Source organism: Actinomadura xylanilytica (genome assembly GCF_030283145.1).
Classification (GTDB): domain Bacteria; phylum Actinomycetota; class Actinomycetes; order Streptosporangiales; family Streptosporangiaceae; genus Spirillospora; species Spirillospora xylanilytica.
On sequence record NZ_JASNWE010000001.1, the window covers coordinates 855,698 to 912,823 of the forward strand.

General features: G+C 72.1%; 51 protein-coding genes, 1 tRNA gene and 2 pseudogenes (2 of these 54 only partly in view). 17 read left to right on the forward strand and 37 right to left on the reverse strand.

The window, feature by feature from the left end; translation table 11 throughout:
• Positions 1–732 carry the 5' portion of a LuxR C-terminal-related transcriptional regulator gene (locus QP090_RS04045; RefSeq protein WP_285937082.1) on the reverse strand. It extends 450 nt beyond the left edge of the window, so the window shows 732 of its 1,182 coding nt (coding positions 1–732); it begins with the start codon at positions 730–732; the stop codon falls past the left edge of the window.
• Between the two features lie 550 nt (positions 733–1,282).
• Between QP090_RS04045 and QP090_RS04050 the strand changes: the two genes are divergently transcribed.
• On the forward strand, positions 1,283–1,420 hold the full coding sequence (locus QP090_RS04050; RefSeq protein WP_285937083.1) for a hypothetical protein: 138 nt from the start codon (positions 1,283–1,285) through the stop codon (positions 1,418–1,420).
• A gap of 330 nt (positions 1,421–1,750) precedes the next feature.
• Here the strand turns inward: QP090_RS04050 and QP090_RS04055 are convergent, their stop codons facing one another.
• From QP090_RS04055 to QP090_RS04065, 3 genes and pseudogenes are all read right to left on the reverse strand, one after another.
• Positions 1,751–2,989, reverse strand: coding sequence for a DNA sulfur modification protein DndB (locus QP090_RS04055; RefSeq protein WP_285937084.1), 1,239 nt, complete (start codon positions 2,987–2,989; stop codon positions 1,751–1,753).
• Between the two features lie 356 nt (positions 2,990–3,345).
• Positions 3,346–4,283: pseudogene (locus QP090_RS04060) on the reverse strand (IS5 family transposase).
• Positions 4,284–4,400: 117 nt separating this feature from the next.
• A complete protein-coding gene (locus QP090_RS04065; protein WP_285937085.1) occupies positions 4,401–5,381 on the reverse strand; it encodes an SRA domain-containing endonuclease in 981 nt (326 codons plus the stop codon).
• Between the two features lie 468 nt (positions 5,382–5,849).
• Between QP090_RS04065 and QP090_RS04070 the strand changes: the two genes are divergently transcribed.
• Positions 5,850–5,987 (forward strand): hypothetical protein, encoded by a 138-nt coding sequence (locus QP090_RS04070; RefSeq protein ID WP_285937086.1) that lies wholly within the window; start codon positions 5,850–5,852, stop codon positions 5,985–5,987.
• A 94-nt stretch (positions 5,988–6,081) separates the two neighbouring features.
• Here the strand turns inward: QP090_RS04070 and QP090_RS04075 are convergent.
• Positions 6,082–6,157 (reverse strand) — tRNA-Asn (locus QP090_RS04075).
• A gap of 115 nt (positions 6,158–6,272) precedes the next feature.
• Between QP090_RS04075 and QP090_RS04080 the strand changes: the two genes are divergently transcribed.
• Positions 6,273–6,617: a YtxH domain-containing protein gene (locus QP090_RS04080; RefSeq protein ID WP_432763006.1), complete on the forward strand. Its 345-nt coding sequence runs from the start codon at positions 6,273–6,275 to the stop codon at positions 6,615–6,617.
• Here QP090_RS04080 and QP090_RS04085 read toward each other — a convergent pair.
• The 10 genes from QP090_RS04085 to QP090_RS04130 form a co-directional block, all read right to left on the reverse strand.
• Positions 6,614–7,111, reverse strand: coding sequence for a hypothetical protein (locus QP090_RS04085; protein ID WP_285937087.1), 498 nt, complete (start codon positions 7,109–7,111; stop codon positions 6,614–6,616). The genes QP090_RS04080 and QP090_RS04085 overlap by 4 nt on opposite strands.
• 17 nt (positions 7,112–7,128) lie before the next feature.
• A complete protein-coding gene (locus QP090_RS04090) occupies positions 7,129–8,448 on the reverse strand; it encodes an amylo-alpha-1,6-glucosidase (protein WP_285937088.1) in 1,320 nt (439 codons plus the stop codon).
• Between the two features lie 63 nt (positions 8,449–8,511).
• Positions 8,512–9,321 carry an HAD family hydrolase gene (locus QP090_RS04095; RefSeq protein ID WP_285937089.1) on the reverse strand — a complete coding sequence of 270 codons (810 nt, stop codon included), beginning with the start codon at positions 9,319–9,321 and terminating at the stop codon, positions 8,512–8,514.
• Entirely contained in the window at positions 9,318–10,481 is a 1,164-nt protein-coding gene (locus tag QP090_RS04100; RefSeq protein ID WP_285937090.1) for a cysteine protease StiP family protein, read from the reverse strand. The genes QP090_RS04095 and QP090_RS04100 overlap by 4 nt, the downstream gene beginning before the upstream one ends.
• Complete coding sequence (locus tag QP090_RS04105) at positions 10,478–11,917, reverse strand: phosphoribosyltransferase family protein (protein WP_285938566.1); 1,440 nt, start codon at positions 11,915–11,917, stop codon at positions 10,478–10,480. The genes QP090_RS04100 and QP090_RS04105 overlap by 4 nt, the downstream gene beginning before the upstream one ends.
• 5 nt (positions 11,918–11,922) lie before the next feature.
• Entirely contained in the window at positions 11,923–13,125 is a 1,203-nt protein-coding gene (locus QP090_RS04110) for an HpcH/HpaI aldolase/citrate lyase family protein (protein WP_285937091.1), read from the reverse strand.
• A gap of 317 nt (positions 13,126–13,442) precedes the next feature.
• Positions 13,443–14,021, reverse strand: a complete 579-nt coding sequence (locus QP090_RS04115; RefSeq protein ID WP_285937093.1) for a TerD family protein — start codon at positions 14,019–14,021, stop codon at positions 13,443–13,445.
• Positions 14,022–14,047: 26 nt separating this feature from the next.
• Positions 14,048–15,178: a DUF475 domain-containing protein gene (locus tag QP090_RS04120; protein ID WP_285937094.1), complete on the reverse strand. Its 1,131-nt coding sequence runs from the start codon at positions 15,176–15,178 to the stop codon at positions 14,048–14,050.
• A gap of 31 nt (positions 15,179–15,209) precedes the next feature.
• Entirely contained in the window at positions 15,210–15,788 is a 579-nt protein-coding gene (locus QP090_RS04125) for a TerD family protein (protein WP_285937095.1), read from the reverse strand.
• Positions 15,789–15,851: 63 nt separating this feature from the next.
• Positions 15,852–16,427, reverse strand: coding sequence for a TerD family protein (locus tag QP090_RS04130; RefSeq protein ID WP_285937096.1), 576 nt, complete (start codon positions 16,425–16,427; stop codon positions 15,852–15,854).
• A gap of 207 nt (positions 16,428–16,634) precedes the next feature.
• Here QP090_RS04130 and QP090_RS04135 point away from each other — a divergent pair, with 207 nt between their 5' ends.
• Positions 16,635–17,882, forward strand: coding sequence for a molecular chaperone DnaJ (locus tag QP090_RS04135; RefSeq protein WP_285937097.1), 1,248 nt, complete (start codon positions 16,635–16,637; stop codon positions 17,880–17,882).
• 74 nt (positions 17,883–17,956) lie between these two features.
• On the opposite strand, the gene efeB is transcribed toward QP090_RS04135, so the two are convergent.
• From efeB to dnaG, 5 genes are all read right to left on the reverse strand, one after another.
• Positions 17,957–19,246 (reverse strand): iron uptake transporter deferrochelatase/peroxidase subunit, encoded by a 1,290-nt coding sequence (gene efeB, locus QP090_RS04140; protein ID WP_285937099.1) that lies wholly within the window; start codon positions 19,244–19,246, stop codon positions 17,957–17,959.
• On the reverse strand, positions 19,243–20,382 hold the full coding sequence (gene efeO, locus QP090_RS04145; protein ID WP_285937100.1) for an iron uptake system protein EfeO: 1,140 nt from the start codon (positions 20,380–20,382) through the stop codon (positions 19,243–19,245). Before efeO ends, efeB begins: the two co-directional genes overlap by 4 nt.
• A 141-nt stretch (positions 20,383–20,523) precedes the next feature.
• Positions 20,524–21,024 (reverse strand): YbjQ family protein, encoded by a 501-nt coding sequence (locus tag QP090_RS04150; RefSeq protein ID WP_285937101.1) that lies wholly within the window; start codon positions 21,022–21,024, stop codon positions 20,524–20,526.
• 137 nt (positions 21,025–21,161) lie between these two features.
• Positions 21,162–22,310 (reverse strand): RNA polymerase sigma factor RpoD, encoded by a 1,149-nt coding sequence (gene rpoD / locus QP090_RS04155; RefSeq protein WP_285938567.1) that lies wholly within the window; start codon positions 22,308–22,310, stop codon positions 21,162–21,164.
• Between the two features lie 71 nt (positions 22,311–22,381).
• Entirely contained in the window at positions 22,382–24,340 is a 1,959-nt protein-coding gene (gene dnaG / locus QP090_RS04160; RefSeq protein WP_285937102.1) for a DNA primase, read from the reverse strand.
• Positions 24,341–24,461: 121 nt separating this feature from the next.
• Here dnaG and QP090_RS04165 point away from each other — a divergent pair, with 121 nt between their 5' ends.
• Positions 24,462–25,061, forward strand: a complete 600-nt coding sequence (locus QP090_RS04165) for a putative glycolipid-binding domain-containing protein (RefSeq protein ID WP_285937103.1) — start codon at positions 24,462–24,464, stop codon at positions 25,059–25,061.
• Positions 25,062–25,131: 70 nt separating this feature from the next.
• On the opposite strand, the gene QP090_RS04170 is transcribed toward QP090_RS04165, so the two are convergent.
• A complete protein-coding gene (locus QP090_RS04170; protein ID WP_285937104.1) occupies positions 25,132–26,682 on the reverse strand; it encodes a M20/M25/M40 family metallo-hydrolase in 1,551 nt (516 codons plus the stop codon).
• A 368-nt stretch (positions 26,683–27,050) separates the two neighbouring features.
• Between QP090_RS04170 and QP090_RS04175 the strand changes: the two genes are divergently transcribed.
• Complete coding sequence (locus QP090_RS04175; protein ID WP_285937105.1) at positions 27,051–27,803, forward strand: ATP-binding cassette domain-containing protein; 753 nt, start codon at positions 27,051–27,053, stop codon at positions 27,801–27,803.
• 9 nt (positions 27,804–27,812) lie between these two features.
• Here QP090_RS04175 and pdxR read toward each other — a convergent pair whose 3' ends face one another.
• A complete protein-coding gene (gene pdxR, locus QP090_RS04180) occupies positions 27,813–29,258 on the reverse strand; it encodes a MocR-like pyridoxine biosynthesis transcription factor PdxR (RefSeq protein WP_285937106.1) in 1,446 nt (481 codons plus the stop codon).
• Between the two features lie 81 nt (positions 29,259–29,339).
• On the opposite strand from pdxR, the gene QP090_RS04185 reads away from it, so the two are divergent.
• Positions 29,340–29,978 carry a TIGR03086 family metal-binding protein gene (locus QP090_RS04185; protein WP_285937107.1) on the forward strand — a complete coding sequence of 213 codons (639 nt, stop codon included), beginning with the start codon at positions 29,340–29,342 and terminating at the stop codon, positions 29,976–29,978.
• A 28-nt stretch (positions 29,979–30,006) separates the two neighbouring features.
• Here QP090_RS04185 and QP090_RS04190 read toward each other — a convergent pair whose 3' ends face one another.
• Entirely contained in the window at positions 30,007–30,384 is a 378-nt protein-coding gene (locus QP090_RS04190; RefSeq protein ID WP_285937108.1) for a MerR family transcriptional regulator, read from the reverse strand.
• 278 nt (positions 30,385–30,662) lie between these two features.
• On the opposite strand from QP090_RS04190, the gene QP090_RS04195 reads away from it, so the two are divergent.
• A complete protein-coding gene (locus tag QP090_RS04195; RefSeq protein ID WP_285937109.1) occupies positions 30,663–31,532 on the forward strand; it encodes an LLM class F420-dependent oxidoreductase in 870 nt (289 codons plus the stop codon).
• A gap of 83 nt (positions 31,533–31,615) precedes the next feature.
• On the opposite strand, the gene QP090_RS04200 is transcribed toward QP090_RS04195, so the two are convergent.
• From QP090_RS04200 to ppdK, 6 genes are all read right to left on the reverse strand, one after another.
• Positions 31,616–32,041, reverse strand: a complete 426-nt coding sequence (locus QP090_RS04200; RefSeq protein ID WP_285937110.1) for a GtrA family protein — start codon at positions 32,039–32,041, stop codon at positions 31,616–31,618.
• A gap of 95 nt (positions 32,042–32,136) precedes the next feature.
• On the reverse strand, positions 32,137–33,306 hold the full coding sequence (locus QP090_RS04205; protein WP_285937111.1) for an MFS transporter: 1,170 nt from the start codon (positions 33,304–33,306) through the stop codon (positions 32,137–32,139).
• A 55-nt stretch (positions 33,307–33,361) separates the two neighbouring features.
• Positions 33,362–34,588: an NAD(P)/FAD-dependent oxidoreductase gene (locus QP090_RS04210; RefSeq protein WP_285937112.1), complete on the reverse strand. Its 1,227-nt coding sequence runs from the start codon at positions 34,586–34,588 to the stop codon at positions 33,362–33,364.
• A gap of 182 nt (positions 34,589–34,770) precedes the next feature.
• Positions 34,771–36,045, reverse strand: coding sequence for a deoxyguanosinetriphosphate triphosphohydrolase (locus QP090_RS04215; protein WP_285937113.1), 1,275 nt, complete (start codon positions 36,043–36,045; stop codon positions 34,771–34,773).
• A 97-nt stretch (positions 36,046–36,142) separates the two neighbouring features.
• Complete coding sequence (locus QP090_RS04220; RefSeq protein WP_285937114.1) at positions 36,143–36,934, reverse strand: YdcF family protein; 792 nt, start codon at positions 36,932–36,934, stop codon at positions 36,143–36,145.
• A gap of 175 nt (positions 36,935–37,109) precedes the next feature.
• Positions 37,110–39,800, reverse strand: coding sequence for a pyruvate, phosphate dikinase (ppdK, locus tag QP090_RS04225; RefSeq protein WP_285937115.1), 2,691 nt, complete (start codon positions 39,798–39,800; stop codon positions 37,110–37,112).
• 299 nt (positions 39,801–40,099) lie between these two features.
• Between ppdK and QP090_RS04230 the strand changes: the two genes are divergently transcribed.
• Together QP090_RS04230 and QP090_RS04235 are read left to right on the forward strand one after the other, a co-directional pair.
• A complete protein-coding gene (locus tag QP090_RS04230) occupies positions 40,100–41,986 on the forward strand; it encodes a glycoside hydrolase family 15 protein (RefSeq protein WP_285937116.1) in 1,887 nt (628 codons plus the stop codon).
• 117 nt (positions 41,987–42,103) lie between these two features.
• A complete protein-coding gene (locus QP090_RS04235; RefSeq protein WP_285937117.1) occupies positions 42,104–43,249 on the forward strand; it encodes a DUF4190 domain-containing protein in 1,146 nt (381 codons plus the stop codon).
• 58 nt (positions 43,250–43,307) lie between these two features.
• Here the strand turns inward: QP090_RS04235 and secD are convergent, their stop codons facing one another.
• From secD to QP090_RS04260, 5 genes are all read right to left on the reverse strand, one after another.
• Positions 43,308–45,584 (reverse strand): protein translocase subunit SecD, encoded by a 2,277-nt coding sequence (gene secD / locus QP090_RS04240; protein ID WP_285937118.1) that lies wholly within the window; start codon positions 45,582–45,584, stop codon positions 43,308–43,310.
• A 116-nt stretch (positions 45,585–45,700) separates the two neighbouring features.
• A complete protein-coding gene (locus tag QP090_RS04245; protein ID WP_285937120.1) occupies positions 45,701–46,126 on the reverse strand; it encodes a hypothetical protein in 426 nt (141 codons plus the stop codon).
• Positions 46,127–46,313: 187 nt separating this feature from the next.
• Positions 46,314–47,702 carry a glycine--tRNA ligase gene (locus QP090_RS04250; RefSeq protein WP_285937122.1) on the reverse strand — a complete coding sequence of 463 codons (1,389 nt, stop codon included), beginning with the start codon at positions 47,700–47,702 and terminating at the stop codon, positions 46,314–46,316.
• A 269-nt stretch (positions 47,703–47,971) separates the two neighbouring features.
• Positions 47,972–49,267: a DUF1906 domain-containing protein gene (locus QP090_RS04255; RefSeq protein ID WP_285937123.1), complete on the reverse strand. Its 1,296-nt coding sequence runs from the start codon at positions 49,265–49,267 to the stop codon at positions 47,972–47,974.
• Between the two features lie 186 nt (positions 49,268–49,453).
• Positions 49,454–49,738, reverse strand: a complete 285-nt coding sequence (locus tag QP090_RS04260) for an antibiotic biosynthesis monooxygenase family protein (protein ID WP_285937124.1) — start codon at positions 49,736–49,738, stop codon at positions 49,454–49,456.
• Positions 49,739–49,766: 28 nt separating this feature from the next.
• Here QP090_RS04260 and QP090_RS04265 point away from each other — a divergent pair, with 28 nt between their 5' ends.
• From QP090_RS04265 to QP090_RS04290, 6 genes are all read left to right on the forward strand, one after another.
• The gene (locus tag QP090_RS04265) at positions 49,767–50,069 is read left to right on the forward strand and encodes a DUF6703 family protein (protein ID WP_285937125.1); all 303 of its coding nucleotides are present in this window, start codon (positions 49,767–49,769) and stop codon (positions 50,067–50,069) included.
• 32 nt (positions 50,070–50,101) lie between these two features.
• On the forward strand, positions 50,102–51,031 hold the full coding sequence (locus tag QP090_RS04270; protein ID WP_285937126.1) for a metal ABC transporter substrate-binding protein: 930 nt from the start codon (positions 50,102–50,104) through the stop codon (positions 51,029–51,031).
• Positions 51,028–51,750 (forward strand): metal ABC transporter ATP-binding protein, encoded by a 723-nt coding sequence (locus QP090_RS04275; RefSeq protein WP_285937127.1) that lies wholly within the window; start codon positions 51,028–51,030, stop codon positions 51,748–51,750. The genes QP090_RS04270 and QP090_RS04275 overlap by 4 nt, the downstream gene beginning before the upstream one ends.
• Positions 51,747–52,613, forward strand: a complete 867-nt coding sequence (locus tag QP090_RS04280) for a metal ABC transporter permease (RefSeq protein ID WP_285937128.1) — start codon at positions 51,747–51,749, stop codon at positions 52,611–52,613. The genes QP090_RS04275 and QP090_RS04280 overlap by 4 nt, the downstream gene beginning before the upstream one ends.
• A complete protein-coding gene (locus QP090_RS04285; RefSeq protein ID WP_285937129.1) occupies positions 52,610–52,987 on the forward strand; it encodes a Fur family transcriptional regulator in 378 nt (125 codons plus the stop codon). Before QP090_RS04280 ends, QP090_RS04285 begins: the two co-directional genes overlap by 4 nt.
• A gap of 101 nt (positions 52,988–53,088) precedes the next feature.
• The gene (locus QP090_RS04290) at positions 53,089–53,514 is read left to right on the forward strand and encodes an OsmC family protein (RefSeq protein WP_285937130.1); all 426 of its coding nucleotides are present in this window, start codon (positions 53,089–53,091) and stop codon (positions 53,512–53,514) included.
• Here QP090_RS04290 and QP090_RS04295 read toward each other — a convergent pair.
• The 3 genes and pseudogenes from QP090_RS04295 to recO form a co-directional block, all read right to left on the reverse strand.
• Complete coding sequence (locus QP090_RS04295) at positions 53,511–54,296, reverse strand: TauD/TfdA dioxygenase family protein (RefSeq protein ID WP_285937131.1); 786 nt, start codon at positions 54,294–54,296, stop codon at positions 53,511–53,513. The genes QP090_RS04290 and QP090_RS04295 overlap by 4 nt on opposite strands.
• 79 nt (positions 54,297–54,375) lie before the next feature.
• Positions 54,376–55,173, reverse strand: a complete 798-nt coding sequence (locus QP090_RS04300) for an isoprenyl transferase (protein WP_285937132.1) — start codon at positions 55,171–55,173, stop codon at positions 54,376–54,378.
• Between the two features lie 224 nt (positions 55,174–55,397).
• A pseudogene (gene recO, locus QP090_RS04305) lies at positions 55,398–56,123 on the reverse strand (DNA repair protein RecO); the annotation flags it as partial.
• A gap of 223 nt (positions 56,124–56,346) precedes the next feature.
• Here recO and QP090_RS04310 point away from each other — a divergent pair.
• Positions 56,347–57,126, forward strand: partial view of a M4 family metallopeptidase gene (locus tag QP090_RS04310; RefSeq protein WP_329520003.1) — the 5' portion only. Its footprint extends 222 nt past the window's final position; 780 of the gene's 1,002 nt are visible here — the first part of the coding sequence; the start codon lies at positions 56,347–56,349; its stop codon lies off the right edge, out of view.

Sequence of the window (57,126 nt, forward strand, 5' to 3'; positions counted from 1 at the left end):
CCGCTCGTAGCTCCACCCGATCGCCTCCCGCATGCTGGAGTGGTGCGACAGGGTGGGACCGCCGTACAGCACGTCCTGCCCGTCCCGCAGCCGGTTGAGCAGCTCGCGGGGACGGAACAGCTTGAGCCGCGCCGCCGCGAACTCGATCGCCAGCGGCAGGTCGTCGAGCAGCTCGCACAGGTCGTCCGCCTCGGCGCCGTCGGCGGAGGCCAGCGAGAACCCCGGCCGGACCGCGACGGCGCGCTGCCGGAACAGCTCCACCGACGCGACGCGGGCCAGCGGCGGAACCCGCAGGACCCGTTCCCCGTACAGGTGCAGCGGCTCCCGGCTGACCAGCAGCACCCGGATCCGAGGCCGCTCGGCGAGCAGCCGGGGCAGCCCCGCCGCGAGCGCCTCGGTGAAGTGCTCGGCCTGGTCCAGGATGATCAGCCGACCGGTCTCGCCCGGTGCGGACAGCGCCTCGAAGACCGTCTCGGCTCGCTCGTGGCCGGCCAGGTCCAGGAACTGGGAGCCGCCGGCGAGATCCTCCATGAGCGCCAGCGCAAGCCGGGTCTTGCCGACCCCCGCGGGCCCGGTCATGGTCAGCAACCGTACCGAGGGGTCGGCGAGCTGCTGCCGCAGCAGCCCGAGCTCGCCGTCCCGTCCCACGATCGGCGCGAAGGCGGCGGCCCCCGGCCCGGAGCGCGCGCCCTTCCCCGCCGAGAGACGTGACTGGATCTGCCCTGACGCCATCCCGTACTCCCTCGACATGAAGATCACGCCCAGTCGCCGATAGATATCAAATGAGATGCGCATAAGCGGGAAAATGTTCACTTCGCGGAGGACTCCCGGACACGGGTCCGGCGGTCACCACCGCCCCCGCCCGCACCCCCGCCCCTCCTGCACCATTCGCACACAAAAAATACCCCCGGCCGGGGCCGGGGGTATCGCGGCTAGCGGGGGCCGATCACGTTGCAGGGGCGCCGCGACCTCCCTGAACGACCGATGGTCCGCGGCGCCCCGAACCGCCGGCGCCGCAAACCGAGTGATCTCACAAATCACTCTGTGTAGGAGAGTAGTCACCCCCACACCGACAAGTAGACCTTTTCACGAACTTCCAAAAAGCCGCCGGCGCGACGATCTACCAAATAACCCGACAGAACCCGTATCAGGCAAATACCATCTCATTCCCAAAGATTCCTTATCGCCCTATGCGGACCGGCCGAGGAGGGGGGTCGGAGCGTCGCCGGCGAGGGCTGGGGCAGCCGGTGCGCACCTTCGGGACGCCGCCGCGGAGGCCAAGGTGATCGCCACCGCGACCGGCGTCGACGCCGCGCTCAACCTGACCCTGCCGAGCGACCGGCTCACCGCGGTCGCCAGGGCCGTCCGCCCCGGCGGGCGCCGACTTCGTCCGCCTGCACACCACCGGCTCGGCCGGTAAGCCGAACAAGGCCGGGTCCCGTCTCGTGGAGACGGGACCCGGCCTTGTCATGTTCGCGCTGAGATGGCTCCCGCGATTGGACTCGAACCGGCCACTGCAGTGCGTTCCGATCGGCAGAGGCTCGGTAGCTCGCCGGACAAAGCCCCAGCCATCCACTGGACTCCAGGGGAGTCCACCCCGGTTGCTACTCACTTTGGTACTCGCCCCCGAGCAAGCCGTCTGAAAGCTGCAACTCGGAGCCACAGAGCGGAACGCCGCCGCCTCGGCGATGCCGATGACGGCGGCGTGAACCGACTCTAGACACCATCAGATGTCCGCGACCCGCTTTGACTAGGCCGACTCGGAGGCGAGCTGATCGACCTCCTCATCCTCTTTCGAAAGCCCCCTCGCCTCAAGTAGCTCATTGATGTGGGGATCCTCACAGATGACCGTCAAGAGAACAGCAGCCGCCGTCTCCCACGCGGTACGGCCCGCCTGAAGCTTGCCAGTCTCCGGATCGATGAGATTCCCAGCGAAGACGGTGTCTTCAGTCGTGATGTCAGCCGTCTTGGGGGTCCGGTCGAAGCTGACCTTGTCGAGCGCCCTTACGGCGTCCGTAATCGGGATCTTCAGACCAGTGTTTGCCTGATAGACCGCGAAGGCGATGGCGTACAGCACGCCAGCCGAGGTCAGATAAGTGGCCTCACGCAGCTCGGGCGCCTTGATCTCGCCATCGACGATGTCAGCGAAGCGGACCAGCTCTCCGAGAGCAGTCCAGAATTCGATCAACTTCTCGCGAGCCCCGTCGGCATTACTATCGATCAAGCCCTCGAACTTGGCGTTGACCGCCTTGTCCATGGTGGCAGGGCTGCGGTAGCCATTTCCAACCAGGAGCAGTCCAGACACGTACCTCACCGTCTTGAACGAGAAGAGCTTTGATGAAAGCTTCCCGGGATTATCCTTGAAGTATTCGACCCGGTCGTTGAAGAGGGGCACGACCTCGAACAGCTCACTCAGCTCACGGTTGATGGGCTGCCGCCGGTCCATAGACTGGGCGAGCGAGGCCGTCGGCGTCTTGACATTACGCTGAAGGTCTGTGAAGTCCTGAGCGCGGCGCTTGGGGCTGTCCTCAATGACGATGATCATCGGTTGTCCAGACCGCGCGAGCCGATCCAGAACGGGGTCGTCGTCGTCACGAGTACTCACGATGTGCTCATGGGCACCGATACGGTGCTGTCCGTCACCGATGTCAAACTTCGCGCCGATGTCCACCGACAAGGTGCCGATCTTCGCAGCGTCACTTTCCGTCGTAACGCCAGGAAGCTCCGCAGGAGTGAAACTAGCTTCCTTCGAGGTCAGGTAAAGCACGGCCGCCCCGAGGACGAAGTGCTCCTCTTCGACGAGGTACTTGACGATTCCCTGTAGGTGCTTGGGGTCGCGCGGGCGGTTGCCGTGGACGCTCGTCTTCACAGGGTCCCAAGCTTCCGGCTTGGAGACCATCCGGACCAGGTCGACCGGGCTCATGGCAGTGACCAGCATCTGGCGGCCGCCCTGCTGGTAGCCGATCACGGGAATGTGGATCTTGGGCATTTGCCCCTCCAGGGTTCATGACGCAGACCAGGGTTGGCCAGGGGGGCGCCATGAATTGCCGCAGACGCTACTACGCAGGAATTCATGATCACAAGTCGCGATATCTTGCGTAGACTTCGATCCATCCAACATCAGCCGGTCTGTGCGATGCGGCCGGCGCCCCTTCGGTTCGCCTTCAAGCAGCACACCGCCCCGGACGGCAGGGGCCCGCCGGATGAGGTCGAGCCCTTGCCGTCGTCAAGCTAGGCGCAGAGGTAGTGAAAGCCGGGCTTCGGGTGCATCAGGAAGTCGTGGTGGGAGATGTTCCAGGCGTAGGCGCCGGACATGGAGAAGGCGACTAGGAGCTGTTTCCTGGATCAACCTCGGAGCCAGATGATCAGGGTCGCGAAGGTGATCGTCCCGAGGTAGATGTAGGCGCGTTTGTCATACCTGGTGGCGACGGCACGGTGGTTCTTGAGCCTGTTGATCGCTCGTTCGACGACGTTGCGTTTCTTATACCGCTCGGCGTCGAAGCCGGTCGGGCGGCCTCCGGCCGAGCCGCGCCCACGCCGGTTGGCGCGCTGGTCACGGGGCTCGGGAATGGTGTGCGAGATTTTGCGTCGTCGCAGGTAGGAGCGGCTGGCGCGAGAACTGTACGCCTTGCCGGCGCTGAGGTAATCGGGCCGGGTCCGGGGCCGTCCCGGCCCGATACGGGGCACCGAGATCCTCTCCATGACGGCCTGGAACCGGGGACTGTCACCATGCTGGCCAGGCGTCAGGACCAGCGACAGCGACCGGCAATGACCTTCGGCGGACAGGCGGATCTTCGTAGTGAAACCGCCCCGGGAACGGCCTAGGCACTCGCCTGCGCCACCACCTCCGCCAGCCGGGCGGACAGGCCCACCAGCACCGGATCGCCCCACTTTGTCACGACCGGTCCCCCCTTTTCAGCAGGAACCGGCGGCGGAGGTTTCCTGGGCGCCCCAGCGGCGTGCTGATGCGCCCGTGCGGTCGTGGAGTCCACCGACACCTCCCAGTCGATCCGGCCTGCGCCGTCCTGGGCCGCTTGGATCGCAGTCAGCAACCGCTGCCACGTGCCATCCGCCGACCAGCGGCGATGCCGCTTATAAACCGTCAACCACGACCCGAAACGCCCCGGAAGATCACGCCAGGGCACCCCCGTCCGCACCCGGAACAACACCCCGTTGATCACCAACCGATGATCGACCCAACGACCCCCACGCGCCCCACCGGCCGACAGCAACGGCTCCAGCAGCTCCCACTCCGCATTCGTCAGATCTCCTCGACCACCCATACGACCAGCGTGAACGCAAGGACCTGATCAAATCAGCCGATCCGGGAAACAGCTCCTAGCCCGCGACAGAGGTGTGGTCACTCAGTTGGTCACCCGCCAGGCAGCCCCGCTGACCGTTCACACCACCCCAGGAACACCCACGTACGTGGTTCCATCCCAGTACGCCAACCCGATGCCGACCGACTCCAGAAGGGCGCGGAGGTCCTCGTGCGGCACTGCGGGGAGGAGCACCACGCGCTTAGGGTTTTCGGGCTGGACATGTCGGCTGTAGTCCAGCAGCTGACCGATGGCCATCCGCACGTCTTCACGCTTGGTCGTGCCCTTGAGCTCGTACAGCACGTGACCTTGCACGTCATACAGGTCGGTCATCAGGATGCCTGTGAGTCCCTTGACCTTGATCTGGAAGCGCTTCAGCTCACGCCCCTGGCCTGCCATGAAGGCGATGAAGTCATCCGCAAGGTTCGCCTCTCGCCGCTCCGCGATCGTCTTGGGCCCGGCCGACCGCGAGCTCTTGGTCTTCTTGTTGGTCTCGGGCTCCACGATGGCACTGCTCGTGACGTCAGCGGGAACGGTGATCGCGCTCGTCTCCGGTGCGGGCGGGATGACGTCGTCCGGGAGGAGCTCGTATTCCTCTTTCGCCGGCCGCATCCGAAAGACGATCACGCGCCGCATCACGTGCTGCTTGTTCGGCGCCTCCCGCAGCACGTACGGCTCGTACTTGTCGAGCTCAAACCGTCCCAAGTAGCGGTGACGCCGTGTCCCGGTACCGGGCACGTTGCCAACTGCCTTGAAGACCCTCAGAGTTCGCCCATCATCGACATGATGCAAGATCGCACGGTTACCGAAGCCGCTACGTCCCTCGAACGTCTGGTCACCCTCGCCATGACCTGTGTACTCCCACACGCGGCCGTGCTCGTCTTCTTCTTCCAGCCAGCCGTCGTAGTACCCGAATTGCTCGCCAACCAACGGGTCTGTGTAGATCACCACGTTCGGCTCGCTCGCCGACGGGCAGATCCCCCCTTGAGGACTCCCACCGAAGATCGGCATGATCTCGGCCCGCGTCTTGATCTCCCCCGGCAACACCTGCGCATCCACCATGCGCAGCACCCTAGCCAGCCCCAGCGACACTCCGTTCAGCTAGTCATCATCGCAGTTTTACAGCACTCACCGCGGACCTATTAGTCGCAAGTCACCCGAACGAGATCCGCATGCGTTAATCACAAATCCTTCTGTCGGCTTCTGTCACCGTGTCTCCCGCCCCCGCGCCCCGCGGCTTGACGATGAGCAACGGCACGTTCGACTCCACGAGGACCCCAAGCGCAAGTCGGCCCGGCCGGCACCGGGCAAGCGTCGGAGCCGTGGCGACGGTGGAGGACTTCACTGGGATGAGGACCGTCAGCGGTGAATCGCACCGCTCACGGTCGGATACACACCCGCCGGAAAGCGCATCGTGAGGAGGGCCAGCGACAGGACCAAGACTGGCGCGCTAGCAATGCTTAAAGAAGATGCGGGAGTACAAGGACGGGCTTCCACCGGAGGACGACAGCCACACCGTGGCCCAGGCCGTTGCCGACTGGCTCAATCGCGCTGTTGGTCGGGCACAGCGGCACCCAGGTCACGGAGAAGGTGTACCGGCAGCAGATTCGGCCCGTGATCCAAGACGGCGCGCCGGCGATGGACCTGATCTTCCCGCACCCCAACTAGACCGTCCGGGTACTCACTTCGGTACTCGCTACAAACGTCGGGCCCGCCCTCGACGCCGAGGGCGGGCCTGACCTGTGCTTACGGGCGCAGCGGATGGCTCCCGCGATTGGACTCGAACCAATAACCTGCCGGTTAACAGCCGGCTGCTCTGCCGATTGAGCTACGCGGGATCGTGCTCGCTCGCCGGGGCCGTTGCCCCTGCCAGCGCGTCCAGATTAGCGCATGCCAGGGGCTGCTCGCGCACGCTTATCGGGGCGCGGGACTGGAGGCCGGGTTCCTGGGTAGGTGGAGGACACGAATCCGCTGCACCGGGGGTTGGACATGAAGTACCGCGCGACGTTCATCGCGGGTGCCGCGGTCGGCTACGTCCTGGGGACGAAGGCCGGGCGCGAGCGCTATGAGCAGATCAAACGCACCTCACGGCGGGTGGCGGAGAACCCGACCGTGCAGGAGGCGGCCGGGGTGGTCCGCGCCAAGGGCGAGGAGCTGGCCGGGGCCGCCAAGGACAGGGCCGGCGACCTGGCGACGAACGCGCGGGACCGGGTCCCCGACCAGATCGGCGACCGGATCCCCGGCGGGCGGCGGGTGCCGGCGGAGTACCGGGACCCGCGCAGCGAGAGCCTGCGCTAGAGGCCCGTCTGGCGGCGCAGGTCCTGGAGGATCTGCTCCGCGTGGGCGCGCAGGCCCGGGTCGTCCGGGTCGAGGCCGGCCTCGAAGACGAACGACCAGCGGACGCCGCCCCCTTCGGCGGGGCGGCGTCCGGCGATGCGCACGCCGCCGCCACCCGGGAGGCGGGCGTGATGGGTGAGGACGACGGTCGCGGTGACGCGTTCGCGCACGGTCTCGGGCACCGAGCCGGGCTCGGTGAGCCGCACGTGGTGCTCGGGGCCGCCGGAGGTCTGCTGGACGTGCAGCCAGCCGTCCTTCCACGACGCCTGGTCGACGCGTTCCCAAGGGACGCTGGTGAAGCCGCCCTCGGCGGAGGGCAGGCGCAGGGCGGTGGTGGTCGCGACGACGAACGACCCGCCGCGGGTGGGCGCGTGCGCGAGGACGCGCTCGCCGCGGTCGAGGGCGAGCGCGTCGCGGACGGAGGCGGGCAGCCGGGCGGCCCGGAGTAGGCGCATCCCCCCAAGGTAGGCGATCACGCCGCCCAGGGCGCGCGGCGGGCCCCGAGCAGGTCCAGGACGACCGCCGCCGACCACGAGTGGTCGTGGCCGCCACGGCCGGTGCCGTCGAACGGGTCGAAGTACTCGCGGAACCCCGACTGCCGGACGAGCCGCAGCGTCGCCCCGTACAGCAGGTCGGCGATCACCGGGAGGCCGTGCGCGAGCGCCCCGTGCCAGAGCAGCCAGTTGGTGTTGATCCAGGTCGGGCCGCGCCAGTACCCGCCGCGGTCGAAGGCGGGCGCCTGGATGTCGCAGGTCGGCACCGGGTACCCGGCCGCGCCGGCGAAGCGGGCCGACAGCAGCAGGTCGACGAGGTGCCGGACGATCGGAGCGGGCAGCCCCGGGTCCATGAGGGGGCCGAACGCGGCGACGGTGACGACGGGCAGGAGCCGGCCGGCGCGCAGGTCCAGGGCGCGGAAGCAGCCGCCGTCGCGGTCCCACAGCCGGTCGAGGAGGGCGTGCCGGATCCGCTGGGCCCGCTCGCGGTGCGGCACCGGGTCCGCGCCGATGATCTCCGCGATCTCGGCGAGGGCGTGCGTGGAGGCCAGGTAGGCGGCGTTGACGAGCGGGTCCTCCACCGCGAACGGATGGTCCTCGCGCAGGTGGCCAGGGGCGTAGCCGGCCTCGCGCAGGAGGGTGACCAGCCACACGTAGCGGTCGTAGTCCTCCCCCGTCGGCATGGTGTGCCGGGTGCGGCGCGGCGCGTACCGGGCGGGCGGCAGCCGCAGTGCGCCGAGCGGGCGGTCCCAGGCGGGGCTGTTCTCCAGGCCTGACTCCCAGGGATGGCAGATCGCGACGAGCCCGCTGGACTCCAGATCGCGGGCGCGCGCGAGGTAGCGGTGCTGCGCCACGAGCATCGGGTACAGGCGGGCCAGGAAGCCGCGGCTGCGCTCGCCGTCGGCGGCGCATTCGTGCAGGCGCAGCGCGGCGAGCGCGTGCAGCGGCGGCTGGACGAGCCCGGACGTGGGCACACCGTGCGGCGCGGCGGGCTGCCGGTCGCTGCGCCACAGTTCGGGGCCGGGGAAGTAGGCGTCCCGCGCGATCTCGGTGTTGAAGACGATGTGCGGGAGCAGACCGTCGGCCCACTGCCCGCGGAACAGCGACAGGAGTTCGGCCTCGGCGCGGTCCGGCCGGTGCCGGGCCAGGCCCATGCTGACGAACGCCGAGTCCCAGCTCCACTGGTGCGGGTACAGGCCGGGCGACGGCACGGTGGCCGTCCCGGTCCAGTTGGCGTCCAGGACCCGCGCCGCGGCCTGCCACAGCGTGGTCTCGTCGCCGGTCAGACGGGAGGTCATGGGCTCAGCGTGACCCCCAGGCCGCGTTCTGGCCACCCCCTGGGGCCGGGCGCGTCCGGGCGGTCAGGCATCGGTGGCGCGGGCCAGCAGCCAATCCGCGATCTCCTCGCCCGCGGCGATGCCGGCGGCGGCGGTGACGGCGGTGCCCGGGGAGGACCAGCCGGTGTCGTGCAGCTCGCCGTGCGCGGGCCGGATCGCGGCGCCGGCCGCCTCCAGCAGTTCGATGTCGAGAAGGGAGTCGCCGGCCGCGAGCGTCGTCGTGGCGCCGGTGCGGCGGGCGACCTCCGCCGCGGCGGCGGCCTTGGTCAGCGACTCGGGCAGGCAGTAGACCTTGCGGCCTTGCAGGGACGTCCGCCAGCCGCGTTCGGCGCACCAGCCGGTGAGGTCGTCGACCCAGCCGCCCGGAAGCGCGGCGCGGTCGACGACCGTATAGGCGAAGAGGCCGGACGCGCTGCGCCGCTTGAGGACGAAGTCGCCGCCGGTGGCGGCGAGGCGCTCCTGCACCTCGGCGAGCGCGACACCGGACTCTGCCGTACGGGCCCGTACGGCAGAGGACCAGTCGGCGTCGTCGGCGCCGTCCACCAGAAGGTGACCGCCGTTGGCGCAGATCGCGTACGCGGGGGGCTTCTCCAGCAGGTGCACACGCGCGTACTGCTCGGGGGTGCGCGTCGTCGTGGGGACGAGCGTGGCGCCGGCCGCCAGGGTCTCCAGGGTGCGCGCCGCCGTCTCGGTGACGTACGACAGGGGCGCCCCCTGGTAGAACTCCACGCACAGCAGCCGCGGCATCGTCTCGTCCGGTCCGGTGAGGGCCATCGACGACGCCGAGTAGATGAGCGTGCGGTCGAGGTCGGAGCAGACCAGCACACCGCTCATTGGACGGCCTCCTTGCCGAAACGCGGGTGGATCAGCCCCACGCACGCGTAGGGGAACTCCGCTGGGCCGACCTCCAGGACGGGAACGTCCCGTTCGGCTGCCAGCAGCCGGATGTGCGTCAGGTCGGGCCCGGCGTCGGCGCGGACGAGGACCTTCCAGGGGACGCGGCGCAGCAGCACCCGCGTCGTCTCCCCCACGCCCGGCTTGATCAGGTTGAGGTCGTCGACGCCGTGCGCGCGGCCGACGCGCCGCACCGCCTCCCAGCCCGACCAGTCGGGCGAACGGTCTGCGTCGCGGAGCGCGGGCAGGTCCTTGGCGACGCGTTCGGCGACATCGCCGAACCGCGCGGACACGGTGTCGAGGAACAGTCCGGACACGTCGTCGGCGGCCAGCTCGGCGTAGGACTTCGCGCCGTGGAAGTCGTCCGGGCCGATCAGCGCGTCGTTCAGCACGGTACGGCTGACCAGCCCCGACACGGTCGAGTTGAGGCACGCCGAGGGGATGAGGAAATCGTCGCGGGTGCCGTGCAGGGACGTGCAGCGCCCGGGGTCGGCGAGCACCGCGGGCTCGCCGGGGAACCGGTGCCCGGTCGCGGCGGCGTGCGCGTCGACCGCGGCGGCCAGCTCCCGGGTGATCGCGCCCTTGCCCGTCCAGCCGTCGACGAACAGTACGCCGGACGGATCGTGGTGCTCGGCCAGGAACCGCAGCGCCACCCCGTCGATGCCCCGGCCGCGGACGATGCTGACCGCGTAATGGGGCAGGTCGAGCCCGTGCGCGAACCGCGCCCAGCGCCGCGCCAGCACCCCGACCGGCGTGCCCGCGCGGGCCAGCGAGACCAGCGTGAGGTCGTGGCCGCGCTCGGCGAGGGCCAGCTCGGTGACCATCGCGGCGGCGTAGGCGACCCGTTCGGCCGACGCCTCCAGCGCCTGGTGGAACAGCCGCCGGTAGGCGGGCCCCGGCTGGTACTCCACCGGGAGCGACTCTGCGTAGTGCGCCCGGCCCGCCTGGATGGCGGCCTCGCGCTCCTCGGTGGGCGCCTCCAGCGGCACCGCCGACAGGTCCTTCAGCAGCCACGCGACATCGGCGGCGGGGTAGCTGCCGAAATCGGGCCCGTACAAGGGGTCCGGCAGGCGCGCGCGCGTGCGGGTCCGGGGGCTCACGGGCGCTCCCCTCCCCCGCGGAAGGACGGGACGGTGGCGAGGACGACGGGCGCGAGCGCGGCCAGCCGGGCCAGCAGCCCGTCCGCGAGAGCGCGGGTGTCGGCGACGTCGTCGACCACGAGCACGATCGCGTCGAACGCGCGGGCCGGGTCGCTCCCCGGGGCGACGTTGTAGGCGTACCGCTCGCCCGTCCCGTCGGCCGGGTCGTCGTGTGCGGGGAAGGCCAGCCGCGTGCGGATGGCGTAGCCCGGGTCGTCGACCGCGAGGACCGGCGAACGGGTCGTCGTGGAGAAGCGGACGTCCACGCGCGGGAGCATGTCGGCGAGCGCCTCCGCGAGCCGCAGCGGCGCGTACATCAGCTCCTCTGATCCCAGCACCAGCACCCGCCCCTCGGCGCCGGGCAGCCGCGCGGCGACGCGGCCCGCCATCGCGGGGAGGGCCTCCTCCAGCCGTCCGCGGTCGCCGGGCGAGAACCCGTGCCGCCCGCCGTCGGGCAGCCCCGCCGGCCAGTCCAGATCGGCCCGGACGACACCGAACCCCGTCCCGGGGGCACCGGTCTCCACGGACCCGGCGGAGAGCCCCGCGACGAGCTGCTGGCCGGCCTCCAGGACACCCTCAGGGAGGCCGACCCGCCCGTGCGCGAGAGCGACCACGTCGATCCGGACGCCGAGCGCCGCGGCGAGCGCCTGCGTCCGCTCCCGGTCGTCCGGGCCGCGCACGTCCACCAGCGCGGCCACGACGTAGCGGCGGCGCGGCCGGACGGCGTGCAGCGCCTCGATGGTGTTGAGCACGGTGCGGCCGGTGGACAGCTCGTCGTCGACGAGCACCACCGGGACGTCCCGGTCGAACGCCGCCCGGTCGGCCGGCAGCAGCAGATGGCTGGTGGCGTGGCTGTGCTCCTCCTCGAACCCGCCGTAGGTGCCGAAACCCGCGACGGGACGCCGGGTGGAGTGCAGGTAGTAGGCCCCGCGCAGGGCGTCGGCGACCGAATGCCCCAGCGACGTGGCCGTCTCGGCGTAGCCGAGCACCACCGCGTCGACGGGCGGCCCGGACTCGCCCAGCCGGTCACGGAGCGCGGCGGCGGCGCCGGGCGACCCGCCCAGCGATGCCAGCAGCAGCGGCCCGGACGCGCCGGGACCGGACCCGGCGGCGCCCGTCAGGCGGCCCCGGACCAGCTCGCCCAGCAGCAGCCCCGCCCCGTGCACCAGGCGCGGATCGGTCGGCACGTGCTTGCCGAGCACCGCCGACACCAGCAGGTGCGCGCGGCGCGGGTTGCGCCGCACCGCCAGCCCCACCAGGTCGCCGAGCCCGGCGCCCACGGGCCGCTCACCGTCGTCCAGGAGCACCCCGAGGCGCTTGGCGACCCATTCCCCCGGCCAGACGCCGCCGGACCCCGTACCCGGCTCCCGGAGTGCCCGCGAGTCCTCCACCGGCATCCCGCTCACGCCTGGCCCGCCCGGCTCAGAACCGCGTCGCCGCGCGCCGGCCCCGCGGGGCCGGCGGCGTCGATCAGCTCGACGAACGTGACGCCCTCGGCCGCCACCCCGAACACCCGGGCGCGCAGCATCAGCCGCTCGGCCCACGCGCGGTGCGGCTTGGCCTCGTTCATCTTGTTGGCGTACGAGCTGGCCATCGCGCCGCCACCGGACCAGCCGAGGATGTCGGCGGCGTCGCAGTACTCCTCGTGGGTAACGACCGAGAGCGCGTGCACGGTCGCGACATGGCTCGGATGGATGACCGTCTTGCCGGTCAGGCCGTTGGCCTTGTCAAGGTGCACCTCGCGGATCAGCCCGTCCAGGTCGGAGGTGATCAGCCGCTGCCGCAGCGGCGCGGCGTGCTGCGCCTCGAACGGCGACCGCCGTAGCTGCGGCTTGAACATCCGCTCTCCGGCGGAGAAGTACTCCCACACCGGCCCGGTCACCACGAAGCCGGTGCCGTCGGCCCGGCCGAGGATGTTGACCACGTCGGAGATCGCGCCCGCGACGGGCCGGATGTCGTAGATCGTCAGGTCCGGCGGGCGGCGCAGCCCGTAGGCCGCGGACATGTCGGTGGCGCCCAGCCGGATCGCCAGGATCCGGTCGCGGTGCTTGTCGAGCAGCAGCGCCACGTCCCGCAGCAGCTCAGCGCGGGACTCGGCGTGCACCGCCTCGCGGCTCTCGATCACCGGCATCGCCAGCAGCCGCAGCCCGGTGCGCGCGGCGGTCTCCTCCAGCGCGTCCAGGAACGGGGCCCCGTCCGCGGCGGTGAACTTGGGCAGCACGAAGCCGGTGACGAGCTCGGCGGCGTCGCCGAGCCGGTCGACCAGGTCGGCGATCTGCCCGGGGGCGCGGACCCGGACGAACAGCAGCGGGGCGTCGCCGCCCCGCTCGCGCAGGTCGCGGAACTGGGCCACCGCGTTGGCCTCGGCGTCCGCGACGTCGGCGTCGGCGATGGCGTCTTCCAGGCACACCACCATGCTGGCCACCCCGCGGCGGGCGGCCTTCTGGACGTCGTCGGCGAGCGCCGGACGGGTCGCCGGGGCGTAGAGCGTGGCCCCGAGCGCCACGGCCAGGACCGCCGGATCGTCATGGCGGTCGAAGCTGCGGGGGTGCCGGTAGAACAGGTGCTTCCGGCGAGCGGTGTCGATGTGGTCAAAGTGCCGCATGCACGCAGGTCCCCCCAGGGTCGGCTCCACCGCCCCGCGGCGGGCGGATCGTCATCGGTCCCCGCCCGGGGCCGGTCCCCGGAGCCTTCACAGAATATGTCGCGTCCGACAGCGCATTAGGGTGAATCCACCCACAAATGCTTCGGAATGGTTCTGAATGCCGCCGGGCACCGCACGTCACGGAGCCCGGCGCGCGGTCGCCGCGCCCCGTCACGGCGCGTCCCGTCACGGCGCGTCCCGTCACGGCGCGTCCCGTCACGGACGGAAGCCCCCGGGCACGCCCGGGGGCCCGCACGGCGCCGCGGCGCCGCGTCCGCTCAGAGGTGCTCGGAGACGGCCGGCAGCAGGTGCTGGAACGTGCGGCCGGTGGCGGTGGCGCCGATCGCGGTCATCGACCAGCCCTGCCCGTCCCGGGCCACCTTCGCCATGATCTGGGCGTTGTGCTCGCCCGCGCCGCTCAGGTCGAAGCGGGCCAGCTCCTGCCCGGTGGCCTCGTCGACCAGCCGGCAGAACGCGTTGGAGATCTGCGTGAAGTCCTGCCCGGTGAACGAGTTGACCGTGAACACCAGCTGGACGACGTTCGCCGGGACCTGCTGGAGGTCGACGTTGATCACCTCGTCGTCGCCCTCGCCCGCGCCGGTGAGGTTGTCGCCGGTGTGCAGCACCGAGCCGTCCTTGCTGCGCAGCTGCCTGAACCACACCGCATCGGCGAGGTTGCCGCTGGCGTCGAACAGCAGGCAGGACGCGTCGAGGTCGATCGTCTGCGCCTTGCTCTTGCCGAACCGGCCCTTCTTCTCGACCGCGTCCCAGCCCAGGCCCATCTTGACCTGGCTGAGGGTGCCGCCGCCGGGCTTGGCCAGCGAGACCTTCTGCCCCTTCTGCAACGAGATCGACATCATCGGCTCCTTCGTGGATGGGGGTGTCACACCTGGACGGAGCGCGCCGGCCGGTCGTCGTCCGCGCCGGCGCCGCCGTCGCGGTCCCTGTTGCGCGCCACCGAGCTGACGAACGCCGCGATGATCAGTCCGGCACCCAGCCCGCCGGTGATCCACTCGGACACGTGGTGGCCGATGCTGACCAGCATGCAGACCGCCAGCGCGCCGATCGCCCAGTGCGCGCCGTGCTCGAGGTAGATGTACTCGTGCAGGGTGCCCTTGCGGACCAGGAACACGGTGAGCGACCGGATGTACATCGCGCCGATGCCCAGGCCGAGGGCGATCACGATCGGGTCGGTGCTGATCGCGAACGCCCCGATGACGCCGTCGAAGGAGAACGAGGCGTCCAGCACCTCCAGGTAGAGGAACAGGAAGAACCCGGCCTTGCCGGTGGCGAGCGCCAGCGCGCTCGCCCCGCCCGTGCGGCCCGCGGTCGCGGGAACGGGCTTGTCGCCGGCCTCCCCGTCCTTGCCCTCGTCGTCCTCGTCGTCGCCGGCCACGTCGGAGAACAGCTCGCCCAGCCCGTTGACCAGGATGTAGGTCACCATGCCGAGCACACCGGCGATCATCACCTTGCCCGGCTCGGCCGCGAACAGCCCGGCCACGAAGGCCAGCGAGCCGCCCGCGACCACGACCGAGAGCTGGTCCAGCTTGCCGATGCGGGCCAGCGGGCGCTCCAGCCACGGCAGCCACGTGTCGGCCCGTTCCTCGAACACGAAGTCGAGGAACAGCATCAGCAGGAACATCCCGCCGAACGCCGCGATCATCGGGTAGGCGTCGTTCATCAGCTGGTGGTAGCGGTCGGCGTCGTTCAGCGCGAGGTCGAACGCCTCGACCGGGCCGAGCTGCGCGGTGACCCCGACGATCAGCAGCGGGAAGACCAGCCGCATGCCGAACACCGCGATGGCGATGCCGACGGTCAGGAAGATCTTCTGCCAGAACGGGCTCATCCGGTCCAGCACCTTGGCGTTGACCACGGCGTTGTCGAACGACAGTGAGATCTCGAGGACGGCGAGCACCGCCACCAGCGCGAGCCCGGTGGGCCCGTCGTACAGGAACGCGATGAGCAGGCCCACGACCGTGACGCCGAAGGACCACCCGAAGGTGCGAAGAATCATGCGAGTATTTCTGCTAGGTATGGGTCGACCATCAACCGACGTTGACGCCGAAGTCCATGGCGATGCCGGCCAGACCCGAGGCATACCCCTGGCCGACCGCGCGGAACTTCCACTCCCCGCTGTGCCGGTACAACTCCCCGAACACCATGGCCGTCTCCGTGGAGGCGTCCTCGGTGAGGTCGAACCGCGCAAGCTCGTTGTTGTCGGACCGGTTCACGATCCGGATGAAGGCGTTGCGGACCTGGCCGAAGCTCTGCTGCCGGTTGTCCGCGTCATAGATCGACACCGGGAACACGATCCGGTCGCACTCGGCCGGCACCGCGACGAGGTCGACGTTGATGCTCTCGTCGTCGCCCTCGCCCTCACCGGTCAGGTTGTCGCCGGTGTGCTCGACGCTGCCGTCCGGGCTCCTCAGATTGTTGAAGAACACGAAATGCTGGTCGGACATCACCTTCCCGCCGGTGGAGAGCATCAGCGCCGAGGCGTCCAGGTCGAAGTCGGCGCCCGTGGTGGCACGCACGTCCCAGCCGAGCCCCACGGTGACGGCGGTGAGGTTGGGCGCGGCCTTCGTCAGCGAGACGTTGCCGCCCTTGGCGAGTGATACTCCCATGATCGGGTGCTCCTGTCGGTGTCGTTCGGTCGGTGCTCGGCGGGTTACGACGCCGGATCGCGGTCAGATGTTGACGCCGAAGTCCGTCGCGATCCCGGCCAGGCCCGAGGCGTACCCCTGGCCGACCGCGCGGAACTTCCACTCGGTGCCGGCGCGGTAGAGCTCGCCGAACACCATCGCGGTTTCCATGGAGGCGTCCTCGGTCAGGTCGTAGCGCGCCAGCTCCTCGCCGCCGGACTGGTTGGCGACCCGGATGTAGGCGTTGCGGACCTGGCCGAAGTTCTGGCTCCGGGAGTCGGCCTCGTGGATGGAGACCGAGAAGGCGACCCGCTCGGCGGTGGGCGCCATCGCGGCGAAGTCGACCTTGATCTGCTCGTCGTCGCCCTCGCCGGCGCCGGTGGTGTTGTCGCCGGTGTGCTCGACGCTGCCGTCCGGGCTCTTCAGGTTGTTGAAGAACACGAAGTGCTGGTCGGTGAGGATCTTGCCGGACGCGTCCAGCACCATCGCCGAGGCGTCCAGGTCGAAGTCGGTGCCGGTGGTCGTCCGCAGGTCCCAGCCGAGGCCCACGGTGACCGCGGTCAGCCCCGGCGCCTGCTTGGTGAGAGAGACGTTCCCGCCCTTGCTCAGACTGACACCCACAGTGCCTCCAAGATCGCATGCCGTATCGGACGCCGGTCGGGCGCCTCGATACTCCGACGATGCAGCGATGCTATCCGTTCCCTCCCGCGGGAGAGGATTACCGTTCCAGCACCTCCTCCGGCCGTCCCGCGGCCGAAAGGGGGCCCGGAGACGGTGAACGCATCCCGCGATCTGCGGGAGACTGGACGGCGGGGAAGGGAGGCAGCGTTGCGGGGAGCGGGTGACCAGCGGCGCCGCGGCCGGGGGGCTCAGGCCGAGGCCGCGGCGATCGAGGCCAGGGAGGCGGCGTCCACCGCCTTCTACGACATGGACCAGGCGCAGAAGTACCTGGGCGGCCGGGTCACCGTGTTCGCCGACCTGGACTCGACCGCGGCCGCCCCGTCGCAGCGGGACTTCACCAGGCTCGACGAGGCCGCCAACGCCGCCGCCGTCGCCTACATCTCGGTGCTGGACGCCAACCCGCTCGATGACCAGGACCGGTCACCGGGGGAGTTCGACGAGGCACGCCGGGCGTTCGCCGCCGTCACCGAGCGGCTCCAGAAGATCAACGGCGACCTGAACGGCTTCGCCGAGCGGCTCGCCCCCCGGATGGCCCGGCTGGAGGCGGCGCTCGACCAGCTCCCGCCGCGCCTGTCGGCCGCCCGCGACGCGGTGGCGGCGGCCGACGCCGCGATCGCCGCCGCGCGGGAGGCGGGGATGGACGCCTCCGAGCCCGAGGCGGAGCTGGCGCGGGCCCGGGAGGCGCTGGCGCGGCTGAGCTCCCAGGGGCTCGGCGGGCTCGGCCTCGCCGGGGCGCTGAGCCAGGCCGACGAGGTCCTCGCCATCGCCGAGAGGGCCCGCGAGGCCGCCGCCGAGCTGCCGAAGCTGGCCGGCAAGGTCCGCAACGCGCTGACCTCGGTCCGTACCCGGGCCGACGCCGTCGCGGGCCGCGTCGAGCCGGTCCGCACGGCGATGCGACTGCTGCTGCGCGGCTACTCGCAGGCGTGCTGGCAGGACCTCAGGGGCGCGCCCGAGGCCATCGAAGCCGGCGCGACCCGGGCCAGGGAGCGGCTGAACGAGGCGTCCGAGCTGATCGCGCGGGCCGAGTGGAAGCGGGCCCAGCAGGCGCTGACCGCCGCCCGCGCCGAGCTGAACGCCGCCGACCGCCGGGCCGGGCAGGTCACCGGACGGGTCGCCGAGCTCGACGCGGCGGCGGCCGACCCCGCCAAGCCCGCCGAGGCGGCCAGGTTCGCCGTCCGCGACGCCCAGCGGCTCGCGATGGCCCAGCCGGGGGGCGCGGCGCCGCACCACGCCCGCGTCCTGGACTCGCTCGTCGCCCGTCTCGAACGGGCGCCGAAGGGCCTGACCGGCACCAACCCCGACTACTGGGCCTACCTCCAGGAGCTGGAGTCGGTGAAGACCGCCGCGGGCGACGTGGTGGCCCGCATCCGTTCAGAACGCGCCGGCCAGAGCTGAACGGCGCCCTCAGGGCCCGCAGGACGCTGAGGGCGCCGATGCGGCAGGCCGTGTGCCGAGCCGGCGCCGCCGGGTCAGGTGAAGAGTGTGTCGCCCCAGTGGCCGCCCTGGCGGACGCCGGGCGGGCAGGCGTAGACGCCCGAGCCGACGTGCTGGATGTACTCGTTGAGCGCGTCGGTCGCCAGCGACTGCTGGATCTTGATGAAGCCGGTGCGCGGGTCGCGCTGGAAGGCGATGAAGAACAGGCCCGCCTCCAGGCGGCCCAGCCCGTCGGAGCCGTCGGTGAACGAGTAGCCCCGGCGCAGGATCCGGGCGCCGCCGTTGGAGTCGGGATGGGCCAGGCGGACGTGCGCGTCGGGCTTCAACCGGGCCAGGACGACCTTGTCGCGCTCCTTCGCGCCGCCGGCCGGCGCGCCCTCGCCCTTGTCGCGGCCGAAGACGTCCTGCTGCTCGCGCAGAGAGGTGCGGTCCCAGGTCTCGATGTGCATCCGGATCCGGCGGGCGACCAGGTAGGAGCCGCCCGCCATCCAGTCCGAGCCGTCGCCGCCGGCCGCCCAGACGTGCGCGCCGAGCGGCCCGGCCTCGGTGCCGGCGATGTTCTCGGTGCCGTCCTTGAACCCGAACAGGTTGCGTGGCGTCTGCGCGTCCGGGGTGGTGGACGAGGTCTTGCCGAAGCCGAGCTGCGACCAGCGCACCGCGACCACCCCGAACCCGATCCGGGCCAGGTTGCGGACGGCGTGCACGGCGACCTGCGGATCGTCCGCGCACGCCTGGACGGCGATGTCGCCGCCGCCGCGGTCGGGATCGAGCCTGTCCCCCGGGAAGTGCGGCAGGTCGACCAGCGCGGGCGGGCGCCGCGCCTTGAGGCCGAACCGGTCCTTGCCGTCCTTCTCGAACAACGTGGCGCCGAACCCGATCGTCAGGGTCAGCCGGGACGGCGGCAGCCCTTCGGCCTCGCCGGTGTCATCGGGCGGGGCCACCGCGGGCCCGCCGACCGCGCCCTGCCCGACCGGCCTGCCCGCGGTCATGGCCGCCGCGGCGGCGGTCCACTCCTTGAGCATCCGGACCAGCTTGGCGCGGTCGTCGGTGATCACGTCGAACGCGGCGAAGTGCAGCCGGTCCTGGACGGGGGTGGCGATGCCCGCCTGGTGCGGGCCGTGGAAGGCGACGGCCGCGCCGGCGGGCTCGCGCTTCTCGGCCGCCGACGCGACGTGGTCGAGGCCCGCTCCTGCGGCGGCGCCCACCAGCAGGCTCGCGCCGGAGAACCCCAGCATCCGGCGGCGGGACACGCCCGCGGCCCCGGCCGCCGCGGGCCCGGCCGCCGCAGGCCCGCTCTCTCGTTCCTCTGGACCGGCCTGGCTCACTTGCTCACCGCCCCCGCGAGCTTGGACAGCGGCTCGCCGAGCGCGTTGACGGCGTCGCCGAGCTTCTTGCGGTCGGCCTTGCCGACGGTCTCGTAGGACACGTAGCCGTCGCCCTTCTCGTGCTCGGCGAGCAGCTTCTCGACGGCGGCGAAGTTCTCGTCGAGGTCGCCGGCGAGCGCGGCGTCCTTCTCCTGGACGACCGGCTTGAGCAGCTCGTAGATTTTCTTGGCGCCGTCCACGTTGGCCTTGAAGTCGACCAGGTCGGTGTGGCTGAACGCCTCCTCCTCACCGGTGACCTTGCCGGTGGCGACCTCGTCGAGCAGTTCCTTGGCGCCGCCCGCCATGTCGTTGACCGGGTCGAGGGTCAGGCCCGGCAGCCGGGACTTCAGCACGTCGAGGTCCTTGAGGAGCTGCTCGCCGAACTTCTGCTCGCCCTTGACCGAGCCGTCCTTCCAGAGCGCCTTCTCCAGCAGGTGCCAGCCGGTCCAGCCGGCCTTCTCCTCGGCGGAGAGGTCGGCCTCGCGGGCGTCGATCTTGGGGTCGAGGTCGCCGAACTTCTCCGCGACCGGCTCGATGGTCTCCCATCCGACCCGGGACGGCGCGTACAGCTCCTTGGCCTTGGCGACGTCGTTCTCGTTCACCGCCGCCACGAACTGCTTGGTCTTGGTGATCGTGTCGTCCACGTTGGCGATGACGAACGCCTTGTAGTCGGCCGCGGCCTTGGTCAGCCGCTGGTCGCCGCCGCCGGCGGCCTGTCCGGACACGGTGATGTCCTGGGTCGGGCCCTTGCCGGTCTGCCCGGCGCTGCACAGCACCTTGTAGGTGCCGGCGGCGAGGCTGACCACGAAGTCCACGCTGGTGCCGGGGCCGATGTTCTCCCGCTCGGCGAGGATCTTGCCGTCCGGCTTGAGCACCTCGAACTCGTTCACCTTCGAGCCCTTGTTGGCGACCTTGAAAGTGGTCTTGCCCGCGGGCAGCTCCTTCTTGGCGACCTCGCAGGCGTCGTCGGTCGCGGTCACCCCGATCGCCGCGGCACCCGCCGCGCCCTCGGCGTCCTTCTCACCGCCGCAGGCCGAGAGCAGGGACATCGACAGTACGGCGGCGCCCGTGAGGGCGAGGACCGGGGCAGGGCGCATGAGGGACTCCAGGGGAGAACATATTTGGTTAGGCTCGCCTAAATTAGCCAATGCTAACCTCGGTGCGCCAGTCGCCCCCATGACAGAGCGGCACCCCACCCCGGCTGCGAAGATCAACACATCCGGGAGGGACGTACCGGGCTACCTCGGACGGTCGTTCAGGCCGATCGTCAGGTTGCGCGCGGCCATCGGCGGGCCGCCCGGCTGCGCCTCGCCGAACGGCGGCATCTGCCCGCCGGGCGAATGCTGGGGCCGCTGCCCGTGCTGCGGCTGCCCGTGCTGCGGCTGCCCGTGCTGCGGCTGCTCGCGTCCGGGCGCCTGCGCCGGCTCGGCCCACACCGCCGTCCCGTACGCGCAGACCTCATGGCCGTTCCCGAGCGCGGCGGTGTCGAAGCACATGCCCACCACGGCGTTGGCGCCCTTGCGGCGGGCCTCCTCGCCGAGCCGGTCGACCGCCTCGCGCCGCGCCGCGGCCAGGCCGGTGGCCGGACGGTCGCCGGTGACCCGGAACGTCGAACTGCTCCCCGGCTGGTCGGACGCGGGCGCCCGCCCCTGATCCGCCTGGACCGCGGTCCCCAGGGCCTCGCCGAGCACGCTGCGGATCTCGTACCCCGCCAGGCCGTCAGTCGTCACGATCAGCATGGCCACACGGTATTCCACCCCCCGACGGATGACGCCCTTCCCCCTTCGCGACGATCCACGGCACGGTGGCAGTGCCGGTGAGCGGCGTCCCGCGAACCGCCCCCGCACCGTGGGTGGGGGGCGGTTCGCCGAAGGGGTCAGTCCAGGTACTCCTTGAGGACCTGGGCGCGGGACGGGTGGCGCAGTTTGGCCAGCGTCTTGCTCTCGATCTGGCGGATCCGCTCCCGGGTCACGCCGAACTCCCTGCCGACCTCCTCGAGGGTGCGCGGGTGGCCGTCGGTCAGGCCGAAGCGCAGCTGGATGATGCGCTGCTCGCGGTCCGACAGGGTGCCGAGGATGTCCTCCAGCTGGTCCTGGAGGAGGATGAACGCCGCCGCCTCGATCGGCACGACCGCGTCCGCGTCCTCGATGAAGTCGCCGAGATCGGAGTCCTCCTCCCCGATCGGCGACTGGAGCGACACCGGCTCCTGGGCGATGCGCTGGATCTCCACGACCCGAACGGGGGTCAGGCCCATCTCCAGGCCGATCTCCTCGGGGATCGGCTCCCGGCCGAGGTCCTGGTGCAGCTGGCGCTGCACCCGGACCAGCTTGTTGATGGTCTCCACCATGTGCACCGGGATCCGGATGGTCCGGGCCTGGTCGGCGATCGCACGGGTGATCGCCTGGCGGATCCACCAGGTGGCGTAGGTCGAGAACTTGAACCCCTTGGTGTAGTCGAATTTCTCGACCGCACGGATGAGTCCGAGATTGCCCTCCTGAATCAGGTCGAGGAACAGCATTCCCCGGCCCACATAGCGTTTGGCGATCGAGACGACCAGCCGCAGGTTGGCCTCGATCAGGCGTTGCTTCGCCCGTACTCCCTCACGGGCGAGCAGTTCGAGGTCGAGCCGCTCGCCGCGGGCGAGGATGGCGGTGTGCGCCATCTTCTCCTCGGCGAACAGTCCCGCCTCGATCGATTTAGCGAGTTCGACTTCATCTTCTGCCGTGAGAAGCGGTACGCGACCGATCTCTCTCAGATAGATCCGAACCAGGTCGCTCGTCGGCGCCCGCTTGCCGAGGTCTCCCTCGTCCACTCGCGTGACGTCCTCGGCCTCCTGCTGGGAGGAATCGAGGACCTCTACCCCCTGCTCTGCGAGCATCCGGACGATCCGTTCCAGGGAGTCGTCCGGCAAGTCGGAGCGATCGAGCGCGGCAGCAACGTCATCGACGGTCACACCGCCGCGTTCTCTGCCGCGTGCGACGAGGTCCGCCACCTGATCAACCGATGGCGCCTCGCTTGGCAGCACCGAAGGGCCCACGGGGACAGTCTGCGTCACGAGGGGCCTAGATCACAGGACCTATTTTGCGGTCTCTTGACTTACTGCGACCCAAGCCCGCGCTCGCGCAACACCCGTCTCTGCTGCTCAAGCGCGACAAGATCGCCGAAGAGCCGGTTGTACTCCTCGGGCTGCTCGGCCGGATTCAGCCGCTGGAGTTTAGATTTGGCGTTCGCGATCATGCGGGTGAGCTGGCGTTCCTGTATTCGGGCCAGCAGTTCCACGCCATAGCGGTCGTCCGAATCCTGGGCGGCGTGCACCGGCTCCACCCCGAACAGCGTCACCAGGCCCTTGACCTGCTCGTTCGGGGCGTGCTCGAGCAGCAGCGCGACCCATTCGGCACTCCCCCCGGCGAGCGCGACCCCGCCGGCCGCGGCGATGACCGCCCGCACCGCCACGTGCGGTGGCGCGATGAACGCCTCGGGCGGCACCTCGTCGAACCCCGGGCCGAGCACCGCGGGCCGCTGCACCGCGAGTTTGAGCAGCTCGCGCTCGCGCTGCACCTCGGGATCGTTCGGATCGTAGGCCGGACGCTCGGCCAGGGGACGCGCCTCGCCCTGCCGCCGCGGGTCGCCCTGCTGCCCGCGGTCGCCGCGGCCGGCTCCCTGGCGCCCGCCGTTGCCCTGGCCGCCCCCTTGGCGCCCGCCGTTGCCCTGGCCGCGCGCCTGATCGCGCGCCGACAGCTCGCGGACGCGGCGCAGCACGAACTGCTCGTCCATGATGCCGAGCCAGCGGTCGAGGCTGACCGCGTACATCTGCCGCAGCGACCGGTCCTTGATCGCCGCGACCACCGGGGCCGCCGCGTCGAGCGCGGCCAGCCGCCCCTCGGCGGTGTCGAGGTCGTGCCGCTGGATCGCGCTGCGCACCGCGAACTCGAACAGCGGGAGCCGCGAGGCCACCAGATCGCGCACCGCCGCGTCGCCGTGCCGGATCCGCAGGTCGCACGGGTCGAGCCCGTCGGGCTGAACGGCGACGAAGGTCTGCGTGACGAACTTCTGCTCGTCGGCGAACGCGCGCAGCGCCGCCTTCTGCCCTGCCGAGTCGCCGTCGAAGGTAAAGATGACCTCGCCGCGGAACTCGTCCTGGTCCATCAGCAGCCGGCGCAGCACCTTGATGTGGTCGTCGCCGAACGAGGTGCCGCAGGTCGCGATCGCGGTGGGGATGCCGCTCAGATGGCAGGCCATCACGTCGGTGTAGCCCTCGACCACGACCGCCTGCCGCCGCCGGGCGATCTCCTTCTTGGCCAGGTCGGCGCCGTACAGCACCGAGCCCTTGTGGAAGATCGGCGACTCGGGGGTGTTGAGGTACTTGGGCCCGTCGTCGTCCTCGTACAGCTTGCGCGCGCCGAATCCGATCACGTCGCCGGTGAGGTCGCGGATCGGCCAGATCAGCCGGCCGCGGAACCGGTCCATCGGCCCGCGCCGGCCCTCCTTGACCAGCCCGCCCGCGATCATCTCCTTGTCGGAGAAGCCGCGCAGGCGCAGGTGCCGGACGAGCGCCTCCCACTCGCGCGGCGCGAAGCCGACCCCGAACCGGGCCGCGTCGGCGGCCTCGAAGCCCCGCTCGGACAAGAACCTGCGGCCGATGATCGCCTCGGCCGAGCCGAGCTGCTCGGCGAAGTACTCGGCGGCGGCCTTGTGCGCCTCGATCAGCCGGGCGCGCTGCCCGCCGTCCTGCCGGGGCCGGGCGCCGCCCTCCTCGTACCGGAGCTGGATCCCGACCTGCGCCGCGAGCCGCTCGACCGACTCGGAGAACGACAGGTGCTCGATCTCCTGCACGAACTTGATGACGTCGCCGCCGACGCCGCAGCCGAAGCAGTACCAGAGCCCGCGGCTCGGGGTCACATTGAACGAGGGCGACTTCTCCTCGTGGAAGGGGCACAGGCCCTTGAGGTTGCCGCCGCCGGCGTTGCGGAGCTGGAGGTACTCCGCGATCACGTCGGCGACGGACGACCGCTCTCGTACGAGCGCGATGTCCTCATTGCGAATCCGGCCTGCCACGGCGGCGAGTCTAATGGCGCGGCCCGGCATCCGGCGCATCCCGATGGAACCGGGCACCGCCCCGGCGGCGGCGGACGGGCGCACCGTCCCCACCGCCGCCGGAGCAGAGGACACTGGGGGGATGACCCGATCACTGGTGTGGGTGAAGCCCGCGGGCGCGGAGACGGCGGACGTCGACCTCGGCGGGGGGCGGCTGGCCGCGTCCGGGGCCGCCCTCGGCGGCGGGCCGTTCCCCTATCGGCTGGAGTACGAGCTGACCACGGGTGAGAGGTACGTCACCGCGCGGCTGCTGGTCCGGGCGAACGGGATCGACCCCGAGACCGGGCCGTGGGAGCGGGCGCTGGAGCTGATCAACCGGCCGGAGGGCGACTGGACCGTCAACGCCCGCTCGGAGGGGCACGTGGCGATGCCGCCGCCCGGCGGGGACGCGGAGGCGGTGCGGGGCGCGCTCGACTGCGACCTCGGCCTGTCCCCGCTCACCAACTCGATGCCGGTGCTGCGGTCGGGGTTCCTGGACGGCGGCCCGCCGGCCGAGCACCTCATGGCCTGGGTGTCGGTCCCCGACCTGGCGGTGCGGCCGTCCCGGCAGACGTACGCGTTCGTCCGCCGGGAGGGCGACCGCTCGGTGGTGCGGTACTCCAGCCCGGGGTTCGTGGAGGAGATCATCTTCGACCGGGACGGGCTGGTGCTCGACTACCCATCCATCGGGCACCGGGTCTGAGGCGCCGCCGCCGCCGGCGTTCCCGGGCGAAGGCCCCGCCGGGAACGCCGGGGCCTTCGCCCGGGACCGGTCAGCGGACCCTGAAGGCGTCGAAGAGGCGGTACATGAACTCGGTGCCCTGCTGGAGGGCGGCGACGCCGATGCGCTCATCGGTGCCGTGCATGGTGATGAGCTGGTCGTTGTCGAGGACGTACGGGTAGACGCCGTAGCCGGGCACGCCGCGCGACGTCCACGGGGAGAGGCTGGTGCCCGCCTCGAAGAGCGCGGGCGCGAACACCGCGTCCGGGTAGGTCTTGCCGGCGGCGGCGCGGACGGCTGAGTAGAGGGGCGAGTCGATGCTGGACGGGGGCGCGGCCGACTTCGCGTCCAGGCGCTTGAGCACGTCCTCCTCCGACTCCCCCGCCTCGCCCGCGACCTTGACCGTCACGTCGCGGCCGTGCAGGCGCTCGCGCAGCTGCGCCACGAAGTCCCGGGGGCGCTGCCCCCCGGGGATGCCGCGGCAGTTGAGGCGGAGCGTGGCGGTCGAGGGGATGACGTTCTCCTTGTAGCCCGCGTCCTCGATGACGAAGGCGTGGGTGGTGCGCAGCAGTGCGCGGTGCAGCCAGGGGTACGAACTGCGCTTGACGACCAGGGCGGCGGCCCGTTCGCGCGCGGCCTGGCTGCGGGCCGAGAGCATCAGCTCCAGCGCCCGCCTGAACGCGCCGTCGTCCGTCGCCTTGGCCAGCGCGCCGAAGTACTCGCGGGTGACCGGGGTGAGCGCGACGGGCGCGAGCCAGGTGTCGATGGCCGCGACCGCGCGGGACAGGGTGGCTACGGCCGAGTCGGGGCTGGGCTTGGAGGAGTGCGTGGCGGTGCCGTCGGCGACCAGGTCGAGGTTGAAGTAGACCTTGTCCTGGCGGGTCACGGTGATGAGCATCGGGGTCTCGCGGTCCTTCTGCGCGAGGAACCAGCCGCCCTCGGTCAGCACCATGCCCGCGTCGATCTTGTCCCAGTGGTGCTCGGCGAGCCAGCCGGAGCCGTACGGGCCGGACTCCTCGTCGCAGTCGGTCAGGACGATGATGTCGCGGTCGAACCGGGCGCCCTCCTTGACGTGCCGGAGCAGCGCGGTGACGAACGCGGCGTTGGCGCCCTTCATGTCGAGCGAGCCGCGGCCGTAGACCTCGCCGTTCTTGACCACGCCCGCGAACGGGTCGACCGACCATTTGTCACGTTCCACCGGAACGACATCGGAATGTCCGAGCAGCAGCAGCGGAGCCGCCGAGCCGGTGCCCTTGATCCGGGCGATGAGGTGGACGTTGTCCTTCTTCGGGGTGGGGACGATCTCGGCGGGGACGCCGGCCGACTCCCAGACGCCCTTGAGCATCTCGGCGTGCGGCCGGGTGATCCCGCCGTCGCCGTGGTTCTGGGTGTCGAAGGCCAGCATCTTCTTGAGCAGGGCGAGCGGATCGAGGTCAGCGGGCGCGATCCCGCGGGCGGGCACGGTCCCCCGGGCGGCGGCGGGCGCGGCGGCGGCGGTGCCCCCGGCGAGGGCACCCCCGGCGAGCAGGACCGCGCCGGCACCGGTGCGGTGCAGGAACGTTCGGCGGCTGACGGGCTCTGGGAAATCGGTCGGCGTTGACATAGGAGCTCCTCATGATGGGTTGGCGGAGGCTGCCTCGGGGACCGGGTGGGGAGCGCTCAGCGCCGCCGGACGGCGGCCGTCACCTCCGGGCCATTGGTGATCACCATCAGCACGTTGATCGTCCCGGCCCGGACGATCGTTACGCGCGGCGGCGCGGGCGTGCGGGCGTGCGGCACGCGGTCGCCGCGGGCGGAATGGGCACGTCCGGACGGAGAACCGAGAGTGCGGGCGAGGACGCGGGAAGGGCGCGGGGACCGTGGCCGGGTCCGGCCGCGCCTGGGCCCCGCGCGGGCAGGGGCGCTCTGGACAAACCGGCGGGCGCACGATGGGATGGCGGACCGAGATCTCGCCCACCACCAGGCGGCCCGATGACGCAGGTTGTGCTCGACGGCATTGACAAGGTGTATCCCGGCATGGCCGACCGGATCGCGGTGCTGCGCGACGGCCTGCTGGAGGACGTCGGGACGCCCGAGCAGATCTACCAGGACCCGGCCACGGTGTTCGTCGCGGCGTTCCTCAGCACCCCGCCGATCAACCTGCTGCAAGCGCGGGCGTGGGTGCAGGAGGGGCAGAGCGTGCTGCTCGACCTCGGCCCGCAGCGGCTCACCATCCCGGCGCACGACCCGCGCGCCGCGGCGATGATCAGCCATCACGGCGCCCCGGTCATCGTCGGGATCCGCCCGGACGCCCTCACCCTCGCGACCGGCACGTCCGGCACGTCCGACACGAAGAGCGCGGACGGCGCGGGCAGGGCGGTGCTGTCCGGGTGCGTCCGCGCGCTGGAGTTCCACGGGTCCGACTGGCTCGCCTACGCCGAGGCGGGCATCGCCACGGCCGACCCGAACGAGGTGGGCCGCGCGCACGCCGCCGCCTCGCCCGATCCGGGGCCGTCCGGGCTCGCGGGCCGGATGCGCGGGCTGCTCGGCCTAGCCGGCGCGGGCGCCGTTCCGGACGAGGTCTCCGAGGAGCACTCCGGCCACCACCGGCGCTCGGACCTGGTGTTCCGCATCGCGTCCGGCCGCCGTCCGAGCCGGGGCGACCGGGTGGACCTGGGCGTCGACCTGAGCCGGGTCCTGCTGTTCGGCGCCGACGGCCGGCGCGTCACCCCGGTCCGCCGCTGAGGCCGTCCCCTAGAGCGCGTCGAGCACGCCGCGCAGGCGGCGCAGGCCCTCGTCGATCTCGGCGGGGCGCACGGCTCCGTACCCGAAGACCAGGCCGGACATCGGCGGCTCGGTCACGGCGAACTCCGAGAGCGGGAAGAGCCCGACGCCCTCCGCCAGCGCGCGCCGCGCCACCTCCGCGTCGTCCACGGGCCCCTCGCCCGGCCGCCCGGCGTGCGTGCCGTCCGGGAAGGTGGCGCTCAGGTGCAGACCGGCGGCGGACGGGACGATCTCCAGCCGGCCCGCGAAGTCGCGGGCCAGCAGCTCGCCGATCCGTTCGTGCCGGGTCTGGTAGCGGCGGCGCGAGGCGCGGATGTGCCGGGCCAGCAGCCCCTCGTCGATGAAGCGCGCCAGCGCGGCCTGGACGGGCAGGTCGGCGTGCCAGGACGAGACGTAGCGGGCCAGCCGGAACGCTTCGTGCAGCGCGGGCGGGGCCACCAGGAAGCCGAGTCGCAGCGCCGGTCTCATGATCTTGGAGAAGGTCCCGACGTACAGCACCCGGCCGTCGCCGTCGAGGCTCTGGAGCGGCTCGACCGGACGGCCGCCGTAGCGGTACTCGGTGTCGTAGTCGTCCTCGATGATCACCACGTCCCGGCGCCGCGCCCAGTCGAGCAGCGCCGTGCGGCGCGGCAGCGACATGGGCATGCCGAGCGGGAACTGGTGGGACGGTGTGACGTACACCGCCCGCGCGTCGACCGGCAGCGCGTCGACCCGCAGCCCCTCGGCGTCGACCGGGACGCCGCGCACCCGCATGCCGAGCGACCGGAACAGCATGCGGGCGGGCGGGTAGCCGGGGTCCTCGACCGCGACGACCGAGCCGGGTTCGAGCAGCACCCGCCCGATCAGGTCCAGGGCCTGCTGGATCCCGGCCGTCACCACGACGTCGCCCGCGCCGGCCCGCACCGAGCGGGAGACGCCGATGTGCCGGGCGATCGCGGCGCGCAGCGCGGGCAGCCCGGCCGGGTCACCGGCGGCCCCCGGGCCGGGCAGCGCCGAGGGCCGCAGCACCGCGGACATCAGCCGCCGCCACGACTCGTACGGGAACAGCCGGACGTCGGGGAGCCCGGCGCGGAAGTCCCAGGTGAGGCCCGCCGCGGGGCCGGGCCAGACCTCGACGCCGTCCCAGACCGGCCGGGGCCGCAGCGGGGACGCGGCCGGCGCGCCCCGGGACGCGGGCCATGCCTCCTGGACGAACGTCCCAGCGCCCACCCGGCTGCGGAGGAAGCCCTCGGCGGCGAGCCGGTCGTAGGCGACGGCGACGGTGTTGCGGGAGATCTCCAGCCGCCGCGCGAGCTCCCGGGTCGGCGGCAGCGCGTCGCCGGTCCGCAGCCTGCCGTCCCGGACCGCGGACCTGAGCTGCCGGTAGATCTGCCCGGACAGGTCGCGGCGGCCGGCCAGGCTGATGTGGACCTCCATCGGCCGAGCCTAAATCGGCTCAGTCGGTTCGCGCAATTTTGGCCCTTCGCCTGGGCCTCTGTCCGGGCCTACGGTGAGGGCATGGCTCTGCTCAGCGAACTCCTCGCGTCCGACTTCCGCGAACTCGACCGGCGGGCGTCCGACCTCTACCTCGCGGCCGTCGCACAGGTCCGGCCCGACTCCCTGCACCTGCCGACGCCCTGCGCCGACTGGACGCTGCACGGACTGATCAGGCACCAGGTCAGCCAGGACGAGGGGTTCGCCGCCGCCGTCGACGGGCGGGGCGCCGACCTCCGGGTCTGGCGGAACGGGCGGCTCGGCGACGACCCGTTCGGCGCCGCGAAGACCTCGCTCGACGCCCTGCTCACCGCGTTCGAGCAGGACGGCGTGCTGGACCGCGAGTTCGTCCTGCCCGAGATCCGCGCCGACGGCACGTTCCCCGCCCGCCTCGCGATCTCCTTCCACTTCGTGGACCTGGTCGTGCACGCCTGGGACGTGGCCGCCACGATCGGCGCGCCGTGGGAGCCGGGCCGGGAGCTGACCGACGCCGCGCTCAAGGTCGCCGGGATCGTCCCCGCCGCCCCCGGCGCGCGCGGCCCTGGGGAGTCCTTCGACCAGGTCGCCGGCCCGATCGACGACGGTGTCCCGGCCGAGCACCGCCTGCTGGCGCTGCTCGGCCGCTCGCCCTCGTGGACGCCCCCCGGCGGCGGCGCCGGATGACCGGACCGGCGGCGGTACTGCCGGGCCGTCAGGCGGGCACCCCGTCGCAGACCTCGCCGCGGTAGAGGTCGATCTTCCACTGGATCTGCCGCTGCTGGTCCTGGAGCCGGGCGATCTGCTCCTCCACCCGCCGGTCGTGCTCCTGGAGGATCGCCAGCCGCTCCTGGACGGTGCCGCCCCCGCCCCGCGCCAGCTCGGAGTAGCGCAGCATCTCGGCGATCGGCATCCCGGTCCCGCGCAGGCATTGCAGCATCCCGAGCCAGCGCAGGTCGTCGTCGCTGAAGACGCGCCGCCCGGACGAGTTGCGCGCGATCCCGGAGAGCAGGCCGATCTTCTCGTAGTAGCGCAGCGTGTCGATGCTGAAACCGCTCTTCTCGGCGGTCTCGGCCGGAGAGTAGGAGCTCACCGGGCAAGAATCGCACCTGGAGTGCACTCCAGGTCAATCCTCCCCGTCCGCGATACGGTCCGGTAGGCCGTGGCCGCCGCTCCCCAACACTTCGCAAGGACCCGCGCGCCGCGGAATCTCGGGCGCCGGAATGGGGACGTTCGCCATAGCGGCCGTCCCCGTTCCGGACGCGCCCGACGATGACCGGGCCGTCCGGGGACCCGGACCGAACGCCTTGACCTGGAGCGCACTCCAGGTCGCAAGGTTGACCCGAGCACCCGACCACAGAAGGACACGGCATGCGCATCGGACTTCAGGTCCCCACCTTCACCTTCCCCGGCGGCGACGAGCGGATCCGGCCGACGTTCGGGCGGATGGCCCGCGACGCCGACCAGGCCGGGCTGCACTCGTTCTGGGTCATGGACCACTTCTTCCAGATCGCGATGGTCGGCGCGGCCGACGAGCCGATGCTGGAGGCCTACTCGGCGCTGTCGTACGCGGCGGCGCTCACCGAGCGGATCAGCCTCGGCACCATGGTCACCGGGGTCACCTACCGCAATCCCGGCATCCTGGTGAAGACCGTCACGACCCTGGACGTGCTGTCGGAGGGCCGCGCCTGGCTCGGCATCGGCGCGGCGTGGAACGAGGAGGAGTCACGCGGCCTCGGCGTCGACTTCCCGCCGGTCGCCGAGCGGTTCGAACGCCTGGAGGAGGCGCTGCGGATCGCCCACCAGATGTGGAAGGGCGACGAGTCCCCCTTCCACGGGAAGCACTTCGGGATGGAGCGTCCGCTCAACTCCCCGCAGGCGGTCTCCCGCCCGCACCCGCCGATCCTGATCGGCGGCGGCGGCGAGAAGAAGACGCTGCGCTTCGTCGCCAAGTACGCCGACGCGTGCAACATCTTCGACTCCGACGGGCTGCCCCACAAGCTCGACGTGCTGCGCGAGCACTGCGAGCGCGAGGGCCGCGACTACGCCGACATCGAGAAGACGTCCCTGACCAACATCCCGGGCGAGCCGTCGGTGGACCAGTGCGTCGACACCGTCGGCCGCCTCGCCGAGCGCGGCGTCGATCATGTGATCTTCTCTCAGCTCCGCGGCCAGGACCTGCCCGCCCTGCTCGGCGAGGTCCTGGCCCAGACCGAGAAGATCACCCCCGCCGGCCGCTGAACCGGCCCCGGCCCCACCGGAGGTTGACGCGGCGGGGCCGGGCACGCCGTGGGCGCGGCGCACGGCCACCCGTCCGGTCCGTCTCAGGCCGGCGCCGTGGGCGTGAACACCCACTTCTTGTACGACCAGTAGCGGAACGCCGAGCCGAGCCCGAGGCCGGCCAGCAGGCCGAGGTTGTAGGCGATGCCGCCGTGCAGGCCCAGGGTGTAGTAGGTGAAGCCGGTGCACAGCACCTGGATGAGCATCCCCACGCCGTTCAGCGCGAAGAAGATCACCACTTCGCGGCCGGAACCGTCGCTGTCGCGGTCGCGGAACGTCCAGAACCGGTTGGCCAGGTAGGACACCACGGTGGAGACCATGGTCGGGACGACCACGCTGGTCACCGGGCTGCCGCCGAGCCAGGCGCGCAGCAGGTTGGCGCCGAAGATCGTGATCACCGTGCCGACGCAGCCGACGAACCCGAAGCTGAGCAGCTCGCGCAGGAATGGGCGGTGACGCGAGACGGCCATAACCGATTTGACCGGTTTTGACCGCTGCATGGTGCTCACTCGCCCAGACCTTACCGGAGCGGGACATATGCGAATGTCGCAACCCGGCAGAAGGATCACCGTCCGGCGGTGGCGGTCGCCCCGGCGAGGAGCACGATCATGCCGACCAGCAGCACCGGGACGCCCAGCGCCCAGGTCTGCCCGACCCCCTGCGCAATGAACCCGATCACCGGCGGACCGCCCAGCAGCCCGAGGTAGCCGACCGCCGTCACCCGCGCGATCCCCGACGCGGCCGGAACCCCGGACAGGTTGCCCGCCGCGCTGAAGGTGACCGGCGCGACCGGGGCGACGCCCAGCCCGAACAGCGTGAACCCGGCCACGGCCGCGACCGGGTTCCCGGCCAGCAGGCCCAGCCCGAGGCCGAGCGCGGCGACCAGCGCGCCGAGGCGCAGCACCAGGACCGGTCCGAACCGCGCCACCACCCGGTCGCCGGCCAGCCGTCCGACCGTCATCGCGACCGCGCAGCCCGCGTACCCGAGCCCGGCCACGCCCGGCCCGGTGTCGAGCGTCTCCCGCAGGTAGACCGCGCTCCAGTCGGCCATCGCGCCCTCGCCCACGAACGAGCACAGCCCGATCACGCCCAGCAGCGCCAGCGTCCACCGCCCCGCCCGCGCCCCCGCGGACGGGCCGCCGGCGTCCTGCTCGGGCATCTCGTCGGCGGACCGGTCCAGCAGCCCCCGGCAGCCCAGCAGGAGCACCGCCGCGATCACCACCGCCGCCACGCCCAGATGCAGCGCCACCGGCACGTGCCCGTGCGCCGCGGCCGACCCGGCCAACGCCGCGCCGAGCGTCCCGATGCTGTACGCGCCGTGCAGTCCCGACATCAGCGGGCGCCCGTAGCGGCGCTCGACGGCCACGCCCTGCGCGTTCATCGCCACGTCCATCAGGCCGAGCGACCCGCCCATCAGGACCAGCGCGCAGATCAGCGAGCCCAGGTTCCAGGCGAACCCGAGCGGCACCAGCGACACCGCGACCACCAGTCCGGCCGTGATCGTCGTCGCCCGGCTGCCCCAGCGCGCCACCGTCCAGCCGGCGAACCGCACCGCCACGGTCACGCCGACCGGTGCGCCGAGCAGCGCGAGCCCGAGCGAGCCGTCGCTCAGCCCGAGGTGCTCCTTGATCTGCGGGATACGGGCCACCCAGGCCGCACCGAGCAGGCCGTGCGCCAGGAACGCCACCGTCACCGCGGCCCTGGCCCGGCCGAGCTTGATCGTCTGCGTCACCACCAAGCAGACATTACGTGGCTTACACCCCGATCGCGTCCCCTTCGGGGCCCGGAGTTCAGCCCAGCCCGGCCAGCGAAACCTTCGGGTCGGCGAGCCGGGAACGATCGACCTGCCGGCCGGACCTGATCAGCTCCTGAACGTCGCCGGTCACGTCCCACACGTTGACGTTCATGCCCGCGACGACCCGCCCGGCCGACAGCCAGAACGCGACGAACTCGCGGCCCGGGACGTCGCCCCGGTAGACGACCTCGTCGTACTCCCCCGGCCCCGCGACGCCCGACATCTCCATGCCGAGGTCGTACTGATCGCTGAAGAAGTACGGGACGCGGTCGTAGCTCACCTCCCGCCCGAGCATCGCGCGGGCCGCCGCCGGCCCGCCGTTCAGCGCGTTCGCCCAGTGCTCCACCCGGATCCGCCGCCCGAGCAGCGGATGGTAGGCGCTCGCCACGTCGCCCGCGGCGTAGACGTCGGGGTCGGAGGTGCGCAGCGACTGGTCGACCAGGATGCCGTCGGACACCTCCAGCCCCGCCTCCTCGGCCAGCCGGGTGTTGGGCCGCACCCCGATCCCGACGACCACCACGTCCGCCGGAACCTCCGCGCCGCCCGAGGTGACCACCGCCGAGACCTGCCCGGCGCCCCAGAACCCCGCCACCCCCTGGTCGAGCCGCAGGTCGACGCCGTGCTCGCGGTGCAGGTCGGCGAAGACGCCGCCGATCTCCGGGCCCACCGCCGCGTACAGCGGCGCCGGTTCCGGCTCGATGACCGTCACGTCGTTCCCGTACCCGCGGGCCGCGGCGGCGGCCTCCATGCCGATCCACCCGGCCCCGGCGACCACGACGCGCCGTCCCCCGGGCGACAGCGCCTCCCGCAGCGCCGCCGAGTCCGACATCGTGCGCAGGTAGTGGATGCCCTGGAGCTTGGCGCCCGGGACGTCCAGCCGCCGCGGGGACGCCCCGGTGGTGAGCAGCAGCCGGTCGTAGCCGAGGCGCTCCCCGGACGCCAGCCGCACCTCGTGCCCCACCCGGTCGAAGCCGTCGACCCGGGCGCCGAGCCGGAGGTCCACGTCGTGCTTGTCGTACCAGTCGGGCTCGTGCACGTGCGCCTTGTCGCGCGGCTCCTTGCCGAGCAGGAACCCCTTGGACAGGGGAGGCCGCTCGTAGGGCCGTTCGATCTCGTCGCCGATGAGCACCACCCGGCCGCGGAAGCCCTCCTCGCGCAGCGTCTCCGCGGCCTTGGCACCGGCCAGGCTCGCGCCGACGATGACGAACGTCTCCTCGGGCATGGCGACCTCCTGTCGATGAGCACCGCGTGGGCGCCGTTCCTGCTATCCCTACAGCGGCGTCCCCGGAGGAGACAAGGGCAACACTTCGCCGCGCCGGGGCATCGGCCGGAGCCGCCCTGACATTGGGACGATCTGGCGCGATATGCCCCGCTCATCCGCGGCGATCACCGGCGGACGGCGGATCAGCCGCTCAGGATCCGGTGCCGGGTGATCGCCGAGAGGTCGGTGAGCGAGGCGATCTGGTCGACGACGGCGCGGAGGCGGGCGGCGTCGTCGGCGGCGTCGATGTAGGCGGCGCGGAACCCCGGGTCGAGGGTGCCGGGCGCGCCGGCGCTCATCAGCTCGGCCAGCTCGACGATCAGCTCCCGCTGCCGGGCCCTGATCTCCTCGTGGCTGATCCACACGTAGTGCGCCGTGATCCCCTTGAGCAACGCGCACTCCAGCCGCTGCGCGCGCGGGACGATCAGCTCGGCCGCGTACCGGGTGAGCGGGCTGTCGCCGTACGCCGCGCGGGTGGCGTGCTCGGCGGCCATGCAGAACCGGCCGATCAGCGTGCTGGTGAGGTTCTTGAGCGCCGCCAGCGTGCGCGGCGTCCCGTCGTAGCGGTCGGGCCAGTACGGCTCGGCCAGCAGCGTGGTGAACCGCTCCTCCAGCTCGGCCGGGTCGGCGTCGGCGCAGTAGAGCTTGATCGCGGTGGTGGCGACGACGCGGCGCTCGGCCGGGTCGGTGAGCCGGGCGAAGTCGATGTGCCCGGCGACGAGCGCGTCCTCGAGGTCGTGCACGGAGTAGGCGACGTCGTCGCTCCAGTCCATCACCTGCGCCTCGAAGCACCTCCGGCCGGACGGCACGTCCTCACGGGCCCACAGCGCCGCGTCGGTGTCGTCGTCGTAGACGCCGAACGGGCCGCCCCCGCTCGCGCCGGAAGCGCGGGTCCGGGACGCGCCCTTGTGCCAGGGGTACTTCATCACGCCGTCCAGGGCGGCGCGGGTGAGGTTGAGGCCGACGCTGCGGCCGTAGAGGGGCGGCCCGGCGGGGGCGAACGACTTGGGTTCGAGCCGGGTGAGGACGCGCAGGCTCTGCGCGTTGCCCTCGAACCCGCCGCAGTCCTGGGCGACCACGTCCAGCGCCGCCTCACCGTTGTGCCCGAACGGCGGGTGGCCGATGTCGTGCGCCAGGCAGGCCGTCTCCACCAGGTCGGGGTCGCAGCCGAGGGCCTTGCCGAGCTCCCGCCCGACCTGCGCGCACTCCAGCGAGTGCGTCAGCCTGGTGCGCAGGCTCTGCACGTTGTCGGCGGCGGCGTCCGCGCCGGGCGAGGCGACCTGGGTCTTGGCCGCCAGGCGGCGCAGTGCGGCGCTGTGCAGCACCCGGGCCCGGTCGCGTTCGAAGGCGGTGCGGTCGCGGCGCTTGGCGGGCTCGGGAGCCCAGCGCTCCCGGTCGTGGTCGGTGTAGTCGGTCATCGTGCCCCAGCGTATGCGGGACGCGGGCCCTCCCGATGGCGCGCGGGCGTACGGACGGCGGCGACCGCGCGGACCGGACCGGGGGGTGCTGCGGGAATCACCGCCGGCCCGTGGCGGTCGGTGTGGTCTTGATGGTCTCGCTGGGCACCTGCACGCTCTTGCCGAACAGGACGTACGACAGGTAGCCGCCGGTCTCGCGGACGATGTAGTTCAGCTGGGTGTCGCGGGTCTGCACGCTCGGGCCGCTGCGGGTCGGGGAGGCGGCGGCTTCGATGCCGTTGTCCGAGGCCATCCGCTTGGAGCGCAGGCCGTGCCACGGGTCGGTGACGATGACGGCGGACGTCCAGTGCAGGCTCGCGAACCGCTTCCCGGTGGCCTTCATGCTCTCCAGCGTGTCGCGCCCCTCGGGGACGGCGACCACCTTGGCGGCCGGCACCCCGCCCTTCTTGACCAGCCACCGCCGGCCGGCCTCGGCCTCGGTGAAGTTGTCGCCGGGCGCCCGGCCCCCGACGGTGACGATGGCGGGGGCGACGCCCTTGCGGTAGAGGTCCAGGGCGTGTTGGAGCCGCCACTGGAGGGTCGGCGAGGGCACGCCGTTGTACTGCGCGGCGCCCAGCACGATGATCGCGTCCGACCGCGGCCGCTCGTCCTGCCGCGCCTGGTACCAGATCCGGCCGCCCACCGCGAGCGGGGTCAGCACGCAGACGGCGACCAGCCCGAGCAGCACGCAGACCGTGATCACGAACCAGCGCGGCCGGGGCGGGCGGCGCCGCCCGCGGGGGCGGTCGCCGCCCCCGTCCCCCGTCGGCCCGTCCGGTTCGTCCAGTTCGGCCGATCCGTCCGGCCTGTCCGGTTCGAAGTCGGGCACTTCTACTTCCAGTGTCGTCATCGCGGTCGTCACGCTAGTAAGACGGCCGGAGGCACGCCCGCGGTTCTCGATTCCGGCGTGTCGCGCGACACGTCCGGTGCCGCGCAGCGCTCGGCGCTCCGGGACCCTGAGTCTATTCAAGGCCCCGGAGCGCCCGGGGTTCCGCGGACGGCACGGCGCGCCGTGGCCGGGCGGATCAGCGGCTGTCGCTGCCCGCCGACTCGATCGCCGCGCGCCCCGCCTCCAGCCGCGCGATCGGGACGCGGAACGGCGAGCAGGACACGTAGTCGAGACCGACCTCGTGGCAGAAGTGCACCGAGTCCGGGTCACCGCCGTGCTCACCGCAGATGCCGAGCTTGATCCCCGGCCGGGTCGCGCGGCCCTCCTGCACGGCGATGCGGATCAGCCGGCCGACCCCCTCCCGGTCGAGCGTCTCGAACGGGGAGGCGCCGAAGATCCCCAGCTCCAGGTAGCGGGAGAAGAACGCCGCCTCGACGTCGTCGCGGGAGAAGCCCCAGGTGGTCTGGGTGAGGTCGTTGGTGCCGAAGGAGAAGAACTCGGCGGCCTCGGCGATCTGCCCCGCGGTCAGCGCGGCCCGGGGCAGCTCGATCATGGTGCCGATCAGCGCCGGGACGTCGATCCCGGTGTCCTCCCGCACCCGCTCCAGGACCGCCAGCGCGTCCTCGCGGACGGCCTCCAGCTCCTGGACCGCGCCGACCAGCGGAATCATGATCTCGGGACGCGGGTCGCCGCCGGCCGCGTACCGGGCGGCGGCGGCCTCGGCGATCGCCCGCACCTGCATGGAGAAAAGTCCGGGAATCACCAAACCCAGACGCACTCCCCTGAGTCCGAGCATAGGGTTCTGCTCGTGCAGTCGGTGGACGGCTTCGAGCAGCCTCCGGTCCTGGGGCTCGGCGCCGTCACCGGCGAGGGCCACCTTGACCGAGAGCTCAGTCAGGTCAGGGAGGAACTCGTGCAGCGGGGGGTCGATGAGCCGGATGGTGACCGGCGTCCCGTCCATCGCGGCGAAGATGCCCTCGAAGTCCTGCCGCTGGAGCGGCGCGAGGGCGTCCAGCGCGGCCTGCCGCTCGTCGCCGTCCTCGGCCAGGATGAGCTTCTCGACCAGTTGCCGCCGATCGCCGAGGAACATGTGCTCGGTGCGGCACAGCCCGATGCCCCGGGCGCCGAAGCGCCGGGCGCGCGCGGCGTCGTCGGCGTTGTCGGCGTTCGCGCGGACCGCCAGCCGGGCCCGGGAGTCGGCGTGGGCCATCAGCCGGTGCACGGCCTGGACGAGTTCGCCGCCGTCCGCCGGGGCCAGCTCGCCCTCGAAGTAGCGGACGACCGGGGAGTCCTCGACCGGGACCTCGCCGAGGAAGACCTCGCCGGACGATCCGTCGATCGAGATGACCTCGCCCTCCTCGACGACCACGCCGCCGGGCGCGGTGAACCGGCCCGCCTTGACGTCGACGTCGAGCTCCTCGGCGCCGCAGACGCAGGTCTTGCCCATGCCGCGGGCCACGACGGCGGCGTGCGAGGTCTTGCCGCCGCGCGAGGTGAGCACGCCCTGCGCGGCGACCATGCCGGACAGGTCGTCGGGGTTGGTCTCGCGGCGGACCAGGATGACGTGCTCGCCCCGCGCGGCGAGCTCGACGGCCCGCGGAGAGGTGAACACGACCTTGCCGACGGCGGCGCCCGGCGAGGCGTTCATGCCCTTGCCGAGCCGCTGGACGCCGTCCAGCCGGGAGGCGTCGAAGCGGGGGAACATGAGCTGCGCGAGCTGCCCGCCGGTGACCCGGTCCACGGCCTCGTCCGCGCCGATCAGGCCCTGGTCGAGAAGCTGGCAGGCGATCCGGAACGCGGCGGCGGCGGTCCGCTTGCCGACCCGGGTCTGGAGCATCCACAGCCGGCCGCGCTCGATCGTGAACTCGATGTCGCACATGTCGAGGTAGTGGTTCTCCAGCGTCTCCATGATCTGGAGCAGCCGGTCGTAGGAGTCCTTGTCGATGCGTTCCAGGTCGGTCAGCGCGACGACGTTGCGGATGCCGGCGACGACGTCCTCACCCTGGGCGTTCTGGAGGTAGTCGCCGTAAACGCCCTGCTGCCCGCTCGCGGGGTCGCGGGTGAACGCGACGCCGGTGCCCGAGTCCATGCCGAGGTTGCCGAAGACCATCGCGCACACGTTGACGGCGGTGCCGAGGTCGACCGGGATGCGCTCCTGGCGGCGGTAGAGCACCGCGCGGTCGGCGTTCCAGGAGTCGAACACGGCCTTGGTCGCCAGGTCCATCTGCTCGCGCGGGTCGGTCGGGAAGTCGCGGCCGGTGCGCTCGCGGACGATCTCCTTGAACCGCGCGACGAGAGCCCGGAAGTCGGCCGCGTCCAGGCCGCCGTCGTCCGCGACGCCGCGCGCGGCCTTGGCGGCCTCGATCGCGTCCTCGAACAGCTCCCCGTCGATGTCCAGCACGGTCTTGCCGAACATCTGGATGAGGCGGCGGTAGGAGTCCCACGCGAACCGCTCGTCACCCGCCTGCGCGGCCAGGCCGTGCACCGATGCGTCGTTGAGCCCGATGTTGAGGACGGTCTCCATCATCCCGGGCATGCTGAACTTGGCGCCGGAGCGCACGCTGACCAGCAGCGGGTCGTCGGGCTGCCCGAGGCGCTTGCCCATCGCCGCCTCCAGGCCGGCCAGGTGGGCGTCCACCTCGCCGGCGAGCCCTTCGGGCAGTGTCCCGTGTTCGAGGTAGTGCCTACAGCTCTCCGTCGTGATCGTGAACCCAGGAGGCACCGGGAGGCCGAGGTTGGTCATCTCGGCCAGGTTGGCGCCCTTGCCACCCAGCAGATCCTTGAGGTCCTTGTTTCCCTCAGTGAAGTCGTACACGAACTTCGGCACGGGGAGCTCCTTCTCGCTCCGGTTCCACCCGACGACAGGGCCGGCGGGGCCCCGCCGGTCGAGCGCCACGCCGCGCTCCACCGGGCGTTAAGGGCCCGATGCCCTGTTCGCGGGGACTGTACCCGCGGTGGCGGCCCTCGTTCGACGCCCGTCCTGCAACGGTACGTCGTTGCAGGTCAATGCCGGTCTAGTGGTCTATTCCACTAGCCGCGTTCCAGCCGTGTCGCCGGGGAAACACCGTTGTCATATGGCGTACCCATTGCGTTGGGAAGGGAATGATGGATCAAGGAGGTGAGGCTGTGAGGCCCAAGGTCGCCGGTGGCCGGGCGGGTGACCCGTTCGCCCCTATCGCCGATTTCGGTTTCCTGTCGGACTGCGAGACGACCGCGCTGGTCGCGCCGAGCGGGAACATCGAGTGGATGTGCCTGCCGAAGATGGACTCGCCCAGCGTGTTCGGCTCGATCCTCGACCGGGACGCCGGGTACTTCCGGGTCGGCCCGGCGGGGGTCGAGGTGCCCGCCGCGCAGCGGTACATCCCGGGCACGATGGTGATGGAGACCACCTGGTGGGTGCACGGGGGCTGGCTGGTGGTCACCGACGCGCTGCTCATGGGGCCCTGGCACCATGAGACCGAGCGCTCGCACACGCACCGCCGCGCGCCCACCGACTACGACGCCGACCACGTGCTGCTGCGCATGGTCCGGTGCGTGAACGGCCAGGCGCAGGTGCGGCTCGACTGCATGCCGGTGTTCGACTACGGCCAGACCCCGGCCCGCTGGGAGCACACCGGCACCGGGTACCACGAGGCCGTCGCGCGCGGGAACGGGATCAACCTGCGGCTCTCCACCGACATGAACGTCGGCTTCGAGGGTTCGCTGGCCACCTCCCGCACCCTGCTCAAGCAGGGCGACGCGCGCTTCGTCGCGCTGTCGTGGAGCGAGCACGCGCCGCCCGAGGTCTACGAGGAGGCGCAGGAACGGCTCGTCTGGACGGTGCACCACTGGCAGCACTGGCTCGACCGGGGCAAGTTCCCCGACCACCCGTGGCGGAGCCATCTCCAGCGCAGCGCCCTGACCTTGAAGGGGCTGACGTTCGGCCCGTCCGGGGCGGTGGCCGCCGCGGCGACCACCTCGCTGCCCGAGACACCGGGCGGCGACCGCAACTGGGACTACCGCTACACCTGGATCCGCGACTCCACCATGGCGCTGTGGGCCTTCTACACCCTCGGGTACGACTGGGAGGCCAACGACTTCTTCTACTTCATCACCGACGTCGCCGAGGCCGCCGAGGGCAAGCTCCAGATCATGTACGGGCTGGACGGCCGGGAGGAGCTGCCCGAGTTCACCCTCGACCACCTCAGCGGCTACGACAACGCCCGCCCGGTGCGCATCGGCAACGAGGCGTACATGCAGGCCCAGCACGACGTGTGGGGCGCGATCATCGGCTCGGTCTACCTGTTCGTGCGCAAGCGCGACCGGCTCGACGACCGGCTCTGGAAGATCGTGGTCAAGCAGGTCGACGACGCCGTCGCGAACTGGAAGACGCCCGACTGCGGCATGTGGGAGGTGCGCGGCGCGCCGCAGCACTTCACCTCCTCCAAGGTGTTCTGCTGGGTGGCCGCCGAGCGCGGCGCCCGGCTGGCCCGGATCCGCGGCGACGACGAGCGGGCCCTGCGCTGGCAGCAGGCGGCCGACGAGATCCACGCCGACGTGCTGGCCAACGCGCTCGACGACCGGGGCGTGTTCACCGCGCACTACGGCGCCGACTCGCTGGACGCCTCCTCGCTGCTGATCCCGCTGCTCGGGTTCCTGCCCGCCGACGACAAGCGGGTCCGCGAGACCGTCCTGGCGATCGCCGACGAGCTGTCGGAGGACGACCTGGTGCTGCGGTACCGGGCCACCGAGACCGACGACGGGTTCGAGTCCGAGGAGGGCACGTTCACGATCTGCTCGTTCTGGCTGGTCAGCGCGCTGGTGATGATCGGTGAGCTGGAGCGGGCGCGAGCCCTGTGCGAGAAGCTCCTCTCCTACGCCAGCCCGTTGCAGCTCTACGCCGAGGAGATCGACCCGCACACCGGCCGGCACCTGGGCAACTTCCCGCAGGCGTTCACCCACCTCGCCCTGATCAACGCGGTCATGCAGGTGATCCGCGCCGAGAACGAGGAGAGCCAGCCGCCCCTGGCCTGACCCCTGTCCACCCCAATCGGGGGGCCGCCGAACGCCGGCGGTCCCCCGATCCGCATTCGTGATCACGACTTGGCCACGACCAGGCCAGACGTGCGGTTTGTGGCTAATGTCGCGCTTGTGACCGTGCCACCGAACGCTGATAACCTCCCGGCGTCATCCTCCACCCCGGACTGGGCCGCCCCGGACGCCCCGTCCACCCCGGATCCCCCGTCCGCACCGCCCGCACCGCCCGCGCAGGACGGGCCGCCGCACGCCGGACCGCCCGTCCCGCCGCACGCCGTGCAGGACGCGGCGGCGCGCACGAACCGGTTCGCGATCGTGGCGCTGGTCACCGCGATCATCGGCGGGACGGTCATCGCGATCGGATTCGGCATCGCGGCACTGGTCCAGATCGGCCGCCGCGGCGAGCGCGGGAAGGGCCTGGCGATCGGCGGGATCGTGGCCGGCACGGTCTGGCTGCCGCTCGTCGTGGCGGGCCTCGCCCTCGTCGCCTACGATTCGGCCCGCAATATGGACCGGAACGGGTCCGGCGACATCACCAAGAGCGGCCAGACGCTCATCGGCATGCTCAAGGTCGGCGACTGCTTCGACGGCTCCGGCAAGAAGAGCGACCGCGTGGTGACGGCCCGGCCCTGCGATGAGCGGCACCACGGGGAGATCGTCGCGAAGACGCGGCTGCCGGACGGCCCGTTCCCCGGCGAACAGCGGGTGTTCACCGACGCCGGGGCCGCATGCGACAAGGTCATCGGCGACGGCCTCGCCAAGAGCCGGTACGCCGACGACCTGGTCCTCTCCACCATCGCCCCCACCGGCAACCTCTGGAAGCGGGGCGAACGGGGCGTGACCTGCGCGATGCGCTACTCCGGCGAGGAGAACCTCACCTCCCGGCTCGCGGGCACCGTCGATCCCGACCTGAGGACGTGGCCGGAGGTGCAGGTGGGCGACTGCATGAGGAACTGGGATTCCAACAACTCCGTGACCATCCGCATCATGTCCTGCACCAAGCCGCACAAGCACCAAGTGGTCGGCGTGCACCGCTTCCCCGCCGGTACCTGGCCGGGAGTCCAGGAGGTCAGGAAGAAGGCCTCGGCCGATTGCGTGCGCCGTCAGGCGGCGGCGTTCGACTCGCACCCGTCGCCGGTTCCGGTCGAGTTGCTGGTCGCGCCGCCGACCAAGCGCGGATGGTCCTTCGGCTACCGCCTGGCGTTCTGCCTCGTCGAGGGAACGAGCGGGCCCCTGAAGCGCTCGGTCCTGCCCGACTGACCCTCGTCCCGCCTCCCGTTCAGGGGGGCCGCCGGGCTCCGGCGGCCCCCCTGAACGGTCAGACGACGGCGCCCGAGTCGCCGGGTTGGCGGCGGGCTGCGGGACGGCGGGACGTCTTCGGCGTCGGCGCGGGCGCCTTGGTGAAACGCTCGAAGACGATCGCCAGCGGGGTGGCGGTGAAGATGCTCGAGTAGGTGCCGACGACGATGCCGATCAGCAGCGCGAGCGCGAAGTCGGTCAGCGAGTCGCCGCCGAGCAGGGCGAGCGCGGCCAGGATGAAGAGCGCGCCCATCCCGGTGTTGATGGTCCGCGGGACCGTTTGCAGCGCGCCGAGGTTGGCGAGGTCGGCGAAGCGGTCCTTGGGGCGGGCGCCCCACAGCTCCCGGATCCGGTCGAACACCACCACCGAGTCGTTCACCGAGTAGCCGATCACGGTGAGCAGCGCGGCCAGGAAGACCCCGTCGATCGGCTTGCCGAGCCAGGCGAACGTCCCGGCGACGATCACCACGTCGTGGAACATGGCGAGCACCGAGCCCAGCCCGAACGTCCAGCGGAACCGGATCGCCAGGTAGGCCAGCTGCGCCAGCAGCGCGACGCCGAGCGCGATGAGCGCCTTGGTCCGCAGCTCCGCGCCGAGGCTGGGGCCGATCAGCTCGTCCCGCTGCTTGACCGCCTGCCCGCCCTTCGCCGCGAGGGCCTCCTGGACCCGCTTCTCCTCCGCGTTGTCGAGCTTCTCGGTCCGCACGGCGATGCCGTCCTTGCCGGACGTCTGGACGACGGCGCGCGGGAACCCGGCGCCGGAGACGGCGGCGCGGGCGGTGTCGATGTCCACGTGGCGGCTCGTGGAGTACTCGACCAGGCGCCCCCCGGTGAACTCCACGCCCCAGTTCAGCCCGCGCGCGAAGATCCCGGTGACGGCGAGCACGACGGCCAGCCCGGAGATCGCCAGCCAGAGCCGGCTCCGTCCCATCAGGTCGGGACGGCGGCGTTCCAGCCGGTCGCGGACGCGGCCGGTGGAGCCCAGACCGGTCAGGCCGGGGCGGCGGGCGACGGCGCGGCGGCCGAGGGCCGACTCGGTGAGGACGCGGCTCAGCAGCATCGCCGACACCAGCGAGCCGAGCACGCCGATCGACAGCGTGACGCCGAAGCCCTTCACCGGCCCGGACGCCAGGAAGAAGAGCAGCCCGGCGGCGAGCAGGGTGGTGATGTTGGAGTCGGCGATCGCCGACCAGGCGCGGGTGAAGCCGGTGCTCAGCGCCGACCGCAGGCCGCGCCGGGGCGCCGCCGCGTACTCCTCCCTGGCCCGTTCGAACGCCAGCACGTTCGCGTCGATCGCCATCCCGATGGCCAGCACGAACCCGGCGAGCCCCGGCAGCGTCAGCGTCGCGCCGATCGCGACCAGCGCCGCGTAGGAGATCAGCGCGTAGCAGGCCAGCGCGATCGCGGCCAGGGCGCCGACGAGCCGGTAGACGGCGATGATGAACAGCCCGGTCAGCGCCACGCCGATCAGCGCGGCCTGCGCGCTGGCCTGGATCGCGGCGTCGCCGAGGGTGGGCCCGACGACCCGCTGCTCGATGGTCTTCACCGGGACGGGCAGCGAGCCGCCCTCCACCAGGGCGGCCAGGTCCTTGGCCTCCTCGGCGCCGAAGTCCCCGGTGATCTGGGTGGACCCGCCGGTGATGCCGACGCCGCAGCCGACCTGCTCGGTGACCTGCGGCGAGGAGATCACCTTGCCGTCCAGCACGATCGCGACGCGACGCTCGTCGCCCACCGCGCAGGCGCTCTTGGCGGTGAGCGCCTCCCACGTCCGGCCGCCGTCCCCGCGGAAGCCGATGTCGACCGCCCAGCCGCTCAGGTTCTGCGGGTCGAACGAGGCAGCGGCCGAGCCGATGCCGTCGCCGGTCAGGGCGGCCGGGCCGAGCATGATCGGCCGTCCCCGCTCGTCCGGCAGGACCCGCTCGCCCGCGCCCGGCGGGGCCTGCGCGCTCGCCCGGACGGGGTGCGCGGTGAGCTGGGCGGTCCTGCCGATCACGGCGGCGGCGCGGGCCGGGTCCTGGACGTCGGGCAGCTCGACGATGATCCGCCGGTCCCCGGACCGGGTGATCGACGACTCGGCGACGCCCAGCGCGTCGATCCGGCGGTGCAGCACCTCCTTGGCGCGGTCGGTGGACGCGCGGCCGGCCTTGACCGACGGCGAGTCCTGCGTCTCCAGCACGATCTGGGTGCCGCCGCGCAGGTCGAGGCCGAGGCGGGCGGGTTCGGACAGGGCGAAGTACAGCGATGCGGCGAGCACGGCGAACGCCAGTACCGCCCGCACCACATTGGCGCGAGACAAGGGGAGACCTCCACACGGGGCCCGGCGCCGCCGTCCGCGCACGCGGGACGGGCGGCACCGCGGCCACCGGCGTCCGGGGCCCGCGCGGACCCCGGACGCCGATCGGACAGGAACCGTCAGATCAGTGCGGGAAGGGGCGGCGCGCGTCCCCGGGGCGCGCCCGGCAGGGCGGCCACAAACGGCTCGGCGGCCATCGCGCGGCGGACGGCCCGTCCGGACGGCGGGCGCACGTCGACGCCGGCGGGCGGGGCGGCGACGGCCGGGGCCGGGACGGACGCCCCGGACACCTGCCGCACGACGGCCGCGACCGCCGCTTCGGTACGCGTGGCCGGACTCGACCGGGGGGCCGTCCGGCTGCGGCCGGGCGCGTTCGGCCCGGCCGTCTGGACGGCCGCCTGGGCGGCGCCTTGACCGGGCCCCGCGGGGACGGCCGCGCCGGCCGGGACGGCCACGAAACCGAGCAGGCCCAGCGCGATGACCAGCAGCCGGGCCAGCCGTCCGCGCTCGTCGCGGGGCAGGGGTGATCGCCGGGGGTCGCGCACGCGCAGCCTCCTGTCGGCGATCGGTCGGTCCCTCGTCACCGTAGCCCATGACGGCGACCGGCCTCACAAGCCGATTCCGCCGCGTCCCGTCAAGGCCGGAAGACGAGGAAGGGCCGTCCCTCCCGAACGGCTGGGAGGGACGGCCCGCACGGCGTCCTGCGGCGGCCGGCCCCCGGCCGGCCGCCGGTCAGCAGCCGATGAGCTGCGCGGCGAGGAACGACTCGACCTGGCTGAGCGAGATGCGCTCCTGGCTCATCGTGTCGCGCTCCCGGACGGTCACCGCGTCGTCCTCAAGGGTGTCGAAGTCGACGGTGACGCAGAAGGGGGTGCCGATCTCGTCCTGGCGGCGGTAGCGGCGGCCGATCGCGCCCGCGTCGTCGAAGTCGACGTTCCAGTTCTTGCGCAGCAGGGCCGCCAGGTCGCGGGCCTTCGGCGACAGGTCGGAGTTGCGCGACAGCGGCAGCACCGCGATCTTGACCGGGGCGAGCCGCCGGTCGAGCCGCATGACCGTGCGCTTCTCCAGCTTGCCCTTGGCGTTGGGCGCCTCGTCCTCGGCGTAGGCGTCCATCATGAACGTCAGTGTGCAGCGGTCGACGCCCGCCGCGGGCTCGATCACGTACGGGACGAACCGGTCGCCCGATTCCTGGTCGAAATACGACAGGTCGGTGCCGGACGCCTTGCCGTGCGTGGTCAGGTCGTAATCGGTGCGGTTGGCGATACCCTCCAGCTCGCCCCACTCGCTGCCGACGAAGTCGAAGCGGTACTCCACATCGACGGTGCGCTTGGAGTAGTGCGACAGCTTGTCGGCCGGGTGCTCGAACAGCCGCAGGTTCTCCTTGCGGATGCCGAGGTCGACGTACCACTGCATGCGCTCGTCGATCCAGTACTGGTGCCATTCCTCGTCGCTGCCGGGCTTGACGAAGAACTCCATCTCCATCTGCTCGAACTCGCGGGTCCGGAAGATGAAGTTGCCGGGCGTGATCTCGTTGCGGAACGACTTGCCCACCTGCCCGATGCCGAACGGCACCTTGCGGCGGGCCGACTGCTGCACGTTGAGGTAGTTGATGAAGATGCCCTGCGCGGTCTCCGGCCGCAGGTAGGCCAGCCCCGACTCGTCCTCGATCGGGCCGAGGTAGGTCTTGAGCAGCCCGTTGAACATCTTCGGCTCGGTGAAGGAGCCCTTCACCCCGCAGTTGGGGCAGCTCAGGTCGGCCAGGCCGGCGGCCGGCGGGCGGCCGTGCTTGGCCTCGTAGGCCTCTTCGAGGTGGTCGGCGCGGAACCGCTTGTGGCACGACTGGCACTCGGTGAGCGGGTCGACGAACGCGTTGACGTGCCCGCTGGCCTCCCAGACCTCCCGCGCGAGGATCACGCAGGAGTCGAGGCCCACGACGTCGTCGCGGCCCTGCACCATGGACTTCCACCACTGGCGCTTGACGTTGTTCTTCAGCTCGACGCCGAGCGGGCCATAATCCCAGGAGGCGCGCAGTCCGCCGTAGATCTCACTCGACGGGTAGACCAGACCCCGCCGCTTGGCGAGGTTGACGATCGTGTCCAACACGTCGGAACGGCGTGCCATGAGCATTCTCCATCCGGCTGGCAGTCGGCGGGACGATATCGGACGCCCCATCGCCGCGGAAACGGCGAGCGGGTTCCGCCACGAAGGCGGCGGACTCGGCCCTTGCCGGAGACGGCGGGCCGAGGCGAGTGCGATTCCCCTGTGTGGTGCCGTGGAACGCGGTCTTTCCCCGGCGCTCCAGAGCATTCCCCAGCTTAGAGCACCCGAACGGCCTCTCGGACGCGGACATGGCGAACATACGGCCCGTCTGGGATTTCCCAGGCGGACGTTCAATAGACCCGCCCGTCGACCGCGTTGCTGTCGACGTTGAGGGTGACGCCGCCGTGCTTCTCCTTGTGCCCGCCGCGGTACTGCTTGATACGACGGTGCGGCGGCCACCATTCGTCCGGCAGGTCGGGGGTGTCGTAGACGGCGGTGTCTCCGTCCCAGTGGGCGAACCAGATCGCCGTGGGCTTGGTGATACCGCGCGCCTTGCCCAGATCGCGGATTCCTGAGGACAGGCTGCTGTAAACGCCGGGGACGTACCGTGCGGCCTTCAGCTTCGTCGTCCAGGAGTCCAGAAAGCTCATGACAGCCTCACTGCACGCGTCGTCGCCGGTGTCATACCCCTCGATGTCGAAGTAGAGGGGTTGGCGGCGCGGTATGCCGAGCGCGCGGGCGCGCCGGACGGCGTCCTCGGCCGCGTCCGCCCCCTCCGCCGCGGCGTTCGCGGCGGTGATACGGCTCTTGTACTTGCTGCACGGCGCCTGGAGGCCGACGTAGGTGGGGATCAGCCGGTAACCCATGCGCCGGACGGTCCGCACCCACGCGCGCGTGAGGTTGGGCTGGGCGCAGCCGCGGGCCGCGCCGCCGATGTAGATATTGGCGATCCCGTAGGCGCGCCGCCAAGCCTTCATCGTCGAGACGGCCGGGGCCGCGCAGATGTCGAAGCCCTCCCCGGAGGCCCAGTTCGGCAGCGGCGCCTCCTGCCCGGACTTCGGCTCCGCGTCCGGCGCGTCCCCTGCGCTCCCTGAGGTCGTAGGCTCGGGGGCCTCCGTGGGATCCGAGGTGGGCACGGGCTCGTCCGGCCAGGTGGTGGTGAGGCGGGTGGCGCGAAGCGTCCGCTGGAGCGCCGCCGGATCCGTCCCGTACGTACCGGTGATCGTGACGCCCGCCTCGGGCAGGGCCAGCCGCTCCTCATGCGCGCCGGTGGCCTGGACGGTGTGCCGCGCGAGCCGGTCGGCGCGGACCGCGCCCGTGCGCTTGGCGGACGCTCCGCCGAGGGGCTCGATCCAGAGCGCCTCGGTGCCGCCGATCACCCGGGCCGGGCAGTCGGGGCGCGGGCCCGGACCGCCGAGGTAGATCGCGTGCCGGTCGAAGCGGACGCAGCGGTCCGGGTCGCGGTCCAGGCGGTGCACCTCCCAGCCCGCGGGGACCGGAACGCGCACCCCCCGGTACGCGACGGTCCCGGTCAGCGGGGCGGACGGCCGGGCCGCGGGCCCCGGGGCGGACGGCCGGAAGCCGGCGACGAGCGGTACGGCCGCCGCCGTCCCGAGCAGTCCGATGAGCAGGGCGCCATAACGCATACAACTCCCCCGGTTCGCCGCGTCCCAGGGGGCGGGTCGTTACCCCGCCGACCGCGCGACGTGATGATCACGATGCGGCAGTGATCACCGGCGCGGCCGGGGGCGAAACCGGGGACGGCGGCTTATTGGCCGCCGGTTGCCCTACGTTGACCCGGCGGGGCCGCCCGGCGACGCCGGAGGCGGTGCTCAGTGGGAGGCGACGATCTCGTAGGCGCCGGGCTCGTCCACCGCCATGACGGCGAGCGGCATGAAGCGGACGCGCACCTCGTAGGCGCCGAGCGCGCGGCGGTAGAAGCCCGCCCCGTCCCATTCGGTCACCAGCGCCCACAGCCCGGGGTCGTCGATGGTGCGGGCGAGCCGGCCGGACCGGTATCCCTGGCTTCCGGACAGCGTCTCCAGCACCGCGCCCATCTGCTCGGCGAAGCCGTCGGACTCTTCGGCGGGCACGCGGTACCGGGTAATCGCGATCATCGGTCCATCCTGGCGTACGTTAAGACGGATGGAGACTCAGGACACCTCGGGGATGCGGTCGATGGTGGAGCGGTGGAGCGCCAAACCGGTGCTCTACCTGCACGGGCTGCCGCGCGGGGTGCTGCTCGCGGTGGTCTTCGCGCTGCTGCTGGCGGGGGTGGCCGGGTCCGGCTGGGTGGGCGCGGCCGGGCTGCTGGCGCTGCTGGTGGGGCTGGGCTGGTTCGCCTACCTCAACTGGCCCGCGCTCGACCGGCCCGGCCGGCTGCTGCGGGTCGCGGCGCTGGTGGCCCTAGCGGCGGGCGTGGTCGGTCACGTTATCGACCGATTTTGACAATCATTTTCATCTTCATTCATACTTGGCTGGTGTTCACCTCCCGTACGCCGTTCCGCGTCCTCCCGCTGACCGCGCTGGCCCTCACCGGTCTCGCCGGGCTGACCGCCTGCGGCGGCGGCGCGGCCTCGGACGGCAGGACCCAGGTCGTCGCCTCGTTCTACCCCGTCGCCTGGCTGGCCGAGCGGATCGGCGGCCCCGAGACCTCGGTGCAGACCCTCACCAAGCCCGGTGCCGAGCCGCACGACCTGGAGCTGACGCCACGGCAGGTCGGCGCCGTCGGCAAGGCCGACCTCGCGGTGTACGTCAAGGGCGTGCAGCCCGCCGTGGACCAGGCGGTGGGCAAGCACGCCAAGGACGGCTCGCTCGACGCGGCGAGCGTGGTCACGACGCTGCCCGCCGTGTCCGGCGGCGAGGAGGAGCACGACCACGAGCACGACGTCGACTACGACCCGCATATCTGGCTCGACCCGAGCCGGATGGCCACCGTCGCCACCGCCCTCGGCGGCAGGCTCGCCGCGGCCGACTCCGCGCACGCCGACGGCTACAAGAGCCGCGCCGCGGCGGTGGCCGCCGAACTCACCGCGCTCGACCGGAGCTTCAAGGACGGGCTGAGGTCCTGCAAGCGCACGTCGATCGTCACCGCGCACGCCGCGTTCGGGTACCTGGCCGAGCGGTACGGGCTGCGGCAGATCCCGATCGCCGGAGTGGACCCGTCCGCCGAGCCGTCGCCCAAGCGGCTCGCCGAGCTGACCGGGCGGATCGGGTCGGCGGGCGCGACCACGGTGTTCACCGAGACGCTGGTCAGCCCGAAGGTCGCCGAGACGCTCGCCAAGGAGGCCCGGGTGAGGACCGCGGTCCTGGACCCCGCCGAGGGCGTCGGGCCGGGCTCTCCGGACGACTACTTGTCGATCATGAAGAGGAACCTCGAGACGCTGCGGCCCGCGCTGGAGTGCTCATGACGACGGCGGCGGCCGGGACGGCGCCGTTCGAGATGACCGGCGGCCGGGTGCGGCGCGACGGCCGCGAGGTGCTGGACGGCATCGACCTGCGGGTCGGCCCCGGCGACCTGCTCGCCGTGATGGGCCCCAACGGCGCCGGCAAGTCCACCCTGGTGAAGGCGCTGCTCGGGCTGGTCCCGCTGTCGGCCGGCCGGACCGAGATCTACGGCTCGGCGCCCGCCCGGTTCCGCGACTGGAAGCGCGTCGGGTACGTCCCGCAGCGGCTGCCGATGGGCGGCGGGGTGCCCTCGACCGTCCGGGAGGTCGTGTCGTCCGGGCGCGTCGCGCGGCAGTCCCGCTGGCGTCCCACCTCCGCCGCCGACCGCGCCGCCGTCGACCGCGCCCTGGAGGCCGTCGGCCTGGCCGGACGCGCGCGCGACTCGGCGCACCTGCTGTCGGGCGGCCAGCAGCAGCGGGTGCTGATCGCCCGCGCGCTGGCGGGCGAGCCGGACGTGTTCGTGCTGGACGAGCCCACCGCGGGCGTCGACGCGGCCAGCCAGGCGGCCCTCGCCGGGACGCTGCGCGAGCTGGCGGCGGCCGGGCGCACGGTGGTCCTGGTCGCGCACGAGCTCGGCCCGCTGGAGCCGCTCATCACCCGCACCCTCGTCCTCGAGCACGGCCGCGCCGTCCGCGCGGACCACACCGGCCGGACGGCCCGGACGACGGGACAGAGCGCATGATCGAGATGTTCCAGTACGACTTCATGCGCGTCGCCCTGGTCATGGCGGTGCTCATCGGGCTGACCGCCCCGGCGGTCGGCACGTTCATCGTCCAGCGCAAGCTCTCGCTGCTCGGCGACGGCATCGGCCACATCGCGCTGACCGGCATCGGGCTCGGCCTGCTCACCGGCTCCTCCCCCGTCCTCGGCGCGCTGGTGGTCTCGGTGCTCGGCGCGGTGGCGATCGAGGTGCTGCGCAGCCGCAGCCGCAGCGGCGCCGACGTCGTGCTGGCCCTGCTGTTCTACGGCGGGCTGGCCGGCGGCGTGATCCTGACCGGCGCGGAGGGCGGCGGGACCAGCCTCCAGTCGTACCTGTTCGGGTCGATCAGCAGCGTGTCGGCCACCGACCTGTACGTGGTGGCCGGGCTGGCGGTCGTGGTGCTCGGCATCGTGACGCTGTTCGGCCGCGAGCTGTTCCTGCTGTGCCAGGACGAGGAGGTGGCGCGCGCGGCGGGCCTGCCGACCCGGTTCCTGAGCATCCTGATCGCCGCCACCGCCGCGATCACCGTGGTGATCGCGATGCGCGCGATCGGGTTGCTGCTGGTCAGCGCGCTGATGGTGGTGCCGGTCGCGGCGGCGCAGCAGCTCACCCGGGGGTTCAGGAGCACGATGCTGCTGGCCATGGGCATCGGTGTACTGTCGGCGGTATCGGGGCTGGCGGGCTCCTTCCAGTACGATCTCCCCCCGGGCCCCTCGATCGTGCTGCTGGCGCTCGCGGTGTTCGTCGCGGCGGCGGTGGGGGGCACGGTGGTGCGGCGCAGGCGCGCCGCCCCGGCCGCGGCACGGTCGGGTGTGGAAGCCGAGGCGGAGGTGCTTGGGGGATGACGACGACCCGCCGGAACGCGGTGCGGCAGGTGCTGGCCGACTGCGAGGGCTTCCGCAGCGCGCAGGACATCTTCGCCGACCTCCGCGCCGACGGCTCCAAGATCGGCCTCACCACCGTCTACCGGGCGCTCCAGGCGCTCAGCGACTCCGGCGAGGTCGACGTGCTGCGCACCGACGACGGCGAGGCCGTCTACCGCGCCTGCCGCACCGAGGAGCACCACCACCACCTGGTCTGCCGCGACTGCGGCCGGACCGTCGAGGTCGAGGGCCCGGCGGTCGAGCGCTGGGCCGAGGCGATCGGCGCCGAGTACGGCTTCGTGAACATCACCCACACCGTCGAGGTCTTCGGCACCTGCGCCGCCTGCGCCGCCTGACCGCCCCGCCGTCCACCTCTCCGCCGTCCGGCCGCGCGCCGCCGCCGCGCCGGGCGACCGGGGCCGCGCGGGCGGAACCGCGATGGGGGACAATCACCGTCATGGCAACGACACGCACCGCAAACGCGCATTGGGAAGGGCCGCTGATGGGCGGCCAGGGCACGGTCGCGCTCGATTCCTCGAAGATCGGCACGTTCGAGGTGAACTGGCCGTCGCGGGCCGAGGAGCCGAACGGGAAGACCAGCCCCGAGGAGCTCATCGCGGCGGCCCACTCCACCTGCTACTCGATGGCGCTCTCGCACGGCCTGGCCGGTGCCGGCACGCCGCCGGAGAAGGTCGACACCAAGGCCGAGGTCACCTTCCAGCCCGGCGAGGGCATCACCGGAATCCACCTGACGGTCCGCGCCAGCGTGCCGGGGCTGTCCGCGGGCGACTTCGAGAAGGCCGCGCAGGACGCCAAGGCCGGCTGCCCGGTCAGCAAGGCGCTGGCCGGCACCACGATCACGCTCGACGCGGCGCTGGTCTAGCCGCCCGCCGCCGGTGGACGGGCCGCGCCGGACCGTCCGTCCACCGGCACCGGCACCGGCACGTCGCCGCCGACGGCGACCCGCCACAGCAGCCGCGGCCGGCCGCCGAAGTCCTGCACCACGCGGTGCTGCGTCGCCCGGTTGTCGCAGACGGCCACGTCACCGGGCGCCCAGCGCCACCGGACGGTGTTCTCCAGCCGGGTGACGTGCTCCTGGAACAGCCTGATGAGGGCCCCGGAGTCGGCCCGGCTGCTCAGGCCCACGATCGAACGGGCGAAGCCGCCGAGCAGGATCGCCCGCTCCCCCGTCTCGGGATGCACCCGGACGAGGGGGTGCTCGGCCCGCGCGTCCCCGTGCCCGTGCAGCACCCAGAGCCGGTCGGCCAGTTCCCGCAGCTCGGCGGGCAGGTCCTCGTACGCCGCGGCGGTGTTGGCCCACACGGTGTCGCCGCCGTGCCGCGGCACCTCGATCGCGCGCATCAGCATCGCCTTGGGCGGACGCTCGGCGAACGTGCCGTCGGTGTGCCACGCGTCGGCGCGGCCGTCGCCGCAGCACGCGGCGGGCTCGCCGAGGCGCCGCGCGAACCGCGCCTGGCCCGCGGCGTCGAGGTGGTGCTGATCGCGGAAGAAGAGCACCCGGTGGCGGAGCAGTGCCCGGCCGAGCTCCGCCACCACCCGCTCGGGCAGGTCGCCCGACAGCCGGACGCGGGTGACCACGGCGCCGATCCGGCCCGCGACCGGGCTGACCTCAGGGCGGACTGGCTCCAGGACCTGGTGCGGCATGGCAACGAACGTACGCAGGCCGGACCCCTAATGCAACTAATCAAGTAGGGAATGCCGAGTAAGTGGCGCCGCGGGAAGGTCAGCCGGCGGGCGCTGGCTCGACCGGGTTGGGCACCGCCCCGCCGTACCGCCGGTCGCGGGAGGCGTAGAGCTCGCAGGCGTGCCACAGGTGCCGCCGGTCGAAGTCGGGCCACAGCGTGTCGAGGAAGACCATCTCGGCGTACGCCGACTGCCACAGCAGGAAGTTGGAGGTCCGCTGCTCCCCCGACGAGCGCAGGAACAGGTCGACGTCGGGGATCCCGGGCTCGTACAGGTAGCGGGCGAACACCTTCTCGGTGATCTTGTCCGGGTTGAGCCGCCCGTCCCGCACGTCCCGGGAGATGGCCGCGGCGGCGTCGGCGATCTCGGCGCGGCCACCGTAGTTCACGCAGAACTGCAAGGTGAGCACGTCGTTGTCACGCGTCATCTCCTCGGCGGTCTCCAGCTCGCTGATGACGCTGCGCCAGAGCCTGGGCCGCCGTCCCGCCCACCGCACCCGCACGCCCATCGCGTTCAGCTGGTCGCGGCGGCGCCGGATCACGTCGCGGTTGAAGCCCATCAGGAAGCGCACCTCCTCGGGCGAGCGCCGCCAGTTCTCGGTGGAGAAGGCGTACGCCGACAGGTACGGGACGCCGAGCTCGATCGCCCCCATGATCACGTCGAAGAGGGAGTCCTCCCCCCGCTTGTGCCCCTCGGTGCGCGGGAGCCCGTGCCCCTTGGCCCACCGGCCGTTGCCGTCCATGACGATGGCCACGTGCCGGGGCACCAGGTCGGTGGGGATCGCCGGCGGACGGGCGCCGTCCCTGTGCGGATCCGGAGGCGATACGGCCCTTCTCACACTCTCTCCCTGTCGATCGTGTCGTCACTGTCGCCCGGACCGGCGCGGTATCCCGCCCCGTCCGGGTGGCCCCGATCACCGGGGTACCCCTGATCGTCCGGGTAACCGGGATCGTCCGGGTAGCCCGGGTCGTCCGGGTAGCCCGGGTAGCCCGGGTCGTTCGGAAGGTCCCCTCCAGGCGCGGGGGCGCGGGCGGGGGCGACGACCCTGGGGCGGTCGCCCTCGCGCTCCACATGCCTGAGGGACCTGATGCCGTGCTCCAGATGCCATTGCAGGTAGGCGGCGACGAGGCCGCTGCACTCCACCCGGTGGCGCGGGTCGCTCCCGTCGGCGTACTCCCAGTCGCCGCGCAGCAGCGCCAGCATCAGCGCGAACGTCGGCGGGGCGGGCGTGGCCGCCCCCGGCTGCCGGCACCGGGCGCACACCGCGCCGCCCGACGCGATGGCGAATCCGCGCAGCCCGCCGCGAGTCCCGCAGCGGCAGCACTCGTCGAGCGCGGGCGCCCAGCCCGCGACCGACAGCGACCGCAGCAGGTAGGCGTCCAGCACCAGGCGAGGGTCGTGCCCCCGCTCGGCCAGGGTGCGCAGCCCGCCCACCAGCAGCAGGAACTGGCGGAGCGCCGGCTCCCCCTCCTCGCTGGTGAGCTTCTCGGCGGTCTCCAGCATCGCCGTGCCCGAGGTGTAGCGGGGATAGTCGGTGACCAGGTGCTCCCCGTACGGCCTGAGGGTCTCGGCCTGCGTGATCAGGTCGAGCGAGCGCCGCTCGTACAGCTGGAGGTCGACATGGGTGAACGGCTCCAGCCGCGCCCCGAACCGGGACTTGGTCTTGCGGACCCCCTTGGCCGCCGCGCGGATCCGGCCGCCGCGGCGGGTCAGCACCGTGACGATGCGGTCGGCCTCGCCCAGCTTCTGGGTGCGGAGGACGACGCCTTCGTCGCGGTAAAGGGTCACCCGCCCATTCTGGCGCACCCGGGGCGGTGCCTTGATCCTCGGACGGGCACCCGCACCGGATCTGCACACGATCCGCACCCCACCGGAGCCTCCGCAACCGGGAACAGAACGCCTATTACGGTCAGTGACCGGAATCGGACGCACCGGTACCGGCAAAGCTGTGGTTTGGATCACATGAAACTGGCAGCGTTGCCCTATGAGATGCGCAATCGTGCCCCCGCATATGCTCGAGCGAATCGCCCGCGACGCCGGCGACGCCGCCCTCCGCGCCCGAGCCCGCCGCACCCTCGTCCTCAGCGCCGCCCAGGCCACCGAGCGCAGAACGCTCATGGTCACCACGCCCGCGCCCAACGAGGACTTCATCCCCGACCGGACCATCCACGACGCCGAGCGACAGGAGCGCCTGCCCGGCAAGACCGTCCGCAGTGAGGGCGGCGCGACCACCGGCGACAAGGGCGTCGACCAGGCCTACGACTGGCTCGGCGCGACCTTCGACTTCTTCGAGGCCGCGTACCGGCGCAACTCCATCGACGGCGCCGGGCTGCCGATGGTCTCCACCGTCCACTACGGCCGCGACTACGACAACGCCTTCTGGAACGGCGAGCAGATGGTCTACGGCGACGGCGACGGCGAGGTGTTCACCGCGTTCACCGGCCCGCTCGACGTCACCGGCCACGAGCTGACCCACGGGATCACCCAGTACAGCGCCGATCTGGCCTACCAGGGCCAGTCCGGGGCGCTCAACGAGTCGCTCTCCGACGTCTTCGGCTCGCTGATCAAGCAGTGGCACGCGAAGCAGACCGCCGACACGGCCGACTGGCTGATCGCCGAGGGCCTGCTCGCCGAGGGCGTGCACGGCGTCGCCCTGCGGTCCATGAAGGCCCCGGGCACCGCCTACGACGACCCCCGCCTGGGCAAGGACCCCCAGCCCGCCCACATGGACAAGTACGTCCAGACCAGCGGCGACAACGGCGGAGTCCACATCAACTCCGGCATCCCCAAC

Bases quoted from the DNA above. Each gene is read 5' to 3' on its own strand.
- QP090_RS04110 (WP_285937091.1), bottom strand. From the start codon at position 13,125: ATGCGGCACTTTGACCACATCGACACCGCTCGCCGGAAGCACCTGTTC.
- QP090_RS04290 (WP_285937130.1), top strand. From the start codon at position 53,089: ATGGCAACGACACGCACCGCAAACGCGCATTGGGAAGGGCCGCTGATG.
- QP090_RS04200 (WP_285937110.1), bottom strand. From the start codon at position 32,041: ATGGCCGTCTCGCGTCACCGCCCATTCCTGCGCGAGCTGCTCAGCTTC.
- QP090_RS04195 (WP_285937109.1), top strand. From the start codon at position 30,663: ATGCGCATCGGACTTCAGGTCCCCACCTTCACCTTCCCCGGCGGCGAC.
- QP090_RS04090 (WP_285937088.1), bottom strand. From the start codon at position 8,448: ATGACCTCCCGTCTGACCGGCGACGAGACCACGCTGTGGCAGGCCGCG.
- QP090_RS04265 (WP_285937125.1), top strand. From the start codon at position 49,767: ATGGAGACTCAGGACACCTCGGGGATGCGGTCGATGGTGGAGCGGTGG.
- QP090_RS04055 (WP_285937084.1), bottom strand. From the start codon at position 2,989: ATGCCCAAGATCCACATTCCCGTGATCGGCTACCAGCAGGGCGGCCGC.
- QP090_RS04085 (WP_285937087.1), bottom strand. From the start codon at position 7,111: ATGCGCCTACTCCGGGCCGCCCGGCTGCCCGCCTCCGTCCGCGACGCG.
- pdxR (WP_285937106.1), bottom strand. From the start codon at position 29,258: ATGGAGGTCCACATCAGCCTGGCCGGCCGCCGCGACCTGTCCGGGCAG.
- QP090_RS04150 (WP_285937101.1), bottom strand. From the start codon at position 21,024: ATGCTGATCGTGACGACTGACGGCCTGGCGGGGTACGAGATCCGCAGC.
- QP090_RS04185 (WP_285937107.1), top strand. From the start codon at position 29,340: ATGGCTCTGCTCAGCGAACTCCTCGCGTCCGACTTCCGCGAACTCGAC.
- QP090_RS04255 (WP_285937123.1), bottom strand. From the start codon at position 49,267: ATGCGTTATGGCGCCCTGCTCATCGGACTGCTCGGGACGGCGGCGGCC.
- QP090_RS04250 (WP_285937122.1), bottom strand. From the start codon at position 47,702: ATGGCACGCCGTTCCGACGTGTTGGACACGATCGTCAACCTCGCCAAG.
- QP090_RS04065 (WP_285937085.1), bottom strand. From the start codon at position 5,381: ATGGTGGATGCGCAGGTGTTGCCGGGGGAGATCAAGACGCGGGCCGAG.
- QP090_RS04295 (WP_285937131.1), bottom strand. From the start codon at position 54,296: ATGCCGCACCAGGTCCTGGAGCCAGTCCGCCCTGAGGTCAGCCCGGTC.
- QP090_RS04105 (WP_285938566.1), bottom strand. From the start codon at position 11,917: ATGCCGGTGGAGGACTCGCGGGCACTCCGGGAGCCGGGTACGGGGTCC.
- QP090_RS04285 (WP_285937129.1), top strand. From the start codon at position 52,610: ATGACGACGACCCGCCGGAACGCGGTGCGGCAGGTGCTGGCCGACTGC.
- QP090_RS04210 (WP_285937112.1), bottom strand. From the start codon at position 34,588: ATGCCCGAGGAGACGTTCGTCATCGTCGGCGCGAGCCTGGCCGGTGCC.
- QP090_RS04095 (WP_285937089.1), bottom strand. From the start codon at position 9,321: ATGAGCGGTGTGCTGGTCTGCTCCGACCTCGACCGCACGCTCATCTAC.
- QP090_RS04120 (WP_285937094.1), bottom strand. From the start codon at position 15,178: ATGATTCTTCGCACCTTCGGGTGGTCCTTCGGCGTCACGGTCGTGGGC.
- QP090_RS04280 (WP_285937128.1), top strand. From the start codon at position 51,747: ATGATCGAGATGTTCCAGTACGACTTCATGCGCGTCGCCCTGGTCATG.
- QP090_RS04125 (WP_285937095.1), bottom strand. From the start codon at position 15,788: ATGGGAGTATCACTCGCCAAGGGCGGCAACGTCTCGCTGACGAAGGCC.
- QP090_RS04175 (WP_285937105.1), top strand. From the start codon at position 27,051: ATGACGCAGGTTGTGCTCGACGGCATTGACAAGGTGTATCCCGGCATG.
- QP090_RS04260 (WP_285937124.1), bottom strand. From the start codon at position 49,738: ATGATCGCGATTACCCGGTACCGCGTGCCCGCCGAAGAGTCCGACGGC.
- efeO (WP_285937100.1), bottom strand. From the start codon at position 20,382: ATGCGCCCTGCCCCGGTCCTCGCCCTCACGGGCGCCGCCGTACTGTCG.
- QP090_RS04165 (WP_285937103.1), top strand. From the start codon at position 24,462: ATGACCCGATCACTGGTGTGGGTGAAGCCCGCGGGCGCGGAGACGGCG.
- QP090_RS04170 (WP_285937104.1), bottom strand. From the start codon at position 26,682: ATGTCAACGCCGACCGATTTCCCAGAGCCCGTCAGCCGCCGAACGTTC.
- QP090_RS04215 (WP_285937113.1), bottom strand. From the start codon at position 36,045: ATGACCGACTACACCGACCACGACCGGGAGCGCTGGGCTCCCGAGCCC.
- QP090_RS04220 (WP_285937114.1), bottom strand. From the start codon at position 36,934: ATGACGACACTGGAAGTAGAAGTGCCCGACTTCGAACCGGACAGGCCG.
- QP090_RS04275 (WP_285937127.1), top strand. From the start codon at position 51,028: ATGACGACGGCGGCGGCCGGGACGGCGCCGTTCGAGATGACCGGCGGC.
- QP090_RS04115 (WP_285937093.1), bottom strand. From the start codon at position 14,021: ATGTCGATCTCGTTGCAGAAGGGGCAGAAGGTCTCGCTGGCCAAGCCC.